The organism is Pseudomonas putida (assembly GCF_028682175.1).
Classification (GTDB): domain Bacteria; phylum Pseudomonadota; class Gammaproteobacteria; order Pseudomonadales; family Pseudomonadaceae; genus Aquipseudomonas; species Aquipseudomonas putida_AD.
Genome location: NZ_JANHKS010000019.1, coordinates 55,742 through 100,970, shown reverse-complemented (window position 1 = coordinate 100,970; position 45,229 = coordinate 55,742). Strand labels below are relative to the sequence as shown.

General features: G+C 62.5%; 36 protein-coding genes (1 of these 36 only partly in view). 24 read left to right on the top strand and 12 right to left on the bottom strand.

Going from position 1 to position 45,229, the window contains the following annotated elements; genetic code table 11:
• Positions 1–562: 562 nt before the first annotated feature.
• Together dnaQ and NPS29_RS15360 are read left to right on the top strand one after the other, a co-directional pair.
• Positions 563–1,321: a DNA polymerase III subunit epsilon gene (dnaQ, locus tag NPS29_RS15365; RefSeq protein WP_425312513.1), complete on the top strand. Its 759-nt coding sequence runs from the start codon at positions 563–565 to the stop codon at positions 1,319–1,321.
• Between the two features lie 17 nt (positions 1,322–1,338).
• On the top strand, positions 1,339–1,914 hold the full coding sequence (locus tag NPS29_RS15360; protein ID WP_274133585.1) for a GNAT family N-acetyltransferase: 576 nt from the start codon (positions 1,339–1,341) through the stop codon (positions 1,912–1,914).
• A gap of 117 nt (positions 1,915–2,031) precedes the next feature.
• On the opposite strand, the gene NPS29_RS15355 is transcribed toward NPS29_RS15360, so the two are convergent.
• Positions 2,032–2,247, bottom strand: a complete 216-nt coding sequence (locus tag NPS29_RS15355) for a hypothetical protein (protein WP_274133584.1) — start codon at positions 2,245–2,247, stop codon at positions 2,032–2,034.
• Between the two features lie 313 nt (positions 2,248–2,560).
• On the opposite strand from NPS29_RS15355, the gene NPS29_RS15350 reads away from it, so the two are divergent.
• Positions 2,561–3,124 (top strand): NADPH-dependent FMN reductase, encoded by a 564-nt coding sequence (locus NPS29_RS15350; protein ID WP_274133583.1) that lies wholly within the window; start codon positions 2,561–2,563, stop codon positions 3,122–3,124.
• 90 nt (positions 3,125–3,214) lie between these two features.
• On the opposite strand, the gene phnX is transcribed toward NPS29_RS15350, so the two are convergent.
• Positions 3,215–4,042 carry a phosphonoacetaldehyde hydrolase gene (gene phnX, locus NPS29_RS15345; protein WP_274133582.1) on the bottom strand — a complete coding sequence of 276 codons (828 nt, stop codon included), beginning with the start codon at positions 4,040–4,042 and terminating at the stop codon, positions 3,215–3,217.
• Positions 4,043–4,108: 66 nt separating this feature from the next.
• Positions 4,109–5,218, bottom strand: a complete 1,110-nt coding sequence (locus NPS29_RS15340; protein WP_274133581.1) for a 2-aminoethylphosphonate--pyruvate transaminase — start codon at positions 5,216–5,218, stop codon at positions 4,109–4,111.
• 111 nt (positions 5,219–5,329) lie between these two features.
• Between NPS29_RS15340 and NPS29_RS15335 the strand changes: the two genes are divergently transcribed.
• A complete protein-coding gene (locus NPS29_RS15335) occupies positions 5,330–6,187 on the top strand; it encodes a LysR substrate-binding domain-containing protein (RefSeq protein WP_274133580.1) in 858 nt (285 codons plus the stop codon).
• A 97-nt stretch (positions 6,188–6,284) separates the two neighbouring features.
• Here the strand turns inward: NPS29_RS15335 and NPS29_RS15330 are convergent, their stop codons facing one another.
• Positions 6,285–7,169: a LysR substrate-binding domain-containing protein gene (locus NPS29_RS15330; protein ID WP_274133579.1), complete on the bottom strand. Its 885-nt coding sequence runs from the start codon at positions 7,167–7,169 to the stop codon at positions 6,285–6,287.
• 290 nt (positions 7,170–7,459) lie between these two features.
• On the opposite strand from NPS29_RS15330, the gene NPS29_RS15325 reads away from it, so the two are divergent.
• A complete protein-coding gene (locus NPS29_RS15325) occupies positions 7,460–8,779 on the top strand; it encodes an MFS transporter (RefSeq protein WP_274133578.1) in 1,320 nt (439 codons plus the stop codon).
• Positions 8,780–8,906: 127 nt separating this feature from the next.
• Positions 8,907–14,162 carry a dermonecrotic toxin domain-containing protein gene (locus NPS29_RS15320; RefSeq protein WP_274133577.1) on the top strand — a complete coding sequence of 1,752 codons (5,256 nt, stop codon included), beginning with the start codon at positions 8,907–8,909 and terminating at the stop codon, positions 14,160–14,162.
• A 12-nt stretch (positions 14,163–14,174) separates the two neighbouring features.
• Here NPS29_RS15320 and NPS29_RS15315 read toward each other — a convergent pair whose 3' ends face one another.
• From NPS29_RS15315 to NPS29_RS15290, 6 genes are all read right to left on the bottom strand, one after another.
• Positions 14,175–15,326: an acyl-CoA dehydrogenase family protein gene (locus tag NPS29_RS15315; RefSeq protein ID WP_274133576.1), complete on the bottom strand. Its 1,152-nt coding sequence runs from the start codon at positions 15,324–15,326 to the stop codon at positions 14,175–14,177.
• Between the two features lie 2 nt (positions 15,327–15,328).
• Positions 15,329–16,426 (bottom strand): enoyl-CoA hydratase/isomerase family protein, encoded by a 1,098-nt coding sequence (locus tag NPS29_RS15310; RefSeq protein ID WP_274133575.1) that lies wholly within the window; start codon positions 16,424–16,426, stop codon positions 15,329–15,331.
• 295 nt (positions 16,427–16,721) lie between these two features.
• Positions 16,722–18,869 carry an ergothioneine biosynthesis protein EgtB gene (gene egtB / locus NPS29_RS15305; RefSeq protein ID WP_274133574.1) on the bottom strand — a complete coding sequence of 716 codons (2,148 nt, stop codon included), beginning with the start codon at positions 18,867–18,869 and terminating at the stop codon, positions 16,722–16,724.
• A 49-nt stretch (positions 18,870–18,918) separates the two neighbouring features.
• Entirely contained in the window at positions 18,919–19,275 is a 357-nt protein-coding gene (locus NPS29_RS15300) for a DUF427 domain-containing protein (RefSeq protein WP_274133573.1), read from the bottom strand.
• Positions 19,276–19,427: 152 nt separating this feature from the next.
• Complete coding sequence (locus tag NPS29_RS15295; protein ID WP_274133572.1) at positions 19,428–20,636, bottom strand: HlyD family secretion protein; 1,209 nt, start codon at positions 20,634–20,636, stop codon at positions 19,428–19,430.
• The gene (locus NPS29_RS15290) at positions 20,633–22,312 is read right to left on the bottom strand and encodes an MFS transporter (RefSeq protein WP_274133571.1); all 1,680 of its coding nucleotides are present in this window, start codon (positions 22,310–22,312) and stop codon (positions 20,633–20,635) included. The genes NPS29_RS15295 and NPS29_RS15290 overlap by 4 nt, the downstream gene beginning before the upstream one ends.
• A 1,437-nt stretch (positions 22,313–23,749) precedes the next feature.
• On the opposite strand from NPS29_RS15290, the gene NPS29_RS15285 reads away from it, so the two are divergent.
• On the top strand, positions 23,750–24,010 hold the full coding sequence (locus NPS29_RS15285) for a DUF2790 domain-containing protein (RefSeq protein ID WP_274133570.1): 261 nt from the start codon (positions 23,750–23,752) through the stop codon (positions 24,008–24,010).
• Between the two features lie 17 nt (positions 24,011–24,027).
• The gene (locus tag NPS29_RS15280; protein ID WP_274133569.1) at positions 24,028–25,239 is read left to right on the top strand and encodes a cytochrome c biogenesis protein DipZ; all 1,212 of its coding nucleotides are present in this window, start codon (positions 24,028–24,030) and stop codon (positions 25,237–25,239) included.
• Positions 25,240–25,248: 9 nt separating this feature from the next.
• On the opposite strand, the gene NPS29_RS15275 is transcribed toward NPS29_RS15280, so the two are convergent.
• The gene (locus tag NPS29_RS15275) at positions 25,249–25,791 is read right to left on the bottom strand and encodes a cytochrome b (RefSeq protein WP_274133568.1); all 543 of its coding nucleotides are present in this window, start codon (positions 25,789–25,791) and stop codon (positions 25,249–25,251) included.
• A gap of 686 nt (positions 25,792–26,477) precedes the next feature.
• On the opposite strand from NPS29_RS15275, the gene NPS29_RS15270 reads away from it, so the two are divergent.
• The 11 genes from NPS29_RS15270 to NPS29_RS15220 all read left to right on the top strand — a co-directional run bounded on the left by NPS29_RS15270 (position 26,478) and on the right by NPS29_RS15220 (position 36,441).
• Positions 26,478–27,560: a transaldolase family protein gene (locus tag NPS29_RS15270; RefSeq protein ID WP_274133567.1), complete on the top strand. Its 1,083-nt coding sequence runs from the start codon at positions 26,478–26,480 to the stop codon at positions 27,558–27,560.
• A complete protein-coding gene (locus tag NPS29_RS15265; RefSeq protein ID WP_274133566.1) occupies positions 27,557–28,294 on the top strand; it encodes a sulfotransferase family protein in 738 nt (245 codons plus the stop codon). The genes NPS29_RS15270 and NPS29_RS15265 overlap by 4 nt, the downstream gene beginning before the upstream one ends.
• Positions 28,291–29,022, top strand: coding sequence for an SDR family NAD(P)-dependent oxidoreductase (locus NPS29_RS15260; protein ID WP_274133565.1), 732 nt, complete (start codon positions 28,291–28,293; stop codon positions 29,020–29,022). Before NPS29_RS15265 ends, NPS29_RS15260 begins: the two co-directional genes overlap by 4 nt.
• Positions 29,023–29,060: 38 nt before the next feature.
• Positions 29,061–30,248 (top strand): hypothetical protein, encoded by a 1,188-nt coding sequence (locus tag NPS29_RS15255; protein ID WP_274133564.1) that lies wholly within the window; start codon positions 29,061–29,063, stop codon positions 30,246–30,248.
• Positions 30,208–30,990 carry a class I SAM-dependent methyltransferase gene (locus NPS29_RS15250; protein ID WP_274133563.1) on the top strand — a complete coding sequence of 261 codons (783 nt, stop codon included), beginning with the start codon at positions 30,208–30,210 and terminating at the stop codon, positions 30,988–30,990. Before NPS29_RS15255 ends, NPS29_RS15250 begins: the two co-directional genes overlap by 41 nt.
• A gap of 24 nt (positions 30,991–31,014) precedes the next feature.
• Complete coding sequence (cysC, locus tag NPS29_RS15245) at positions 31,015–31,626, top strand: adenylyl-sulfate kinase (protein ID WP_274133562.1); 612 nt, start codon at positions 31,015–31,017, stop codon at positions 31,624–31,626.
• 100 nt (positions 31,627–31,726) lie between these two features.
• On the top strand, positions 31,727–32,362 hold the full coding sequence (locus tag NPS29_RS15240) for a CGNR zinc finger domain-containing protein (protein ID WP_274133561.1): 636 nt from the start codon (positions 31,727–31,729) through the stop codon (positions 32,360–32,362).
• Positions 32,363–32,472: 110 nt separating this feature from the next.
• Positions 32,473–33,390, top strand: coding sequence for a DUF72 domain-containing protein (locus NPS29_RS15235; RefSeq protein ID WP_274133560.1), 918 nt, complete (start codon positions 32,473–32,475; stop codon positions 33,388–33,390).
• Between the two features lie 89 nt (positions 33,391–33,479).
• The gene (locus tag NPS29_RS15230) at positions 33,480–34,193 is read left to right on the top strand and encodes an endonuclease/exonuclease/phosphatase family protein (RefSeq protein WP_337993894.1); all 714 of its coding nucleotides are present in this window, start codon (positions 33,480–33,482) and stop codon (positions 34,191–34,193) included.
• Entirely contained in the window at positions 34,190–35,440 is a 1,251-nt protein-coding gene (gene clsB, locus NPS29_RS15225; protein ID WP_274133559.1) for a cardiolipin synthase ClsB, read from the top strand. Before NPS29_RS15230 ends, clsB begins: the two co-directional genes overlap by 4 nt.
• Positions 35,437–36,441: a lysylphosphatidylglycerol synthase domain-containing protein gene (locus tag NPS29_RS15220; protein ID WP_274133558.1), complete on the top strand. Its 1,005-nt coding sequence runs from the start codon at positions 35,437–35,439 to the stop codon at positions 36,439–36,441. Before clsB ends, NPS29_RS15220 begins: the two co-directional genes overlap by 4 nt.
• 904 nt (positions 36,442–37,345) lie before the next feature.
• Here the strand turns inward: NPS29_RS15220 and NPS29_RS15215 are convergent.
• Positions 37,346–38,269 carry a MurR/RpiR family transcriptional regulator gene (locus tag NPS29_RS15215; RefSeq protein WP_274133557.1) on the bottom strand — a complete coding sequence of 308 codons (924 nt, stop codon included), beginning with the start codon at positions 38,267–38,269 and terminating at the stop codon, positions 37,346–37,348.
• A gap of 235 nt (positions 38,270–38,504) precedes the next feature.
• Here NPS29_RS15215 and NPS29_RS15210 point away from each other — a divergent pair, with 235 nt between their 5' ends.
• The 5 genes from NPS29_RS15210 to iolD all read left to right on the top strand — a co-directional run.
• Complete coding sequence (locus tag NPS29_RS15210; protein ID WP_274133556.1) at positions 38,505–40,442, top strand: bifunctional 5-dehydro-2-deoxygluconokinase/5-dehydro-2-deoxyphosphogluconate aldolase; 1,938 nt, start codon at positions 38,505–38,507, stop codon at positions 40,440–40,442.
• Between the two features lie 62 nt (positions 40,443–40,504).
• Complete coding sequence (iolE, locus tag NPS29_RS15205; RefSeq protein WP_274133555.1) at positions 40,505–41,413, top strand: myo-inosose-2 dehydratase; 909 nt, start codon at positions 40,505–40,507, stop codon at positions 41,411–41,413.
• Between the two features lie 2 nt (positions 41,414–41,415).
• Complete coding sequence (gene iolB / locus NPS29_RS15200) at positions 41,416–42,225, top strand: 5-deoxy-glucuronate isomerase (protein ID WP_274133554.1); 810 nt, start codon at positions 41,416–41,418, stop codon at positions 42,223–42,225.
• Between the two features lie 148 nt (positions 42,226–42,373).
• A complete protein-coding gene (locus NPS29_RS15195; protein WP_274133553.1) occupies positions 42,374–43,873 on the top strand; it encodes a CoA-acylating methylmalonate-semialdehyde dehydrogenase in 1,500 nt (499 codons plus the stop codon).
• Between the two features lie 183 nt (positions 43,874–44,056).
• On the top strand, positions 44,057–45,229 hold the 5' portion of the coding sequence (iolD, locus tag NPS29_RS15190; RefSeq protein WP_274133552.1) for a 3D-(3,5/4)-trihydroxycyclohexane-1,2-dione acylhydrolase (decyclizing). Its footprint extends 759 nt past the window's final position; only the first 1,173 of its 1,932 coding nucleotides appear in the window; its start codon is at positions 44,057–44,059; its stop codon lies beyond the right edge, outside the window.

Here is a 45,229-nt window from a genome sequence, read left to right as displayed (position 1 = left end):
CGGCTTGCCGGCGGGGGCGATTTTGAGGGCGCCGACGCCGGCAAGCCGGACTGCTACGGGATGGTGGTGTGTTTTTGATCTTGATCTTGATCTTGATCTTCGTGCGCGATGGTGCAGGCGCCGCCGAACGCGACGTTAAGGCGCCAGGCCGAGCGCAGGTGTCGTGTAGGGGGATGAGCGGCATGGATGCCGCGAAAGCCGTGCGGGCCAGGGACGGCCCATCACGGCGTGCCCCCGGAACGGCGCCGGAGCGAGGGAAGTCCGAAGGACCCCAGCCTGTCGCAATGGCTTTGCTTACTTTCCCCGAAAGGAAAGTCAGTCGCCCGTAAGGGGCGAAACCCTAGGCCAAAACCACCACGAAAATGGATATACACCCAATCCCAGCGTCACCCCAAGACGCGGAGCGTCGCACAGCGCATTCCCACGCAGAGCGTGGGAACGATCAGCGTCGCACCCTCCGTTACACACGACCTCAGCGTCGCAAGAAAAAGCGAGGGAGCGCGAAGGGCGCACGCCCAAAACTCCCGTGTTAATATCCGCGCCTGAAGCTGAGGCGTAGGTTATGACTGCAGAAAACAACATCACAGAACGAAGAATCGTACTCGATACCGAAACCACCGGTATGCCCGTCACCGACGGCCACCGGGTGATCGAGATCGGTTGTGTGGAAGTGATCGGGCGCCGGTTGACCGGGCGGCACTTTCACGTCTACCTGCAACCGGACCGTTCCAGTGATGAAGGCGCGATTGGCGTCCACGGCATCACCGACCAGTTCCTGATCGGCAAGCCACGCTTTGCCGAAGTGGCCGATGAGTTCTACGAATTCATCAAGGGCGCCCAGCTCATCATCCACAACGCGGCGTTCGACGTCGGCTTCCTCAACAACGAATTCGCCCTGATCGGCCAGACCGACCGCGCGGACATCGCCACCTTCTGCACGGTGCTCGACACCCTGGCCATGGCCCGCGAGCGTCATCCGGGGCAGCGCAACAGCCTCGACGCGCTGTGCAAACGCTACGACGTCGACAACTCCAACCGCGAGCTGCACGGCGCCTTGCTCGACTCCGAGATTCTGGCGGACGTCTACCTGGCGATGACCGGCGGCCAGACGACCCTGTCCCTGGCCGGTAACAGCGACGGTGAAGGCGGGGCCGAGCGGCCGTCGGAAGTGCGCCGTATCGCCAACCGCACGCCGGGCCGGGTGATTGTCGCCAGCGAAGCGGAGCTGGCCGACCACGCTGCCCGCCTGGCAGTGATCGCCAAGTCGGCCGGTGCGCCGGCGTTGTGGACGCAGTTATTAGAGAGCGAGGCCCAGGCCTGACGTCAGGGGGCGGTCCTGTGAACGAACGAGCGTGCCGCGACGAGTTGGACCTGAGCATTCGGGTCGCCGACGAGTGCTTCGAGGATTACATCCTCAACAGCGAATTCACCTTCACGGTCACTGGCTACGCCCAGGTGCAGATCGGCGTACCGGTTGCGCAATGGCCCATCGACGCGGTCGAGCCTTATCTGAAGAACTACGGGATCGATTCTGAAGAGTTCTGTCATTACCGCGATGCGGCCGATGGCACGGTGCTGGTGGCCTGGCTGGACGAAGATCCGGTGGGGCACATCGTCATCAGCAAGCACTGGAATGGTTTCGCCCATATCGACGAGCTGGCGGTGGACACAGCCATGCGGCGCAGCGGTGTGGCGGGCAAGCTGCTGGACGTGGCGCGCTTCTGGGCGCGCAAGCACGAGTTGCCGGGGATCATGCTGGAAACCCAGAACAACAACCTGGCGGCATGCCGGCTGTATGAACGCTACGGGTTCGTGGTGGGCGGGGTGGATCACCTGCGCTATCGCGCGATCGACCCGAGCACTCGGGAATCCGCGATCTTCTGGTATCTGTTCTTTGAAGACACCGCCCCGTAGCAGCACGACCACCCCGTAGCAGCACGGCTTGCCGGCGGGAGCGGTGTGTCAGGCGACGCATGTGTCACAGGTCGGCCGCTCCCGCCGGCAAGCCGGACTGCTACAGGACTGCGGGGTTCAGCTGACGCGGGTCAGCTTGATCCCCGACTGAATCAGTTCGAACTCGTCACCGCCCAGATGATTCACACGGTCGCCGATGACCAGGCGATAGGTGATGACCTGCTTCATCTCGCCCGTCTCGTCTGGCTTTAAATCATGGAATTCCCGCACGGGATAGATGCGACCCTCTGCATCTCGTGCATGAAATTGTGCGACATGATCGTTTGAAGCCATTTGCTTTGTAACCTCTGGAAATAACTGCTCGTTTCGCCTGCATCGTACCACCGCAGGCCGTGAATCCGTGTCCGCTTGTAAGACCGTTCCCTGGGTTGCGAAGGGGCTTTCCCCGCTCAAGGCTTTCAGACCGCCGTTTTACGGGGTAGTTTTCGAATGAGGAAAAAATAGTCGCGACCAACGGTAGGCTCACGGAGCGAAGTTTTGCGTTGCAGATCGGCTGGTTCGATCAAAGAGAACGAAAAAACTGCGCTGACCAATTCGTCGCCTTGATCTATAACTGTCACTCCTCCATCAGAAGAAGGTCAGGTTCATGAGCCAGGTTCATACGATTGCAGTGATCGTCGGCAGCTTGAGAAAAGAGTCCCTCAACCGCAAGGTCGCCAAGGCGCTGGCGGAGCTGGCACCTTCGAGCCTTGCGCTGAAAATCGTCGAAATCGGCGATCTGCCCCTGTACAACGAAGACATCGACCTCGATTCGCCACCTGCGGCCTACACCGCGTTTCGTCAGGCCCTGCAAGGCGCTGACGGTTTCCTGTTCGTCACCCCGGAATACAACCGCTCGGTGCCGGGTGTGCTGAAAAACGCCATCGACGTGGGTTCGCGCCCGTATGGCAAGAGCTCCTGGGGCAAGGCCAAGCCTGCGGCGGTGGTCAGCGTTTCGCCCGGCGCCATCGGCGGCTTCGGGGCCAACCAGCACTTGCGTCAGTCGTTCGTGTTCCTGGATGTGCTGTGCATGCAGCAGCCGGAGGCGTATCTGGGCGGTGCCGGGAGTTTCTTCGATGAGCAAGGCAAGCTGAACGAGAAGACCCGCCCGTTCCTGCAGAGCATCATTGATGCGTTTGCCGGGCATGTTGAGCGGACCCTCAAGGCCTGACCACCAGTCACCCGTAGCAGCATGGCTTGCCGGCGGGGGCGATCATGAGGCCGCCCCCGCCGGCAAGCCGTGCTGCTACGGTTTATATAATCAGGCGCTTTGCGGCATCTCGCCCTTGGCCAGGCGCCGGTTGATATCGGCGATCACCTCGGGCAATTCGTTGATCGTGTCCACCAAGTAATGCGGACGTGAGCCTTCGAACAGGGCGTGGATGCGTTTGCGTTCGGCGTCCAGCTTCTCCGGCGCCAGGGCCTGATACTGCTCGTAGGTCAGGCCCAGCGCGTTACCCGAGCAGACCAGCGCCACCGTCCACATCCCGGCGCGACGCCCTTCGAGAATCCCCGGCACGGTGTCATCGACCTTGACGCACGCCGCCACATCATCGATTCCCAGGGCAATCACGTTGGCCAGCGCTTGAGCAGGCCACGGGCGGCCATTGGGCACCTCATCGGTGGCCACCACGTGATCGGCGACATAGCCGTTTTTCGCCGCCAGTTCGACCACCTTCTTCATCACCACCGCCGGGTAGCCCGAGCATGAGCCGATCTTCAGCCCTTGCTGGCGCAGGCCGGTGAGGGTATCCAGCGCACCCGGAATCAACGCCGAGTGGGTGGCGATCTTCTCGATCTGCAGCGGCATGAAGCGCTCGTAGATGGCGGTGACATCATCGTCAGTCGGCGTGCGGCCGAAGGCCTTGCAATAGCGCTCGGCGATCTGCGGCTGGTCGCACAGCGTGCGGATGTGGTCCCACTTGCCCATGCCCATCGGGCCGCGGGCTTCTTCGATGGACACCTGCACGTCGAACTCGCCAAAGGCTTCGACGAAGATCTGCGTCGGGGCGAAGGAGCCGAAATCGACGACGGTGCCAGCCCAGTCGAGAATCGCAGCTTGCAGTTGGGTCGGGTTGCTGTAGTTCATGGGTCAATCCTCAAATTCGTAGCGAAGTCAGGGTGTCAGATCAGGGTTTCAAACAGGTGGCGAGGTTCAGATGTCCAGCACTTCCATTTCCCGCAGCACTTCGCCGATGGCGTCCACGGCGGCCTGCATGCCCTTGGCGTCCACGTGGCCGATGCAGCCGACGCGGAAGGTTTCGACCTGGGTCAGCTTGCCGGGATAAAGGATGAAACCCTTGGCCTTGACCCGCTCGTAGAAGTCCTTGAACTGGTAGCGCGCATCGCGCGGGGCGTGGAAGGTAACGATGATCGGCGCCTGGATCGCGGCAGGCAGGAAGCTGCGCAGGCCCAGTTCGGCCATGCCATCGAGCAGCGCCTTGCAGTTGTCGACATAACGGGCGTTGCGCGCAGGGAGGCCGCCTTCTTCCTTGTATTGCAGCAGCGCCTCGTGCAGCGCGGCGACCACGTGAGTCGGCGGGGTGAAACGCCACTGGCCGGTCTTGGCCATGTAGGTGTACTGGTCGTGCAGGTCCATGGCCAGCGAGTGCGAGTTGCCGGCAGCGGCGTCCAGCGCCTCTTTGCGGGCGAAGACGAAGCCCATGCCCGGCACGCCTTCCAGGCATTTGCCGGACGCTGCGATCAGGGCGTCGAACGGGACTTTCGCCGCGTCCACCGGCAGCGCGCCGAAGGAACTCATGGCATCGATGATCAGGCGCTTGCCGGCCCGGGCGATGACCTCGGCGATTTCCGGCAGCGGGTTGAGGATGCCGGTGCTGGTCTCGCAATGAATCAGCGCGACGTGGGTGATGCGCGGATCGGTCTGCAGCATCGTTTCGACGTCGGCAGCGGTGGTCGGCTGGTCTTCGGCAGTTTCAAACGTGCAGAAGTCGCGGCCCAGCACCTCGCAGATTTTCGCCAGGCGTTTGCCGTAGGCGCCGTTGATCAGCACCAGCACTTTGCCGTCGCGGGGCACCAGGGTGCCGATGGCCGCTTCCACGGCGAAGGTGCCGCTGCCTTGCAGGGGGACGCAACGGTGGGTTTCGTGGCCGTTGATGATGTCCAGCAACTGCCAGCACAGGCTGGCGGTCAGCTTGTTGAAGCGGTCGTCCCATGAGCCCCAGTCGACCATCATCGCCTGACGGGTGCGGGCAGAAGTGGTCAGCGGGCCGGGAGTCAGCAGGATCGGTTGCGCAATGCTCATGGGCGTGTCCTCGAAGCGTCAGGGGATCGGAAGCGACGGGCATACGTTGACCGCAGGCGAACTATCAATCAAATTGCTTGTTGTTATCCGAACTATAAGTCAGGCCGATTCATGAACCTCTTCCAATTGCGTGCCTTCGACGCCGTCGCCCGGGAAGGCAGCTTCACCCGCGCCGCAGCACGCCTGTTCATCAGCCAGCCAGCGGTCACCGGGCATGTGAAGGCCCTGGAGGACCACTACCAGATCACCCTGCTGCGACGAACGGCGCGGCGGGTCGAGCTGACCGACGAGGGCATCAAGCTGGCAGCGATCACCCGGGCGATGTTCGGCATGGCTGAAGAGGCCCAGGCAATGCTCGAAGCCAACCGGCAACTGCTTACCGGGCGGCTGGAAGTCGCGGCGGACGGGCCGCACATGGTGATGCCCATGCTGGCCCGGCTGCGCGCGAAGTTTCCGGGGATCACGGTCAATCTGCGTCTGGGTAACGCTCAGGAAACCCTGGCAGCGCTGGTGTCGGAACATGCGGATGTCGCGGTGCTCACCGAGGTGGAGTCGCGCAAGGGCATGCATCTGCAGAGCCTGGCGCAGTCGCGAATCTGCGCCTTGCTGCCTGCGCGGCATGAGTGGGCTGGCGAGGGCGAGATTGCGCTTGAGCGGCTGGATCAGCAGATCATGGTGCTGCGCGAACCGAGTTCGATCACCCGCCGCACCTTCGATGAGGCCTGCTCGCTGGCCGTGGTCGGGCCGCGGGTGCTGCTGGAGCTGGACAGTCGCGAGGCGGTGACCGAAGCGGTGGCGGCGGATCTGGGCATCGGTATCGTGTCATCGGTGGAGGTCAGCCACGATCCCAGGGTGGTGGCCGTGCCGCTTGCGGGGGAGGGACTGCTCAATCAGCATTTCATCGGCTGCCTGGAGCGGCGTCGGGAGTTGCGCTTGATCAAGGCGTTTTTCGATTTGGCGGTCATTTGAACAGCCCCGGTCCTGTAGGAGGGAGCTTGCTCGCGATGGCGTAGTGTCAGTCAGCGAGTCCGGGGCAGACGGATCGCAGTCGCGGGCAAGCGCGCTCCTACAGGGATGAGGATGCCAATCCTTCATTCACCATCTCCAGAAAAGTCGCCACCACCCGCCGCGAGCTCTGCTCGGGCAAACACACCAGCGTTTCGGTCATGCGCCGGGTGCAGTCCAGAATCGGCAGGGCGATCACCCGTGAATCGGCGCCGAACTCGGCGGCCGACACCACCCCCACGCCGATCCCCACCACCACTGCCTCGCGGGCCGCTTCACGCCCCTCGACCTGAATCGCCGGGCGGATCTTCAGGCCCAGGCGGCTCATTTCTTCTTCGACGATCTGCCGCGTGACCGAACCCGGCTCACGCAGCACCAACGGCGTGTCGTGCAAGTCCGCCAGGGTGATGGAGGCGCGGCTCGCCCACGGATGACTCAGCGCAACGAACGCCACGAACGGGTCGCTGCGTAGCGGAATCGACAGCAGCCGGTCATCGCTGACATCCCGCCCGAGCAAGGCCAGGTCGGCCTGATAGTTGAACAGCCGGTGCAGCGATTCATCGGTGTTGCCGGTTTCGATTTTTACCGTGATGCCGGGGTAACGCTCGCAGAAGCGGGCGATCTGCGGCAGCACATGCACGGGCGCATCCACCGCCAGGGTCAGGCTGCCGGTTTGCAGGGCCTGGGAATCCTGTAGCAGTTCCTGCGCTTCCATTTCCACGGCGAACAAGCGTTGAGTGATGCCCAGAAGACGTTCGCCCAGGTCGGTGAGCTTCACCGAGCGCTTGTTGCGATGAAACAGCATCACCCCGTAACGCTCTTCGAGTTTGCGCACCTGATCGGAAATCGCCGGCTGGGTCAGGAACAGCTTTTGCGCGGCAACGGTGAAGCTGCCGTGCTGGGCGACGGCGTGGAAGGCTTTCAACTGCGCGTGGGACACCGACATGCAATCACCTGTTACAAGCTGAACTTATATTTGAAATACGATAAATCGATTTCACTTATTAGTCTGCACTTGCTTTGATCCCCTCCAGCCCGAACGACGGTCGTGACACGACTGGCCGGTCGAGGCCATGAGCGACCACCGGGTGCTGTGTGCACGCGGCACACCGTTGGCGACTCATCTGACCATTCGCAACCCATCAAAGGGCGGCGAATGCCGTGCTTACACCAATAAGAACACAGGCGTTATTCCTTAGATTTCTGCCGGCACACTCAACCCCGAGGTCAGATCCAATGAACCATACCGTCGCAACGATAAAGCGCTGGCGCGTGCAGATCTTCGCCATCACCTGGCTTGCCTACGCTGCTTTCTATTTCACCCGCAAAGCCTTTTCGGTGGCCAAGCTGGGCATCGCCGAGGACCCGACGTTTCACCTAGACAAGATGGCCATGGCGAACATGGACGCCATCTACCTGGCTGCCTATGCCGTGGGCCAGTTCACCTGGGGCATGCTCGCCGACCGCTTCGGCCCGCGGGTGGTGGTGCTCGGCGGCTTGCTGATTTCCGCCGCAGCCGCGGTGGTCATGGGTAGCTTCGCCACGCTGCCGATCTTTGCCACCTGCATGCTGATCCAGGGCCTGGCGCAGTCCACCGGCTGGTCAGGGCTGTGCAAGAACATCGGCGCGTTTTTCCCGGCCATCCAGCGCGGGCGGGTGCTGGGGCTGTGGAGTTCCTGCTACGCCTTTGGCGGCCTGGTGGCCTCGCCGTTTGCCGGCTGGTGGGCCTATGACCTGATCGGCACCTGGCACGCGGCGTTCTTTTCCAGCGCAGCGGTGGTGGCTTTTGTGGCGTTGCTGTTTTTCATCTTTCAGCGCAACACGCCCCAGGATGTCGGCCTGCCAGCCGTGGAGCCCGAACCCGAGTTGAGTGCGGCGCAACTCGATGCGCAGAAGGGCATGAGCGTCTGGACGCCGCTCAAGGAGATCCTGCGCAATTGCACGGTGCTGACGTTGGGCCTTGCGTACTTCCTGCTCAAGCCGGCGCGTTACGCGATTCTGCTGTGGGGCCCGGTGATCGTCTTCGAGCAGATGCCCAATGTCGGCAAGGTCGGCGCCGCCATCGTGCCGACTGCATTCGAACTGGCCGGGCTGCTGGGACCGATCATGATTGGCCTTGCCTCGGACAAACTGTTCGGCGCCCGGCGTATGCCGGCCTGTGTCTTGAGCCTGGTGGCGCTGACCGTTGCGCTGGGCCTGTTCATGGGTGCGATGCACACCGGCAGCGTGTTGTTGGTGGTGGCGCTGTTGTTCGTCATGGGCCTGACGCTGTACGGGCCGGATTCGATGATCAGCAGCACTGCGGCCATCGATTTCGGCACCGCCAGAGCCGCCGCGACCGCCTCGGGTTTCGTCAACGGTTGCGGCTCGGTGGGGGCGATTCTCGGTGGCTTGCTGCCAGGTTATTTCGACACCGTGACGGTTTTCATCGTCTTCGCTGCCTGCGCGCTGGTCTCGGCACTGGTGCTGATCCCGCACTGGAACAGCCGCCCGGCCATGGTTGAACTGCCTGAAGCACAGGACCCCGCGCAGGAGTTGAAGGCACTGCGTACCTGATCCATTGAATCGCAAATGTCGACGCGCATGTACAGCACTATGTAACGCAGACGGTACGACGTTTCTCCATACGCTCCTGTCATGAATGCCCGCCCGCTCTGGGCGGGCACAACGACCAGGAGCAGACATGCCCGACATTACACCCGAGTTTTTCCAGCGTGAGGCGCTCAAGCGTCGCTATATCGATGAACTGGCCGCCGCGCGGCAGAAGAAACTGTTCAGCCCCACCGAACACACCTGGCTGCTGGGGCCGGCACGGCCTGCGGTCGAGAACGATCCAGACCCTGTGCGCGTCGACCGGCTGATGCGTGGCGACGGCTCGGCCAACCCGTTCGAGCTGTCGGCGGCACTGTTGTTGAGTCACACCGATACCGCCAGGCCTCAGGTCTATCTGTTCAGCCTGAGCAGGGGAGTAGAGGCTTACGCCGATCGTCATGCCTTGCTGGCCATGTTGCGCGACCGGTTCGCCAAAGATGACCCCAACGCCCTCTTCGAAGTCGAGCGGCTCGAGGGTGACCCGTTCAAGGCCCAGGCACTGACGTGTATCGATCATCAGGTCGAACAGATGGGGCGTATGAGCACTGAACTGTGCAAGATGCCGAGCCTTTACGATGCCTCGACGGCTTCATTGAAGCGGCAATTGGAGGTGGCTTTCCCCAAGCTTGCGATCGACCCGCAGACGCACCTGCTGCGCATCGTCATCGACAAGGGCACCAACGCCGGCAAGATCATCATGACTCAGACCCTGGCCGAGGCGGTGTTTGACCAGTATCGCGGTGCCACTGTGGTCAAGGGCTGCAGACGGCAGTTTCTCGACCTGCAAGGGGCAATCGTCGGCACCGCCGATGCCTTGCTGTACACCCAGGCAATGGCTGATGCGGTTACAGGGGTCAACGAACACTACGCCAAGCTGCTCGACAACTACTGGTTGGCACCGGTGAGCGGCGAGCACGCCCACACGCGCAAGGACATGGCCAATGACTGCTTCAGCGCGAGCCTGCTCCGTCATCTGGACGTGCGCGCTCGCGATGCCAACCTGACACCGGCTACGTTGAGGGCACTGAGATCGGTGTTGCGCTGGGCAATGGACAATACCACCGAGCAGGCCGCCACCCCGTGCTGGAAGTTGACGCTGCAGGCCGGAGACGGCGCGCCGTTGCCTCTGGCGAGCACCTTTGTGGTTCAGCCACGCATGGACGGCGATCAATCGTTGATATGGTTCGCGCCGGATCAGCAATTGACGGTATTTGCCGATTGGGCAGCGCTGACTGCTCACCTTACCTCGGCGCAGGGGTTGGAGCAGCTTCGTCCTGCCCTCGCGCTGGATGACCTGCGAGCCCTGCCGACAGAGGCAGTGATGCGGGTCGAGCAGCACGAGATCCTGACGCCCCTGATCGCCGAGCGGGTGGCTTCGATCATCGCAATGCAGGCGCGCAACCTCGAGTACGCGACGCAGTTGTCCACCACGGGTGATGCCTGGGTAGCGATGATCGATGATGCATTGGACGTCCGTCAGTTGCTTGATCCCGGACAGCAGGTCCTTGGAGCACGACGCTGGCATTCAGAAGCCCGTGACTTCCTGCGTACCTGGCACACGCCTGCGCCTACGCCTGACCCGGTCCCACCACCTGGGCCGCTGCCACAGATCGACGAAGACGCTGAGCAGGCGGTGGATCCGCAGTCCGGGCTCGACGAGTTCCAGATGCCCACCTGGGTCGAGCAGACACACCTGCTCGAAAGCCTGTCGATCTCCCTGCGCCAGACCAGTAACGTGCTGCTGGATTACGCCTCCCAGGTCTTGCAGCCCTACCTCTGCGTGCTGTTCGGGCCGCAGGCGCGGGCCGAGGACCTGTACGTGACCTGGAGCAGCAAGGCCGCCGAGGGCGACTCGACGCAGTTGGTCGCCTTCGATGTGAGGACCTTGCTGCTGGATCGGGTGAGTGGCCATCGGAGCTCGCCATTGCCTGTCGATGCGCAGATCGTGCAGGGACGCGGGACCACGTTCCATAGTCCGCCCGGCGAGGTCATCGACCACATGCTGGGCAAGGTAGCGACAGGTTTCGCCTCGGCGTATATCCAGGCGTTCCAACAGTCCAGAACCGGGTTGCTGCGCCATGAAGACCAGGCGATTCAGCCTGCGCGAACGGCGCTCAGCCTGCGCCAGGACTGCATGCGCCTGGACCTTGCACTGAGCAAGCGTCAGGGCTGGACAGACCCGCTGGCGTTCGACATGGTCACTCAGGTTCTGGATTATCCGGCCCTTTCGTTGCGCCCCCGCACGGCAATGATGGTGCAGGCGTTCACCCTGTCGCTGGCCTTCGCCAAGTCAAACGCCATGCTGACCGACACCCTGGTGGTGATGCGGCCGGACGATCCCGACAGCGCCGTGATGTTCTGGAGTGGCGCGGGCGGCTGGCAGCAATTCACCTCGATCCAACGCTTGAAAGATGCGCTGCTGCGCAAGTTGCGCAGCGAGGATCGCGACGGATGGTTACAGCGCCTTGGCGACGGTGACAGCGCCGACCTGCGTCAGCACCTGAACGCCTCCGCCACCAACGGGGCGCAGGTGCACCTGCATATGGTAACCCAGGACATCGCCCAGGCACTGACGCAGCATGCATTGGCTCGCCAGCAACAGGATCTGGGACAGCTCTGCCAGCGTGTCGAGCGCTGCGCACTTGAGGCGCAACTGTTTGCCCGTCTGGCCGGGGCGGCCGAAGTCGATGGGCAATTGATCGAAACCCTCGACGGATTGTGGACGCGAGTCAGCACCACCTTGTTCGAAGAGATGCTGCCCGAGTGGTTGACGAAGGTGCCGCTGGAAGACCTGAAGGTGTTCCGCGACATGGTCCGCCGCTATTATGCGGCCACCGACGGCGGCAAGAAATTTCTGGTGGATCTTCCGACGGTGCACGATTACGCCGCGAACCAGTTGAAGGCTCAACTTGCGCTGGATTTCCCCGGCCACACCATCGACCCGGACTCGGTGATCGTGACTGCTCGCCATTATGTGAACGCATTGCCTCCGACAGGACAAATGCCTTCTCTGGTCCCTGCCGCGACCCTCAAGAAAAGCGAAACGCTGACCCGCTATGCGATCAATCGCTTCAAGCACGAACAGGATGCAGCGCTGAGTGTCGAGTCTGCCGATCCCGAGGTGGTGCGCCTGCTGACGCCTGACCATCTGCGCAACCTGGTCAGGACCCTGGATGTCGGCAGCGGATATCTGGCCCTGTTGCGCAAGTCGCTTGGCCCCGCTGACCCCGGCTACGACGAGCGCAAGCGAATGTTCACCGAGCAATTGCCCGCGATGCTGCTCTCGCTGGCACTCGAGGAAAAGTTCAGGGAGCAGCTTAGCGCAAAGGCCTATCAGTACATTTTCCAGGTATTCGAGATGCCCGACGGCATCGCCCGCGAACCGATCGACAAGGTCGATGTGATTGTCAGTCCGCTGCGGCTGGTGGCCGATCCGGACATCCCGCCCGACACTGTGCGCGGTGTATACCTTATTTCGGCGGCGGGGGCAGAGCAGGGGCCGGTGGTGCTGTTCGCCTTGCTTCATCCGCTGACTACGTTTCGTGAATTCAGCGATCAGGCTGCCCTTCTTGCTGCCATCCGCACTGACAAAGCCCTGCAACAGATTCTGCTGGACCGGGTGGCTTCAGAAGTGAAACCGCGCTACGACCATGGCGGTTTCGTCGAGCCGCACCTGCCGTTCACCACTGAAACGAACGACGTGCCGTTCACCACCCCAGGGCCGGTTACCCTTGCGATGGAGCCCGTCAAAGGCAACGCCCTGCAGTTGATGTTCGAAGACACTGTAAAACTGCTCGATTCCAACAGCGTGGCTGCTGTCGTGACCAATGCACAGGAAGACCAGGCGGGTCGGGAGTTTCTGGGATTGCTGGGGCTTGAGCAGTTGCTCATGCTGCTGCCCGGCAGGCTGGCCACACTAGTCGCACTGTGGCAGAGCACCGGCCTGTTTCAAGCCTCTGCCGCTTCGGTATCCGGGCGACGCTGGGGCGAGGCGCTTTCGGAGTTCTGCGCAGCCCTGGGGATCATGGTTTCGGCCCGTGAGCAGAAGATCAAAGAGGATATCCTGCATGATCGACATGGCAACCGTCTGGAGTCGGTCGGTGAGGAGAGCGAAGGCAAACCTGAAGCGGGCTGGAGTCATGAAGCGCTGACGGTTGAGCAGCTTCGCCGGCTCGATTCGCTGCAAGCGAAAAACGTGGCGCTCAAGGACATGGATCACGATGCCCTGTTGAACCTGTACAAGAGCAGGAACGGCGAGGTGCCCTATGCCGTCGTGAACGGTCGGGTCTATCAGGTGGCTCGGGTTGCCGAGGATGGGCACTGGCGGATTGTGGGGGCCGACGGTTCTCCCGGACCCAGTCTCAAGTCCGATAGCCATCAGCGTTGGCAACTCGATTTGCAACTGCGCCTGCGTGGCGGTGGCGGGTTCGCCAGCCGGTTCCGTGAGTCACGGATCATCAGCAGTGTCGAGAGCACGATCATCATCGAAGCCAGCGGTATGCCTGAAATCAGGATGCTGTTCCGCGATCGCGCCAGGCGCATCGGTCAGGCGCATCTGCATGCCAAGCGCGTGCTGGAAAACTGTCTGGATAACCTGCGAACACCTCGAGCCGGGGAGCGGCACAATGACGAGGTCTTGCGGATCATCAGGGAGTTTTTCGGAGTCAGCGAAGCGCTGCCCAGCCTGCTCACCAAGACCCGAAACGCTATCAGCACCCTGTTCGATGCGGTGATGGATCCTACGCTTTCGCCCTTCTCGTCGTCGCGGTACGTGGTGGGCACCGCGCGACCTGGATTCGAGCAGGTGACGGCATTCGTGATCAAGACCGATCCGCAGCGGCGTGTGTTCCTCACTGAAAAGTTCTTCCACCCCCCGCTGTCTGCGCTCAATGCCGAGGCGGCCGCCCAAGGCTTCAATGAAGGCGTGCACCATAGGGCGGCGAACCTGATCCATGAGTTGAGCCATCTGGTGCTCGATACCGAGGACATCGCTTACCTGGATTCGATGCTGCCCTACCCGGATCTGCTGGCCCAGGACACCCCGACCCAAATCAGCTTTTATCGAAGGGTGCAGCATCTGCGTGAGCGGCGCCTGTCTTCCAGCACGGACAGGGACAGCCTGTTCATGATTTCCACAGGCGGTGTCAGGCGCGCCCTGGAGCCTGCCGATGGGGCAGCGTACAAAGGGGTGCTCAAGTTCAGTGGTGCTGCGGACCTGGCTGAGGCCCGCCGGTTGTTCCTCGCCGACGAGGATGTGCGGGTACGGGTAATGATGGGCAACGCCGACTCGGTGACATTGCTGGTGCTGCTGTTGGGGCGTAACAGACTGGTGCCGCCAAGCCCCTGACAGCGTCACCGACTAGAGGCTGTAATGACGCAGCTCGCGGGCGATCAGCAAGCGCTGGATTTCGCTGGAGCCTTCGTAGATCTGGGTGATGCGTGCATCCCGATAGTATTTTTCCACCGGGTAGTCTTCCAGATAGCCGTAGCCGCCGTGGATCTGCACCGCCTTGGAGCAGACCCACTCGGCCATCTCCGAGGCGAACAGCTTGGCCTGTGAAGCCTCCGACAGACAGGGCCTGCCCGCCGTGCGCAAGCGTGCGGCGTGCAGGACCATCAGCCGCGAGGCGTTGATCCGCGTGTGCATGTCGGCCAGCAGATTGGCGACGCTCTGGTGTTCGATGATCGGCTTGTCGAACTGCACACGCTCGCGGGCGTAAATCAGCGCTGCTTCAAACGCGGCGCGGGCGATGCCCAAGGCCTGCGCGGCAATGCCGATGCGCCCGCCTTCGAGGTTGGAGAGGGCAATCGCCAGGCCCTTGCCGCGCTCGCCCAACAGGTTTGCCGCCGGGATGCGGCAGTCGCTCAAGGTCACCGCGCAGGTGTCCGAGGCGCGAATGCCCATCTTGTGTTCCATGCGATCGACTTTGTAACCGGGGTTGTCGGTGGGCACCAGAAACGCCGACAGGCCCTTCTTGCCAAGTTCAGGGTCGGTCACCGCAAACACGATGGCCAGTTGCGCACGCTTGCCGTTGCTGACGAACTGCTTGGCGCCGTTGAGCACCCACTCCCCATCCTTGAGTTCGGCCCTGGTGCGCAGGTTATGAGCTTCGGAACCGGCCTGTGGCTCGGTCAGGCAGAAGCAGCCGATGGCCGCGCCTGTGGCGAGTTTCTCCAGCCACCGGGTTTTCTGCTCTTCACTGCCGTAATTGAGAATCGGCCCGCAGCCCACCGAACTGTGGACGCTCATCAGCGTGCCGGTGGCGGCGTCGCCTGCGGAGATTTCTTCGACTGCCAGCGCATAGGCCACGTAATCGATGTAGGTACCGCCCCATTGCTCGGGGACGATCATGCCCAAGAGGCCCAGCTCGCCGAGCTTGGCCACCACGGCATCGTCGATCCAGCCGGCGGTTTCCCAATCTCTGGCGTGAGGGGCGATTTCATGGCGGGCGAACTCACGCGCCATGTCGCGGATCATGATCTGTTCTTCGGTCAGTTCAAGGTCTTGCATGGTCAGGCCTCATGACCGCTGAAGAAACTCGCCACGTGTTCAGGGTTCAAGGCCTGGACTGAGGACGGGCTCCATTGCGGTTTCTTGTCTTTGTCTACGATCAGGGCGCGAACGCCTTCGATCAGGTCGCCTCGTTCGAACCACTGGCGGTCCAGGTGCAGTTCAAGGCTGAAACAGCTTTCGAGCGGCAGGTGGCGCCCGCGACGCAACAGCTCAAGCGTCACGGCCATGGCCAGCGGTGAACGGGTTTTCATCAGGTTGGCGGTGTCGACGGCCCAGCGGTGGGTGTCGACGACCGTGACTTCCAGCAGTTGCTCGATGATGCTCGGGATGTCCGGCAGGGCAAAGAAGTGGTCGATGGCCGGACGCAGCTTTTCCAGCGGCGGGTCCGGCAGTTGTTGCACTGCGACCTTGGCCAGCGCGCCTTGCAGGTCCTTGAGCGGGGTCAGGGCCCACTTCAGGTTGTCGAACTGACGGTCCAGGTCATCGAGCCGGGCGCTTTGCAGGTACCAGTCGGCCAGGCCGCAATACAGCGCGTCGGCGGCCTGGATCTGCACGCCGGTCACGCCCAGGTAGATCCCCAGCTCGCCCTGGACCCGAGGCAGGAAATAGCTGCCGCCGACGTCGGGGAAATAGCCGATAGCCACTTCCGGCATCGCCAGGCGGCTGCGTTCCGTGACCACCCGCAGATCCACGCCTTGCGCCAGCCCCATGCCACCGCCCAGCACGAAGCCGTCCATCAAGGCCACGACGGGTTTGCGGTACTGATGCAGGGTCAGGTCCAGGGCATATTCTTCGACGAAAAACTGTTGATGGTGGGGCAGGTTGTTCTTGTAGCTGTCGTACAGCGCACGGATGTCACCGCCCGCGCAAAAGGCCTTCTCGCCGGCACCGCGCAGGACTACGGCGTAGACCTTGTCATCGTTTGCCCAGTGGTCGAGTTGCTGCTGCAGCTGGCGGACCATGTCCAGATCGATGGCGTTGAGCCCTTGCGGGCGATTGAGGGTGATGTGCCCGATATGGTTGCGTACTTCGGACAGAACGGCGTCGCAGGCCGGTTCCTGACCTGAAGAGTGGGCCGATACTACCTGTGCCGTCATTGCAGACTCCCTGTTGCTTCTTGTTCTCGTTCAGGCGGCCAAAAACCAGCCGCGCTCCATGAAGTTCGTCAGGGATGCTAACAGTGCAAATTTGCATATGACAATGACGAATAGTTGCAGGGTGGGCGGGCAACTTTGCCTGTCGATGCCTTATGATCCGCGCACAGCGCCAACTCCGGGCATCTGACCCAGGGGTGGTCCTGTGGGAGCGGGCTCGCCCGCGAAGGCGCCAGCCCGGACGCATCGGTGGTGGCCGACCCGACGCCTTCGCGGGCAAGCCCGCTCCCACAGATGCTCAGGCCTGCAGGCTGAACAGCGCCACCTCTGGCGCGTCGCTGACCCAGTGCTCGGTCACGGTCCAGCCCGCTTGCGCGGCAAGGGCGGTGAAGGATTGCACGGTAAACTTGTGCGAATTTTCCGTGTGCAACCGCTCACCGGCGGCGAAATGGAAACGCTGCCCGGCGACTTCGACCACCTGATCCATCTGGCTGACCAGATGCATCTCCATGCACGCCTGCTCGGCATTCCAGGCTGCCAGATGGCGGAAGGCGTCGACGTTGAAGTTCGCCCCCAGCTCACGGTTGATCCGCGTCAGCAGATTCTTGTTGAAGCGTGCCGTCACACCTTCGGCATCGTCATAGGCCGCCACCAGCGTGTGCTCGTCCTTGACCATGTCCACGCCGACGATGAAATGCGCGTTCCTGCCCAGTACATCGTGGGCCGAGTGCAGAAACTCCACGGCCTGTTCATGGGTGAAATTGCCGATGGTGGACCCGGGGAAAAATCCGACGCGAGTGTGGCCGTTCGCTTCCTTGGGCAAGGTCAGCACACGGGTAAAATCATCCACCTGGGGCGCCACCACGAGCGATGGATAACGCTGGCGCAAGGCCTTGGCCGCCTTGTTCAACGCCGTGGCACTGATGTCGATCGGCACATACACCGCGATGTGCGGCGCGGCGTCGAGTAGCAGACGGGTTTTCTCGCTGGCCCCACTGCCGAACTCCACCAGTGCGGCACCTTCGGGGATGGTCGCGGCAATCTGCCCGACGACATCCGTCAACAGCCCGGTTTCGGCGCGGGTGGGGTAGTACTCGGCGGTTTCGCAGATGGCCTCGAACAGGTCCGAACCCTTGGCGTCGTAGAAATACTTGGGCGACAGGGTCTTGACCGGCGCCGACAGACCGGCGACCACGTCGCGGGCAAATTCGCTGTCGTGGGGGTTGACCACACCGGGCTGGCGCGCATCACGGGCCAGGCGCAGGCCCGACACCATCCAGCGTTTTTCGGCATGGAAGAAATTGCGATAGGTCACTCGGCAATGCTCGGGCGAGGTCACGCTGGCGCCACCGCGCAAGACCATCTGGTTGACCATGAACTTGCCGTTGTACTCGCCCACCGCACCCACCGAAGGCTTGAAGCCGGGGTAGGCGTTGTAGGCGGTCTGGGTCCACTGCCAGGCCACGTCGTCAACCTGTTCGAGCAAGCCTGCCCGGGCGGCGGCTTCCCATTCAGCCTCGGTGGGCAGGCGTGCGCCGGCCCAGTTGGCGAAGGCCGCCGCTTCGTAATAACTGATGTGGGTGACCGGGGCATTCGGATCGATGGCTTCAAGGCCGCGCAGGCTCATGCGTTTCCAGCCGTTGTCGTCATGTTGCCAATACAGTGGCGCATTCCAGCCAGCTTCCTGCACCAGCGTCCAGCCTTCGGACAGCCACAATGCAGCGGTGTGATAGCCGCCATCGGCGATGAAACTCAGCCACTGGCCGTTGGTGACAAGCCGGTCGCTGATCTCGAACGCCTGCAGGTAGGTGGTGTGGCGCGGGCCTTCGTTATCGAAGGCAAAACCCTCGCCGCCATGGCCGATCTGCGTGAGGCCGGCGTTGAGCGGCTTGAAACGCCCGCGGCGGCCGGAGGTATCCTTGGGCCAGCGCGGATCATAGGCGGGCTTGAGCGAGGACAGGCTGAACAGGTGCAGGATGTCCATCAGCAGCAGTTCCTGATGCTGCTCTTCATGGGCCAGGCCCAGTTCGATCAGGCTGCAGGTTTGGGTCGAAAGGCTGCCGGCAAAAAGCCGGGCCATCTGTTCGTCGACATGGGCGCGGTAGGCGCGCACCTGATCGACACCGGGGCGGGTCATCAGACCCCGTTGCGGGCGCGGATGGCGTGGGCCGACGGCTTCGTAATAGGAGTTGAAGAGGTAACAGAAGGCGGGATCGAACGGCGTGTAGTCGGGGATGTTCGGAGCCAGCAGGAAGGTCTCGAAGAACCAGGTGGTGTGCGCCATGTGCCATTTGGCGGGGCTGGCGTCGGGCATCGATTGCACCACCATGTCTTCGGGGCTCAGCGGTGCGACCAGTTGTTCGGTACGGCTGCGAACGCTCTGATAACGCTTGTACAGTGCAGTGGCGGCAGGTGTTTCACGTAGCTGACGGGAGTGGCGCGTCATCGGGGCTTTCTCCGGTGTTTGCCTGCGCATTGCTGCGCCGGTTTGAGCATCAGTGGACTTCGATCGTCACCTTGTCTGGATAGAACGCGACGTGCCCGGCGATCTCCTTGACCGCAGGGAAGGGCTGCTCATAGCTCCAGACGGCATTTTCAGCGGACTCGCCATTGGCCTTGAGGCTGAAATAGCTGGCATCCCCTTTGTAGGGGCAATGTGTTCGATGGTCGGTTATTTCGTAATGTTCCATGGAAATATCCGAACGGGGCACATAGATGACCGCCGGGTACTGTGCTTCCTTCAATTCCAGCGCCTTGTCGCTTTGCGCGACACGCACGCCCTTGAATTGCACGGTGACCCGGCCTCTGAGCGGGGCGATGGTGATGGGGTGATCCGGACCTGGGGTTTTCATGGCGCGTCATCCTGTCTGATCGAGGGAGATGGCAAACCAGGCGTGAGGCAGTCGGGCCGCCAAGGGAGGAAGGGCAGTGTAGTTGCCCTCCCGGCAGGTGACCGTGGTTTTTGCTGGCAGGTTCCTTGTCGAGCCGATGAACGGGCGACCCCTTAGTGCTGGTAGTGCTGGGTATCCACCGAGCCGTCGACAGGATCCGGCGGCACCGGGCCGTCCTGGCTGGTGTCGATACTCACCACCACTGACATCCCCGGGCGCAGGCGCTCTACGCCGTCCTGATCGTCATCCACGGTGATCCGCACCGGGATCCGCTGGGCAATCTTCACGAAGTTGCCCGTGGCGTTGTCCGCCGGCAACAGGCTGAACTCTGAACCCGCCGCTGGCGAGATCCGCTGCACCCGTCCGCGCATCTTGCGGTTTTCCAGGGCATCGACGGTGAAGGTTACCGGCTGTCCCAGGCGCACATTGGCCATCTGGGTTTCCTTCATGTTGGCGATGATCCAGCGCGGTTTTGGCACCAGCGCCATCAGTTGCGCGCCAGAGTTCACGTAGGCGCCCAGGCGGGTGCCGATCTGGCCGAGCTGGCCGTCTCGAGGCGCCGTGATGCGGGTGTTACTCAAGTCGATACGCGCCAGCTCGATGGAGGCTTCGGCGTTCTGCACCGAGGCTTCGAGGGAGCCGCGGTTGACGATCACCGTCTGCAAATCCTGACGGGCGATTTCCAGCGTGGCCTTGGCCTCGGCCAGGGCGGCACGGGCCTGGGCATCGGCGGCGCGGGTCACGTCCAGTTCGCTTTTCGAGATCGAGCCATCGGTCACCAGTGCCGTGCTGCGGCGCAGGTCCGCGGCGGCCTTCTCGCTCTGGGCTTGGGCGTTGGCGACCGTTGCCTGGCGTTGGACGATGGTCGCTTCAGCACTGCGCCGCTGTTGCAGGTTGTTGTCCAGCGCGGCTTTCTGAATGCCCAATTGCGCGAGGCCCTGATCCAGATGCTGCTGGTAGATGCGGTCATCGATGCGCACCAGCAGATCGCCTGTTTTGACCCACTGGAAATCCTGCACCGGCACTTCATACACGTAGCCGCTCAGCTGCGGCCCGATGATCGTGGTCTGCCCGCGTACCTGGGCGTTTTCGGTGCTTTCGATGGGGCTGCTGAACGGCGGCAGTTGCCAGGCGTACAGCACCACCAGCACCCCGGCCAGCGCGACACCGCCGAACAGGATCGACGACACCAGGCGAATCTTCGCCGAACGCGGCTGGCTGGTGGCGGGCATCGCTGCCGGTGCCGGGGCGGGGCTTGCCGAAGGTGCCGGGGCGGCCTGGGTGGGCGGTGGGGTGCCGGAAGGCTTGCTCGGTTCTGTCATGAAGGTTGTACGCCGCTGGGTTGAACGGAAGAGGGTGTCGAAGGGGATGGCGTGAACGGCGCGACCGGTTCGGTGGTGATCCACAGCCAGGTCGCGCGGCTGGTGATCCAGATCATGGTCAGGATCGCGATCAGGGCGATCAGCATGAACACATCGTTATAGGCCAGGGTATTGGCCTCCCGGGTCGCGGCGGTGGCCAGGGCGCGAATGCCCTGGTTGGTGCGCGCCGAAGGGTCGGCGATGGCCGAGAGGTACGAGGCGCTGGAACTCTGCAAGCGCGCCTGCACCTGCGGGTCGAGCAGGGTCACGTGCTCGACGATGTGCGCCGAATGAAACTTCTCGCGCCAGACCTGAAAGGTGCCCAGCAACGCCGAGCCGATCAGGCTGCCGACGTTCTGCGCGATCCCGAACAGCACCGAGAAACTGACCATGTTGCGCGGGTTGCTCAACACGCCGCTCATGCCCAGCACCAGCGTCGGCCCGAGAAAGAAGGTTCCACCGAACGCCAGCAGGAACTGGCTGAAATACATCTGCGGGCCACGGGTCAGGCTGGTGGAGAAGCTGTCCATGATCGAACCTGTGGCCATCAGCGCCAGGGAGATGATGAGCGGCTTGAACAGGTGCTGCGGGTGAATCGTCATCGCACTGACCACCAGCCCCGCGACACTGCCCAGCAGCATGAAGAAATACAGGGTGTGCAACTGTTCTGTGCCCTGATTCATGCCCTGCAGAAAACCCACGGCGCCGGTGGCCTGCTCCGACAGCACGATGCGCGTGAGCAACACGCCCATGGCGAAGCGGATCATCCGCCCGCTGCCCAGCCAGCGGGTGATCAGCAAGGGGCGAGTGCGGTTGTGCTCGATACAGATGCCTATCACGATCAAGGCGATGGAGGAGGCCAGGGCCACGCCGATCCACGGCTCCTCCAGCCACCATTCGATGCGCCCCAGCGACAGCGCCGCGCACAGGGCAGCGAAGCCGGTGGCGAGTAGGATGAAGGTCAGGAAGTCGAGCTTTTCAAAAGCCTTGAAGCGATCACCTGGCGGCAGCTTGAGGATCAACACGCAGCCCAGGGACAGCAGGCACATTCCCAGCTCGAACAGGTACAACCCGCGCCATTCGGCGATCTGCAGCAGGTCTTCGGACACCAGCCGCGCCAGCGGTGTGGCCAGCTGTGCCGTGCCCAGGCCCAGCACCAGCGCTTTCATGCGCCACTTCTGCGGGAAGGCCTGGATCATGTAGTAAAGGCCCAGGGAGCTGAGCGCCGCGCCGACCATGCCGTGGGCGGCGCGCACGGCGATGGCCGATTCGATGTCGTTGACGAACAGATGGGCGAAGGTCACCAGTGCGTAGAGCACCAGGAACACTTCGGTAAACGCCCGCAGGCCGAACTGCTGGCGAAACTTCACCAGCAGCAGGTTGATCGAGACGTTGGTCATCACATAGGCGGCAGGCAGCCAGGCGATCTCAGCCTGGGTCGCACCCAGCGCGCCTTGCAGGTATTGCAGGTTGGCAACCACCAGCGCATTCCCCAGGCCGCCGGTGAGGGCAACGATCACCCCGACAATCGCAAACGCCCAGCGCTTGGGCGTGGAATGCAAAGGCGTAGACGGCGACCCGGGAATCGTCGGCCGCTCGTGGGGTGCCCAATTGTGGGGTGTGTACTTGTCGTTCATCGAGCAGACCTAAAGGATGCTGTCCTGAGACCGTGGCTGCAGCGATATTACTCACCAGATGCCCGTGGCGTATGACGATTGTGCGTGAGAGGAGTTTAGATGCTCTGGATTGGATTGGAGGTGGGTCAGGAATTTATGTCTACGGCAGCACGGCTTGCTGATGCGGGCGATCTTGAAGACGCCGTCGCGGGCAAGCGCGCTCCTACAGATGCGAACACCGACCCGTACCAGCACGGCTTGCCGGCGGGGGCGATCTCGAGTGCGCCATCGCGAGCAAGCTCACTCCTACAGGGTTGAGTCAACCCGCACGTAGCAGCACGGCTTGCCGGCGTCGGCGATTTTGAAGACGCCATCGCGGGCAAGCGCGCTCCTACAGATGCGAACACCGACCCGTAGCAGCACGGCTTGCCGGCGGGGGCGATCTCGAGGGCGCCATCGCGGGCAAGCTCACTCCTGCAGGGTTGAGTCAACCCGCCCGTAGCAGTCCGGCTTGCCGGCGGGGGCGATTTTGAGGGCGCCGTCGCGGGCAAGCGCGCTCCTACAGATGCGAGCACCGACCCGTAGCAGCATGGCTTGCCGGCGGGGGCGATCGTGAGGCCGCCATCGCGGGCAAGCGCGCTCCTACAGATGCGAACACCGATCCGTAGCAGCACGGCTTGCCGGCGGGGGCGATCTCGAGGGCGCCATCGCGAGCAAGCTCACTCCTACAGGGTTGAGTCAACCCGCACGTAGCAGTCCGGCTTGCCGGCGTCGGCGATCTTGAAGACGCCATCGCGGGCAAGCGCGCTCCTACAGATGCGAGCACCGACCCGTAGCAGCACGGCTTGCCGGCGGGGGCGATTTTGAGGGCGCTGACGCCGGCAAGCCGGACTGCTACGGGATGGTGGTGTGTTTTTGATTTTGATCTTCATACGCGGTGGTGCAGGCGCCGCCGAACGCGACGTTAAGGCGCCAGGCCGAGCGCAGGTGTCGTGGAGGGGGATGAGCGGCAGGGATGCCGCGAAAGCCGTGCGGGCCAGGGACGGCCCATCACGGCGTGCCCCCGGAGCGGCGCCGGAGCGAGGGAAGCCCGAAGGGCCCCAGCCTGTCGCAATGGCTTTGCTTACTTTCCCCGTAAGGAAAGTCAGTCGCCCGTAAGGGGCGAAACCCTAAAGCCCAACCACCGCCATAACGGATATACACACAATAACGGCGTCGCCCAAAGACGCGGAGCGTCAAACGAGCCGTTACCACGCGGAGCGTGGGAACGATCATTTAGCGGGGAACGATCATCCACCGATCCCCAGGATTTGTATCTCACTGTATCCACACCCCCCACAGACACTTACCGATGAAATAGCCCCGCCCCCCCGACACATCCGCGATACCTCCAGACCGTTCAATGGGCTCCAACGAAACACACAACCTTGAACACACTGAAAACCTCTGGAGATCGCCATGAACTGGAAAAACCTCTCAATCGCCACCCTGTTCGCCGCCCTGAGCCTGGGCGCCCTGTCTGCCCAGGCCCAGGACCTGGCCAAACCACAGGCCTACAAATACGGCGACCACCTGGACATCCAGAAAGTCATCTCCTCCCACGAAGGCACCACCCCGGTCTGCGGCGTCGTCACCTCGCAACTGACCTACCTGGATTCGATGAACCAGACCCACGTGCTCGACTACAAGAGCTTCTCCGGCGGCTGCCACGACAACTGATCAGGCAGGTACTCCCTATGTTGCTCATCGCATTCCTGGGCGGGATCGTCACCGTTCTCAGCCCCTGCATCCTCCCCGTGGTGCCGTTTCTGTTCGCCCGCGCCGACCGCTCGGTGTCCTCGGTGCTGCTGACGCTGCTCGGCCTGAGCCTGACCTTCGCCCTGGTTTCAAGCCTTGCGGTGGTGAGCAGTGATTGGGTAGTGACCGCCAACGGCATCGGCCGGCAGGTGGCGCTGGTGATCCTGGTGCTGTTCGCACTGTCGCTGTTGTCGGCCAGGATCGGTCACTGGCTGACCTGGCCCCTGGTGACACTGGGCAATCGCCTGGACCCGGCCACCCGCCGGCTGTCCGGCCCTTCGGCCTCGTTGCTGATCGGCGTGGCCACCGGGCTGTTGTGGGCGCCCTGCGCCGGGCCGATCCTGGGGATCATCCTGACCGGCGCCATGCTGCAAGGCCCGAGCGCACAGACCAGCCTGCTGTTGTTGGCCTATGGCCTGGGCAGCGCGGTGTCGCTGGGGGCGCTGATCTTCGCCGGGCGCGGCCTGGTGGCGAAGATGAAACTGTCGCTGCCGGTCACTTCTTGGTTGCGTCGCGGGGCGGGCCTTGCGGCGCTGGTGGTGGCGGTGACCATTGCCAGCGGTTCGCAGAATCAATTGCTGGCTGGCACCTCATCCCAGGGCGCGGCGGCGGTGGAGCAGGGCCTGCTGAGCGGCGTGCCGAAGGTCATCGATTACCTGATCAGCAGCGTCAAGGCAGCCTCGGCACCTGATGTCAGCGCCAAGGGTGAAATGCCGTCGCTGTCCGGTGCCGTGCAATGGCTGAACTCGCCAGCGCTGAGCAAGGAGTCGCTGCGGGGCAAGGTGGTGCTGGTGGATTTCTGGACCTTCGACTGCATCAACTGCCAGCACAGCATTCCCTATGTGAACGAGTGGGCGAAGAAGTACGAGAAGGACGGCCTGGTGGTGATCGGCGTCCACACCCCTGAATACCCTTACGAGCGGGTGGTGGACAACGTGCGCAAGAACGTCGCCAAGCTGGGCCTGAATTACCCGATTGCCATCGACAATGACTACGCCATCTGGCGCGCATTCGGCAATCAGTACTGGCCTGCGCACTACATCATCGATGCCCAGGGCCAGATCCGCTACACCCACTTCGGCGAAGGCGGCTACGACACCCAGGAGCAGGTGATCCAGCAACTCCTCGCCGAAGCCCGCGCCAAGGGCTGATCGAGCGGGCTACACCATGCGGCGCACGGTATTGTCCTTGCGCACGAAGTGATGCCAAAGGGCTGCAATCACATGCAGCCCGATGACGTAGTAGAAGATCGTCCCCAGCAGCACGTGGTAATGCTCCAGCGTTTCGGCGGTGTCCTTGGCGATGGCGAACGGAGCGGGAATGCTCAGCGACGTCAGCGGAATCGGTAACGCACCGCGTTCCAGCAACACGGTGAACAGGCCCAGCAGCGGCTGCGCGAACAGGAAGGCATACAGCGCGTAGTGCGACATGGTCGCGGCCAGACGCAGGGCACCCTCCAGTGGCGGGGTGATGCCCGGGGGCGTGTGGCGGTGACGCTCGGCGATGCGAAACCAAGCCATGATGAACACCACGATCCCCACCCAGAAATGACTCTGGACCACCAGCGCGCGCAGATCGGTGCCCTTGGCGAACTGGCTGCGGCTGAGAATCAGCGCGTAGGCCAGCACGATCAGCACGGCCATCACCCAGTGAAACCAGCGGGCCTTGTAGCTGTAGCGTTCGGTATTGATAGGTGTACTCACGGTCGGGTCCCTCGGTTCCTGGTTTTTTTTCGCAGGCAGTTTGCCTTGCCTTTATGAACGCTGTCAGCGCCACAGGTTTCGATCAAGCGCTGTGATGGCTTTCAAATGGCGTGCCGGTTTTACCAGCGCAGCCCCATGCCTTGAAACGTTGCAAAACGCTGATCGGAAGAATGTTGCATATCACGGTCCTTAGAATGTTTTGCATCCATAACCGTAAAAGTGTGTGGTTTATATTCATGTCCAACAAATAGGCGCCAAATAAATAACTTGTCAGTAATAAGTAATACTATTTGTTAAAGAGTTAATTCGAATGATGTTATTCAAATGAGGGTATGGCTCGATATTGAAGTTATTTTGTTTTTAAGATCTATCAATTGCTCTTTTTATAATTATTCATAATTAGCAATCCATCGAAACGAGTTTGACAGGTAATCCACTTGGATCCATCTTTATCACCGACGGTTCAGCGTCCCTGACTATCGGTCTGACCAGACTGGCATTTTGCCCAGCTCCACTGGGGCCTTCACCACCATTCATGGATATTTGCACACAGGACTCTGCACATGGACGTCCCCGGATTCGCTCGCCTGTTGAAACAGCAAAACATGGACTCCGAAGTGTGGTGGGATTCGTCCCCCACAGAGTGCGCCCTCTTTAAAAGGCGCATGTTGTCGCTTTATCCCGATATGTCGGATTACATCGCTCATTTATTTCCCGAAGTCTTTTCGCGACAAGCTGGCGATATCAGCGGTGCCACCACTAATCCAAGCCTGATCAGCCGCACCGTACTGGAAAACAGCGCTAAATGGCGCGACTACCTCGCCAGCCTGTCCCTGAGCCTGCCCAGTGCCGAAAAGGCCCGCAGGGTCTATGACCAAGCCATTGTCGAAGGCGCGAATGTGCTTTATCCCTCGTGGGTGGGTTCTGCCAGGCGCCATGGCTGGCTGTCGGCGCAGATCGATGGCGGCGAGCGCATGGGCGAGGGGATGCTGGTGGCCCGGGGGCTGCAACTGGCGAGCCTGGCGCCGAATGTCATGGTCAAGGTGCCGGGCAGCGAGCAGGGCTATCGCGCCATCGAACAGTTGGTGGCCGAGGGCTGTTCGGTCAACAACACCTTCTGCTTTACGGTGTCGCAGGTGGCCGCCTGCCTCAAGGCCATCCATAACGGACGCCTTCGTGCACAGGTTCAGGGCGTGAATACCGATCATGCACGCTATGTCATCAGTTTCATGATCGGTCGACTGGGCGCCGAGCCCGAGTTCGAAGGCCAGGCCCGGCAGCGCCGTCTGCACCTGACCGCAGCCGACCGGCGCTGGGCCGAGCTTGCGGTCTATCAGGCGATGCAGGCGCTGCTGCGCCGCTGGCAGACACCGGCGCGGCTGTTGCTGTGCAGCCTGAAGATCGACACCGATGTGCGCGGCCGCGAGCACTGCTGGCACCTGCAGCGCACCGGGGCGGATGCCACGCTCTATACCATGACGCCGCAGATCCTCGAGTTTCTCATCCGCCGCCAGCAGCAAGGCCAGCCGATCGTGCCCGCCCGGGACTGGGTGCAGGTGCCCAAGCGGGTGCTGAACCGGCTGATGGCGATTCCCTATTTCAACCAGGCGTACTTCGAAGGCGATCTGGCGCCGTCCGAATTTTCCCGTCATCCGGCGTTCATCACCGCCAGCCGCGATGCACGCGATGGCCAGGAGCGCTTGCTGGCGTTCGTCAAGAATGCGCACGGCGCGCCTGTGAATGGCATGCCCATGGAGCGTGCCTCATGAACCGCATGATCGCGCTGTGGGCGCACCCGCGTTCACGCTCGACGGTGCTTGAGCGGGTGTTCATCGAACGCGGCGATTTCGAGGTGTTCCATGAACCCTTCGCGCACATGGCGTTCGACGAGCAGTCGGCCATCCCCCACGACGATCTGGATTGCGGCTTGCCGCGCAGCTACGAAGCGATCAAGGCGTTGCTGCGCGACACCCGCCAGGCCCGCAACGTGTTTCACAAGGACATGTGCTACCACTGCCTGGACGAGCTCAAGGCCGACCCCGAGTTTCTGCTGGAGCAGCAGAACGTGTTCATCATTCGCGAGCCGGGCCGGGCCATCCTGTCCCACCACGCGATGTTCGCGCAGATGCCGCTGGCGGCCATCGGGCACAAGGCACTGTACGAAATCTTCTGCGAGGTGACGCGGCTCACCGGAAAGATTCCCTACGTGGTCAATGGCGATGACCTGGCCAGGCAGCCGGAGCAGACCCTGCGCAGGCTCTGTGACCACTTGCAGCTGGACTTCCTGCCCGAGGCGCTCAGTTGGGAGGCCGGTTGCCCTGCGCAATGGATGGCCTGGCGCAGTTGGCACAAGGAGGCGGAGAGCAGCACCCGGATCGTCGCGCCGGAAACCGGATTCGACGAACGCCAGCTCACTGAATCCCCCCATCTGATGGCGTATTACCAGGTCCATCGGCCGTTCTACGAGCGCATGAATCACTTCGTGCAACAGGGACATCCATGAAAAAGATCGTTATCACCGGCGCCGCCAACGGCATTGGCAGGGCCACCGCGATGGCCTGTGTGGAGGCGGGGTTCTTCGTGATCGCTGCCGACAAGGATCGCCTCGGCTTGCAGGCCCTGCAACGCGACCTGCCACCCCACAGGCTGGAAACCCACCTGGTCGATTTCGCCCAGGCATCGGTCTACCAGTCGTTCATCGGCAATCTCTACGAGGTTCACAAGCACCGCAGCCTGCACGGGCTGGTCAACAACGCAGGCGTCTACAACGGCAAGAGCGTGTACGACTACAGCGACGGGGACATGGAGGAAATGTGGGCGGTAAACCTCAAGTCGCTGGTCTACCTGTCCAAGGATTTCGCCCGGCACGAACCCCAGGCGCAGCATTCGCGAAGCATCATCAACATCACCTCGGTGGCCGGCGAGGTGGGCAGCATGGACGCTCTCTACGGCGCCACCAAGGCGGGCGTCATCGGCCTGACCAAGGCCAACGCCTGGAATTTCGCTCCTCGGGTGCGGGTCAACGCCGTGTCTCCGGCGCTGGTGCGCAATACCTCCATCCATGACCGCATACCCGAGCATCGGCGCAAGGAGTACGAACGACAGGAAATCCTCGACGAGCCCATCGAACCCCAGGGCGTGGCCGATGTGATCATGTTTCTGCTGTCTGACCAGAGCCGCCACCTGACCGGGAAAGTCATCGCAGTCGACAACGGCGCCTACCCGCGCTGACGCGAGCGGGCGAGGGACGCTAACAAGGAGAACACGACATGCAACGCAAAAAGTTGTTGATCGTTGGCGGCGGCAATCTGTGCCTGCAGATCCTGCAGATTCTGGCCGGACGCAATCAGTTCGAATTTCACGTGGCCAGCCGCAACCTGGAACAGGCCACGCGGCTGTGCAACCTGGTGCGGCTGGCGGCCTTGCAGCGGGACGTGCAGGTCAGTATCCAGCCCTGGGAGATGGACCTGACCGAGGCCACCATCGAGCGCAACGCCTACACCCTCGCCAAGATCAAGCCCGACATCATTCTCAACTGCGCTTCGCTGCAGTCCTGGCGCATCATCACCCAGCTTCCCAAGGTGACCTTCGACGCGCTGGACGAGGCGCAACTGGGGCCCTGGCTGCCGATGCACCTGGCGCCGGCCTATGCCTTGATGCGGGCGATCAAGCAGTCCTGCCCCAGAAGCCTGGTGGTCAACGCCGCGTACCCCGATGCGGTCAATGCGGTGCTGTTCAAGGCCGGCCTGGCGCCGGACGTGGGCGTGGGCAACATCGCCAATCTGGTGCCGGCCACCCGCTGCGCCATCGCCCGGCTGGCGCACTGCGAGCCGCTTCAGGTCGGGGTCAAGCTGATCGGCCAGCATTACTTCAGTCATTACGTGCCCCGCCGTGGCTTGCCGGCCCAGGCCCATTTCAACCTGAGTTACTGGATTGACGGCCGCGAACGCACCGACGAATTCCCTGCCCAGGCCATCTTTGCCAGCGTCGCCGAACACTTCCGCCGGCTGGGCGGCATCGATGGCCAGTACCTGACCGCCATGTCGGCGATCCGGGTGCTGGAAAACCTGTTCGCCGAAGACGAAGTGCACGTCCATGCCCCCGGCCCCCACGGCCTGCCGGGTGGGTATCCGGTCAAGGTCGGCATGGGCCAGGTGCTGCTCGGGCTGCCATATGGCGTCACGCGGGAGGAGGCGATCACGCTCAACGAGGCCGGGCAGCGCCAGGACGGTATCGAGTCGATCCTGGCCGATGGCACGGTGGTGTTCGGTCGGGCGCAGATGGGCGTGATGGAACAGATGCTGGGTTATTTCATGCCGCAGATGAAGGTATCGGAAGCGGCGCATTGTGCAGAGGAGCTGGGGCGTAAATACCGGGCGTTCGCCAGCGACATTCATCAGCAGGGAGTCAGCAGCCATGTCAGTCAGCAACCCGCTATCACCCGCCGCGCCAGTTGATCTTGACGATCAGGATTACGCGCAACAGTACAGCGCCGATTTCGTCGCCCGCTGGGATGAACTGATCGACTGGGACAAACGCGCCGCGGGGGAGGGGTCATTCTTCACCGATCAACTGCTTGCGGCCGGCGCCTGTCGAGTGCTCGACGCTTCCACCGGCACCGGCTTTCACGCGGTGCAACTGCGCCGGGCCGGGTTCGATGTGGTGGCCTGCGATGGCAGCCCGAGCATGTTCGAACGGGCCAAGGTCAACTTCGCCCGGCGCAGCCTCGACATCCCGTTGCTGTGCCTGGACTGGCATCGTCTTGATCCCAGGCTGCTCGGCACCTTCGATGCGGTGGTGTGCCTGGGCAGCTCGCTGTGCCACCTCTTCGAGCAGGACGAGCGGGTCGAAGTGCTCAAGCGCTTTCGTAGCGTGCTCAAACCCGGCGGGCTGCTGTTGATCGATCAGCGCAATTTCCAGGCGATCCTCAGTGGGCATTTTTCTTCGTCGGGGCGCTATTACTACTGTGGCAAGAGCGCGAAGGTCACGCTGGGCGAGCTCAACCGCTCCCTGTGCGAGTTCATCTACACCTTCAGCGATGGCGCCTGTTTCCGGCTGCGGGTGTACCCCGTATTGCCCGCGCAACTGAGAGGCGAGCTGGCGCTGGCCGGGTTTGAAGTCGGCAAGAGCGTGGGCGACTTCAAGCATGTCTATGACCCGATGCGCGCCGACTTCATCATCCACCAGGCCTTCGCCTGAAAACAAAGCCAGGGAGGCTTTAGCATGAACATCCAGAGTGCCCCTTCGGGCTCGACCCACAACCTGTTCGCCTATTCATTCACCCGCAAGGCCCCGGGCGAAGGGCAGCCTGCACCCCATGTCATCTGGCTGACCGGGCTGTCCGCGGCCGGCAAGTCCACCATCGTCGACGGCCTCAACCCGGTATTGCAGGGGCGCGGGCTCAGGACCTGCATCCTCGACGGAGACTCGGTGCGCAGCGGCCTGTGCCGCGACCTCGGGTTCAGCGACCATGACCGCGAAGAAAACGTGCGCCGGGTGGCGGAGGTGGCGGCGTTGATGGCCGATGCCGGGCTGACCGTCATGGTGGCGCTGATTTCGCCGACCTATGCCTGCCGCCATTACGCGCGTTCGATCATCGGCACCGAGCGGTTCGTCGAAGTCTTTGTCGATGCGCCGCTGGCGGTGGCCGAGGCGCGGGATCCCAAGGGGCTTTACCGGCGTGCCCGCCAGGGTGAAATTCGCGGCTTCACCGGCATCGATTCGGCGTATGAACCGCCGGTGTGCCCTGAGCTGCACATCCACAGCGACCGGACCAGCGTCGCCGAGGCGGTGGGCATGATCGACGACTGGCTGCGCCGTTCCAGAGGCGAATGACCGTTCATCCCCCTCGTTTGAAGGGGCAGTCGTCAGAAATTCCCTCGAATTCGCCCGTCTCTGCCATTATTCAGCAGTGAGCCACTGCTGGGGACGGGCGATGTCTATCGGTCAGTTGAAGGTCAATGCCATCCGCCTGGTCGGCGGCATGGGCGTGCTCGACTTCCTCAATACCTGCGATGGCCGCAGGCCCGGCACAGGGCTTGATGAGGTGATCGACAAGTTGTCGAATCTCGAAGACGTCGTGCACTGGTTTCATCACGCTGGCCTGATCGGTTCGGATGAGCATGAGCGGCTGGTGCACCTGGTGCATGATGCGTCCTGGCACAGCATCACGGCGTTCAGCCAGCTGATTGCGTTGCGCGAGTCGCTGTACCGGCTGTTCCTGGCCTTGGCGCTGGGCGAAGCCGCAGATCCTGTGGCCATGGACGAGCTGAACGCGGCCCTGGCCCAGACCGCTGCGCAGCGTCAGGTGGTAGCGGTGCCGGGCGGGTTCATCTGGCGCTGGTTGCCGGCCGACTCCCTGGAAGCCATGACCGCAGGTTTCATCGGCCGCATGGCGGTACAGGCTGCGGCGCTGCTGACATCCCCCGACCTCTCCAGGCTCAAGGCCTGCGCGACACCTGACTGCGACTGGCTGTTCATCGACACCTCGAAAAACGGCCGGCGCCGCTGGTGTCAGATGAATGTCTGTGGCGCGCGCGAGAAGGCTCGCAGGGCGGTAGGGCACTTCTAGGCCAGCCAAGCCCTGCAAAAAACTACGGAACCTGGCCACCTCTCAAGCTTCATATCCTTTTGAAGGCGCTCACGGCACGGGCCGTGGCGGGAAGCACAGAGAGCACTTGCATGGGCGATATCCGTATCGGCATCTCGGGCTGGCGCTATGTGCCGTGGCGCGGTGATTTCTACCCGGAAGGCCTGGCTCAGAAAAACGAACTCAAATTCGCGTCCAGAGCGGTGAACAGCATTGAAATCAATGGCTCGTTCTACTCTCTGCAGTCGCCGGATCTCTACGCCCGCTGGTATGCCGACACGCCCAAGGGCTTCGTTTTCAGCCTCAAGGCGCCGCGTTACATCACCCACGTCAAGCGTCTGAAGGACATCGACGAAGCCCTGGCCAACTTCTTTGCCTCGGGGCTGTTTCAGTTGAAGGACAAGCTGGGACCGATCCTCTGGCAATTCCCGCCAAGCTTCAAATTCAACGCCGAACGCTTCGAGCATTTCCTGCAACAGTTGCCCCACGATGGCAAGGCCGCCAAGGCCTGTGCCCAGGGCTGCGCGTCGCGCATGGAAAAACCGGGCTATCTCGACATTCCGGCCAGGGCGCGCCTGCGTCATGCCGTGGAAATTCGCCATGAAAGCTTTGCCGCCGCCGAATTCATCGCCCTGTTGCGCAAGTACAAGGTGGCGCTGGTGACCGCCGACACGGCCGGCAAGTGGCCGTATCTGGAAGACCTTACCTGCGACTTCATCTACCTGCGCCTGCACGGCGACGAAAAACTCTACGCCAGTGGCTACACAAAGCCTGCGCTCAAGCGCTGGGGCGACCGCATCGATGCATGGCGCCAGGGCGAGCAACCCGCTGACGCGCACCTGGCCAGTGCCAAGGCCATGCGGGCGCGGAAGTCGCGGGATGTCTTCTGTTACTTCGACAACGACATCAAGGTGCGCGCGCCCTATGACGCACGGGCCTTGCTTGCGCGTTTCAAGCTGACCGACGCGCTGCAAGTCGCGCCCGGCGATCTGCAAGGAGTTGAGTTTTGAGCAGCATTTCCAGTAGCGTCCTCGCCCCCCAGGACACCGGCCGCCGACGACCGCCGGCGTCCACCCGCATCACCCTGCACGTGCTGACCATGAACATGCACATGGGCTTCGGTTTTCTCAACCGGCGCTTCATCCTGCCCGAACTGCGCGATGCGGTGCGCAGCGTGTCGGCCGATGTGGTGTTCCTCCAAGAGGTGCACGGCGAGCATCAGAGCCATGCGCAGAAGGTCAAGAACTGGCCGACCATTTCGCAGTACGAATTCCTCGCCGACAGCATGTGGCAGGACTTCGCCTACGGTCGCAACGCGGTGTACCCCCACGGCCATCACGGCAACGCGCTGCTCTCCAAATACCCCATCGTGCGCCATGAGAACCTCGACATTTCGATCCTCGGCACCGAAGAGCGCGGCCTGCTGCATTGTGTGTTGCAGGTGCCGGACTGCGGCGAGGTCCACGCCGTGTGCGTGCACCTGGGCCTCAAGGAAATTCATCGCCAGCAGCAACTGGCGCTGATGGCCGACCTGGTCGCGCGGCTGCCGGCCGATGCGCCGGTCATCATCGCCGGAGACTTCAACGACTGGCGGCAGAAGGCCGATGCGGCGCTGGCCTCGACCGGCTTGCGCGAAGTGTTCGTCGAAACCTTCGGCGCTCCGGCCAAGAGCTTTCCGGCGCGTTTTCCCCTGTTGCGGCTGGACCGCATCTACGTGCGCAACGTCAGCATCGCCAAACCCCAGGTCCTGTCCAACCGGCCCTGGTCACACCTGTCCGATCACGCGCCACTGGCCGTGGAGGTGATCCTGTGAAGACATTCAACGATCGATGCGGCATCTGGCAGGACGGCAACTCGGTGGAGTTGCTGATCAATGGCGAGGACTATTTCAGCAAGGTCTTCGCCTGTATTCGTGCGGCCCGGCAAGAGGTGTTGCTGGAAACCTTCATCATCTTCGAAGACCGCATCGGCGAAGGCCTGCAACAGGCGGTGATCGAGGCGGCCAGCCGTGGCGTGCGGGTGGTGATCACCGTGGACGACTATGGCACCTGTGACCTGAGTTCGGCGTTCGTGGCGAAGATGATCGAGGCCGGTGTGCAGATCCAGCTGTTCGATCCGCAGCCGCGGCTCATGGGCATGCGCACCAACCTGTTCCGCCGCCTGCACCGCAAGGTGGTGGTGATCGATGGCGAGCTGGCGTTCATGGGCGGCATCAACTACAGCGTCGATCACATGGCGGACACCGGCATCACCGCCAAGCAGGATTATGCGGTGCTGGTGCGCGGCCCTATCGTGGCCGACATCCATCGCTCGACCCTGAACATGCTAAGCCCCGCGTTGCGCAAGACCTTTGCGCCACTCAAACCTGTAACCCGCCAGGCGGGCCCTGCGCGCATGTTGCTGGCCGAGCGCGACAATCGCCAGCACACCACTGACATCGAAGAGCAATATCTTCTCGCCATGCGCAGCGCCCAACAGCGCATCACCATCGCCAATGCGTACTTCTTCCCCAGTTACCGCTTCCTGCGTGAACTGCGCAACGCCGCGCGTCGGGGGGTGAAGGTCACCCTGATCCTGCAAGGCAAGCCGGACATGCCGTTCGTGCGCATGTGCTCGCGCCTGACCTACACCTGGCTGCTGCGCGAAGGGGTGGTGATCCACGAATACAAGCAACGTGCGCTGCACGGCAAGGTGGCGCTGATTGACCACGAATGGTCGACCGTGGGCTCCAGCAACCTCGACCCGTTGAGCCTTGCGCTGAACCTTGAGGCCAATCTGTTCATCCGCGACCGGGCGCTGAACGAGCAGCTGCATCAGCACTTGCAGGACCTGGCGGCCGCCCACAGCAAGCAGGCCAACCTCAAAGGGCTGGCGAAAGGGCAGTGGTGGCGGGCGCCGATGATCTTCCTGAGCTTCCACTTTCTGCGGCATTTCCCTGCCATCGCCGGCCTGTTCCCGGTACACGGTCCGCGGCTCAAGCCCATGCGCGCCGCCGACGGGCTGCCAGAGGCCCAGGTGCTCAAGCATGAATTGGCGCCTGAACAGGAGAAGTCGTCATGAGCGGTCTGTCGCGGACAACCGGGCACCCAGGCACGGAGCAGGCCACTGGCAAACACGGCCCCTGGCTGAAGTGGGCAAAGCGCCTGTTCACACTGTTTTTCTTCGTCGCAGTGCCGGTGTTGCTGTTTCTGCTGGTGAGAAATCTGGACTGGAACGAGGTGACCCACGCGCTGGAATCCTACAAGGCCAGCACCCTGGCGCTGGGCTTTGTGGTGGCAGTGGGCAGTTACCTGACGTATTGCGGATTCGATGTGCTGGCGCGGCGCTACACCGAGCACAAGCTGTCGGTGAAGCAGATCGTGCCGGTGACCTTCGTCTGTTATGCCTTCAACCTGAACCTGAGTTCCTGGGTCGGCGGGATTGCCTTGCGTTACCGTTTGTATTCTCGCCTGGGGCTGGATGTGCCAACCATCACACGCATTCTCAGCCTGAGCCTGGTGACCAACTGGCTGGGCTACATGCTGCTGGCCGGGTTCGTGTTCGCCGGGGATTTCATCGACCTGCCCGAAGGCTGGAAGATCGGCGACACGACACTGCAGTTGATCGGCTTCGTGTTGCTGGCGGTGTGTTTCGGGTATTTTCTGGCGTGCCGCTTTTCTCGTCGGCGCACCTGGACCATTCGCAAGCAGAAGCTGGTCTTGCCGTCGTTGAACCAGGCACTGCGCCAGGCCTGCCTGGGGGCGCTGAACTGGGGGCTGATGGCGCTGCTGATCTACATACTGCTGCCGGAAAAGGCCTTCTATCCGGCGGTGCTGGGGATTTTGCTGATCAGCAGCATCGCCGGGGTCATCGCTCATATCCCGGCGGGGCTTGGGGTGCTGGAAACGGTGTTCATTACGCTGATGCAGCATCAGTTCAGCAAGGGGCAGTTGCTGGCGGCGCTGATTGGCTATCGGGTGATCTATTTCCTGATTCCGCTGATGCTGGCGGTGGTGGTGTATCTGGTGTTGGAGAAACGGGCCAAGGGCATGCGCAGGCGTAACGAAGCGCGGGATCTCTGATTTTTGTATTGATGATCGTTCCCACGCTCTGCGTGGTAACGGCTCTATTGACGCTCCGCGTCTTCTTGCGACGCTGAAGTCGTGTGTATATCCGTTTTCGCGGTGGCTGGGCTTTAGGGTTTCGCCCCTTACGGGCGACCTACTTTCTTTCGGGAAAGTAGGCAAACCATTTGCTCCTGGCTGGGGTCCTTCGGACTTCCCTCGACTCCGGCGCCGTTCCGGGGGCACGCCATGATGGGCCATCCATGGCCCGCACGGCTTTCGCGGCTTCCTGCCGCTCATCCCCCTACACGACGCCTGCGCTCGGCCTGGCGCCTTTACGTCGCGTTCGGCGGTGTCTGAACCACCGCGTAAGAAGATCAAAATCAAAATCTAAAACACACCCCCGACCCGTAGCAGCACGGCTTGCCGGCGGGGGCGGCCTCATGATCGCCGACGCCGGCAAGCCGGACTGCTACGGGGCGGTACTCGCATCTGCAGGAGCGCGCTTGGTCTGGGCCGCATTCGGACGATCGCGTCCTCGAGATCGCTCCCGCCGGCAAGCCGTGCTGCTACGGGTCGGTGTTCACCCAGAGCCTTTGATTTTGATCTTCATACGCGATGGTGCAGGCGCCGCCGAACGCGACGTTAAGGCGCCAGGCCGAACGCAGGCGTTGCGGAGTGGGTTGAGCGGCAGGACGCCGCGAAAGCCGTGCGGGCCATGGATGGCCCATCACGGCGGACCCACGGAGCGGCGCCGGAGTGAGGGAACCGAGACGAAGTCGCGGCCCAGCCTGTCGCAAATGGTTTGGTTACTTTGCCGAAACAAAGTGACCCGCCGTAAGGGCGGAAAGGTGAATCAGCGTCACTTTCGCAAACGGATATGTACCCGCCCTAAAACCCTTAAACCAAAAACCAAAAAACCTCAATCCTCAAACCCCACCTGCTCCGAAATCTCATCCACCTTCAATTCCAACCGATACGCCACAGCGATAAACAACGCCTGACACAAACACAGCGTCGCACTCAATGAACGAAACGCAAACGAGCTCCCCTCATTGACCAACAACACCGCATTGGCCCGCTTGGCCAGCGGCGACAGGTTGCTGTCGGTAATGATCAACGTCTTGGCCTGATGATGCTGGGCAATGCGCAGGCAGTGCTGCGTCTCCTTGCCATAAGGCGTGAAGCTGATCGCGATTACCAGGTCATTGGCGCGCACGCTGCGCATCTGCTCGCGATAGCTGCCGCCAAGGCCCGACACCAGATGGATGCGCTTGTTGGTGTGCTGCAGGTTGTAGACCAGATAATCGGCCACCGCGAACGAGCGGCGCACGCCGACCACGTAGATATTGTCCGCGTTGACCACCAGGTCCACGGCCTTTTCGAACGACTCGTCGTCCAGTTCCAGCGCAAGCCGCTCGAGCCCCGACAGCGTAGCGTTCACGCATTCGCGCGCCAGGTCGCCGCCGCTGGCTTTCTGCGACTTGTTGGCGATCATGCTGCGGATGCGTTGCTGGTAGTTCTGCACCGGCGTGGCCTTGTGGGTGTAGGCCTCGCGAAACAGCGCCTGCATTTCACTGAAGCCACTGAAACCGAACCGCTGGGAAAACCGCACGATGGCCGACGGGTGCACTTCACACTCGCGGGCGATGTCGCTGATGCGGTCGACCATGATCCGGTCGCTCTGCTGGCTCATGTAGCTGGCGATGCGCTTGAGCTGGCGCGGCAGGCTTTCGTATTCGGCGGTGATCAGCTTGAGCAGGGCATCAGCGGTTTCCGGCGCGGTGATGGACGACGCGGGGCTGTCATCGGTGTCGGGCAGGGACGGCTGATCAGTGCTGGACATACGTTCGGATCCTCAAGCTTTTCTTATCGCCCCAGTTTACAGGGCTTCACAGTTATATCCTGCCTGTTTAGCACGATCTGCCAGCATTTGCGCAAAATAGAAAAAAATTTCCACATGAAAATAATTTAGAAAAAATCATTGATCCGGACGCGATGCCGTTCTAGTCTGCATTCACGAACGCGGCCTGCACCTCTCACGCAGGCCTGGCTGATAACAATAAATATGAGGAGCCGGCATGGGCCAGACTCGTTTTGCCAGTGGACGTCAGTTGGATGTGGTGTGCCTTGGGCGTCTGGGCGTGGACCTGTACGCGCAGCAGATCGGCGCGCGGCTGGAAGATGTCTCAAGTTTCGCCAAGTACCTGGGCGGGTCCTCCGCCAACATCGCGTTTGGCACGGCGCGCCTCGGGGTGAAGTCGGCCATGCTGACCCGCGTCGGCGACGATCACATGGGGCGTTTCCTGGTGGAATCCCTGGCCCGCGAAGGCTGCGATGTCAGCGGCATCAGGGTCGATGCCGAACGCCTGACGGCCATGGTGCTGCTGGGCATCAAGGATCGCGAAACCTTCCCGCTGGTGTTCTACCGGGAAAACTGCGCCGACATGGCCCTGGCCGCCGAAGACATCGATGAGGCGCAGATCGCATCGAGCAAGGCGCTGTTGATCACCGGCACCCATTTCTCCACCGATCAGGTGTTCAAGGCCAGCAGCCAGGCGCTCGATTATGCCGAGAAGCACAACGTCAAGCGCGTGCTGGACATCGACTATCGCCCGGTGCTCTGGGGCTTGACCGGCAAGGCCGATGGTGAAACGCGTTTCGTCGCCAACCAGAGTGTCAGCCAGCATGTGCAGCGCATTCTGCCGCGCTTCGACCTGATCGTCGGCACCGAAGAAGAATTTCTCATCGCCGGCGGATCGACCGACCTGCTCGGCGCCCTGCGTAACGTGCGCGAGCTGACCGCCGCTACCCTGGTGGTCAAGCTCGGGCCGCAAGGCTGCACGGTGATCCATGGAGCGATTCCTGCGCGGCTCGAAGACGGCGCGATCCACCCCGGCGTGCGCGTCGAGGTACTGAACGTGCTGGGCGCAGGCGACGCGTTCATGTCCGGTTTTCTGAAAGGCTGGCTCAACGACGAAAGCGACGAGCGCTGCTGCCAGTTGGCCAATGCCTGCGGCGGGCTGGTTGTGTCGCGCCATGCCTGTGCCCCGGCCATGCCGACGCTGGCGGAACTGGACTACCTGTTCCAGAGCCCGGTGCCAATCACCCGGCCCGACCAGGACGTCACGCTGCAGCGCCTGCATCAGGTCAGCGTGCCGCGCCGGGAATGGAAGCAGCTGTTCATTTTCGCCTTCGATCATCGTGGACAACTGGTGGAACTGGCGCAGAAGGCCGGGCGTGACCTGGCCTGCATCGGTCAGCTCAAGCAGTTGTTCATTCAGGCGGTGGAGCGGGTCGAGGCCGACTTGGCCCGGCGCGGAATTGCCGCCGATGTCGGGCTGCTGGCCGATCAACGCTTCGGCCAGGATTCGCTGAACGCTGCCACCGGCCGCGACTGGTGGATCGCCCGGCCGGTCGAAGTGCAGGGCTCGCGACCGCTGGCGTTTGAGCATGGCCGTTCCATCGGCAGCAACCTGATGGCCTGGCCCAAGGAGCAGATCATCAAATGCCTGGTGCAATACCATCCCGATGACGAACCCATGCTGCGCCTGGAACAGGAAGCGCAACTGATGGGGCTGTATCAGGCGTCGCAGGCCAGCGGTCATGAATTGTTGCTGGAGGTCATTCCGCCCAAGGATCACCCCAGCACTCACCCCGAGGTGATCTATCGCTCCCTCAAACGCCTCTACAATCTGGGGATTTACCCTGCGTGGTGGAAGATCGAAACCCAGCCGGCGCACGTCTGGGAACAGCTCGATGCACTGATTCAGGAGCGCGACCCTTACTGCCGTGGCGTCGTGTTGCTGGGCCTGAACGCACCGGCCGAAGCCTTGGCCGCAGGTTTTCGCGAAGCGAGCCGCAGTTCGACCTGCCGCGGGTTTGCCGTGGGCCGCACGATTTTCCACGAACCCAGCCGCGCCTGGCTGGAAGGGGAAATCGACGACGCCGGGCTCATCAGCCGGGTGCAGAGCACCTTCGGTTTCCTGATCGAATCCTGGCGCGAGGCGCGGGGCTGAGCACCTGACCTGATCCGCTGCAATCCCATGTTCAACGCGAAAAAAACAACAAAGGTCCAGCCATGCACGCTTCTGCAATCCGAATTGGCATCAACCCGATTTCCTGGAGCAACGACGACCTGCCGGCCCTGGGCGGCGAAACCCCACTGAGCACCGCCTTGAGCGAGGGCCGGGAAATCGGTTACGAAGGCTTCGAACTCAACGGCAAGTTCCCCAAGGACGCCAAGGGTGTTGCCGATGTGCTCAAGCCCTATGACCTGGCGCTGGTGTCGGGCTGGTACTCCAGCCGCCTGGCCAGCCGCTCGGTGGCCGAAGAGATCGAAGCCATCGCCGGACACGTCGAGCTGCTCAAGCACAACGGCGCCAAGGTGCTGGTCTACGGTGAGGTGGCCGACTCGATCCAGGGCCAGCGCATTCGCCTAGTGGAGCGTCCGCGTTTTCACAGCGAGGCGGCGTGGCAGCAATACGCGGACAAACTCACGGAGCTTGCGCGTTTCACCTTGTCACAAGGCGTGCGCCTGGCGTATCACCACCACATGGGCGCCTATGTCGAATCCCCTGAAGACATCGACAAACTGATGGCGCTGACCGGCAGTGAAGTGGGCCTGCTGTTCGATTCGGGCCATTGCTACATGGGCGGTGGCGAGCCGCTTGCGGTGCTGCGCAAGCATATCGACCGGGTGTGCCATGTGCACTTCAAGGACGTGCGCAAACCGGTGGTGCAATTGGCGCGCAACAATTTGTGGAGCTTTCCGGATTGCATCGTCAATGGGACTTTTACAGTGCCGGGCGATGGCGACATCGATTTCGCTGCCCTGCTCGATGTGCTGATAAAGGCGCGCTACGAGGGCTGGCTGGTGGTCGAGGCCGAGCAGGATCCTGCGGTCGCACCCAGCTATGTCTATGCGAAGAAAGGCTACGACACCCTGCGCAGCCTGCTGGCCGCTGCGCAACAACAAGGGAGTTTGTGAACATGAATCTTCTGGTCAAGAGCAAGGCTGAAGGGCGCGATGTGGTGGCCCTGGGTGAGGGCGTGCTGGAGTACGTCGGGTTTGCTGCCCATCGCCTGACAGTGGGCGAGCGTCTGCCGGTCAGCGCGGGCGACAAGGAGCTGTGCCTGGTGCTGCTCAGCGGGCGCGTCAGTGTCAGCGGCGAAGCGCCGGGGCAGGGCGCCTTCAACTGGGAAAACATCGGCGACCGGCAATCGGTGTTCGAAGACAAATCGCCCTTCGCCGTGTACCTGCCGCCCGGCAGCCAGGCGCAGGTGGTGGCCTTGAGCGCTGTGCAGATCGCGGTGTGTGCGGCGCCCGGCAATCCGGAAGGGGATCTGCCTGCACGCTTGATCAAGCCCGACACCATGAAGCGCAGCGTGCGCGGCAAGGCGGCCAACACCCGTTATGTGTGCGACATCCTGCCGGATTCGGAGCCTGCCCATTCGCTGCTGGTGGTGGAAGTGCGCACGCCGTCGGGTCATTCATCCAGCTACCCGCCGCACAAGCACGACAAGGACGACCTGCCCCACGAGAGTTTTCTGGAGGAGACCTACTACCACCAGATCAACCCGCCACAGGGCTTCATCTTCCAGCGGGTGTACACCGACGATCGCAGCATCGACCAGGCCATGGCCGTGGAAAACAACGACCTGGTCACGGTGCCCAAGGGCTACCACCCGGTCAGCGTGCCCTATGGCTACGAGTCTTATTACCTGAACGTGATGGCCGGGCCCAAGCGCGCCTGGCAATTTCACAATGATCCGCAGCATCAGTGGCTGCTGGATCTCTAAACCTCACACATACCCCGTAGCAGCCCGGCCGGGCGGCGTTCCGCTTGCCGGCGGGAGCGGTGGATCAGCAACATCATGGTCGCCTGACACACCGCACCCGCCGGCAAGCCGTGCTGCTACGTAAGTAAACACTTCAAGGAGCCCCGCAATGAGCAACGCCCCGATCATCGGCCACTGCATCAATGGCCAGGTACAGGACGCCAGCGAGCGATTCAGCGATGTGTTCAACCCCGCCACCGGCGAGGTCCAGGCCCGGGTGGCGCTGGCCGAACTTGCAACCGTCGACCAGGCGGTAGCCGCCGCCAAGGCCGCGTTCCCGGCCTGGGCTGACCAGTCGTCCCTGCGTCGCGCACGGGTGATGTTCAAGTTCAAGGAACTGCTGGACCAGCACCACGACGAACTGGCCGAAATCATCTGCCGCGAACACGGCAAGGTGTTTTCCGATGCCAAGGGCGAAGTGGTGCGCGGCATCGAGATCGTCGAGTTCGCCTGTGGCGCGCCGAGCCTGTTGAAAAGCGATTTCAGCGACAACATCGGCGGCGGCATCGACAACTGGAACCTGCGCCAGCCCCTGGGCGTGTGCGCGGGGATCACCCCGTTCAACTTCCCGGTCATGGTGCCGCTGTGGATGATTCCCATGGCGCTGGTGACCGGCAACTGCTTCATCCTCAAGCCGTCGGAACGCGACCCTTCGGCCAGCCTGTTGATGGCCCGCCTGCTCAAGCAGGCCGGGTTGCCGGACGGCGTGTTCAACGTGGTCCAGGGCGACAAACTGGCGGTCGATGCGCTGCTTCAACACAAGGATGTCGAGGCGATTTCGTTCGTGGGCTCGACGCCGATTGCCGAATACATCTACCAGCAAGGCACTGCCAACGGCAAACGGGTACAGGCGCTGGGCGGCGCGAAGAACCACATGATCGTGATGCCCGATGCCGACCTGGACCAGGCCGCCGACGCCCTGATCGGCGCCGCCTACGGTTCGGCGGGCGAGCGCTGCATGGCGATTTCCATCGCCGTGGTGGTCGGCGATGTAGGCCAGAAGCTGATCGACAAACTGCTGCCGCGCATCGACTCGCTCAAGGTCGGCAACGGCATGAACAAGGATTCGGACATGGGCCCGCTGGTCACGGCGATGCACAAGGCCAAGGTCGAGGGCTACATCGAACAGGGCGTGAAGGAAGGCGCAAAACTGATCGTCGATGGCCGCACCTTCAAGGTGCCGGGCGCCGAGAACGGTTTCTTCGTCGGCGCAACGCTGTTCGATGACGTCAGCCCCGACATGACCATCTATAAGGAAGAGATTTTCGGGCCGGTGCTGGGCATCGTTCACGTGGCGGATTTCGCCGCGGCGGTGGAGCTGATCAACGCCCATGAGTTTGGCAACGGTGTGTCGTGCTTCACCAGTGACGGCGGCATCGCCCGCGCGTTCGCCCGTAGCATCAAGGTGGGTATGGTCGGGATCAACGTGCCGATTCCGGTGCCAATGGCCTGGCATTCGTTCGGCGGCTGGAAGCGCTCGTTGTTCGGCGACCACCACGCCTACGGCGAAGAGGGCTTGCGTTTCTACAGCCGCTACAAGAGCGTGATGCAGCGCTGGCCGGACAGCATCGCCAAGGGCGCGGAGTTCAGCATGCCCACGGCCAAATAACCGGCTGCCTCTATCTCGCGGAACGCACGCCTCTGTAGGAGTGAGCTTGCTCGCGATTGCGATTTGTCTGTACCCAGTATTGTGACTGACACGACGCCATCGCGAGCAAGCTCACTCCTACAGGAGAGGTGAGTGCGTCAGATTCGAAGGCTTCATCACCTCCAATAAAAACAAGGTGCAAGCATGACCACGACACGATTGACCATGGCCCAGGCCCTGGTGAAGTTTCTCGATAACCAGTACGTCGAAGTCGACGGCGTGCAGAGCAAATTCGTCGCCGGGGTGTTCACCATTTTCGGCCACGGCAACGTATTGGGCTTGGGCCAGGCCCTCGAGCAGGACAGCGGCGAGTTGGTGGTGCATCAGGGCCGCAACGAACAGGGCATGTGCCACGCAGCAATGGGCTTTGCCAAGCAACACCTGCGCCGCAAGATCTACGCCTGCACCTCATCGGTGGGGCCGGGCGCGGCGAACATGATCACGGCGGCGGCCACTGCGTCGGCCAACCGCATACCGCTGTTGCTGCTGCCGGGGGATGTGTACGCCAGCCGTCAGCCGGACCCGGTGCTGCAACAGATCGAGCAATTCCACGACCTGAGCATCAGCACCAACGACGCCTTCAAGGCCGTGAGCAAATACTGGGACCGCATCAACCGCCCCGAGCAGTTGATGAGCGCCGCGCTCAATGCCATGCGCGTGCTCACCGATCCCGCCGAAACCGGCGCGGTCACCCTGGCCCTGCCTCAGGATGTGCAGGGTGAGGCCTACGACTACCCTGATGCCTTCCTGCAAAAACGCGTGCACCGCATCGACCGTCGCCCGCCGACCCAGGCCATGCTCAAGGACGCTTTGGCGCTGCTCAAGGGCAAGCGCAAACCGCTGTTGATCTGCGGCGGGGGCGTGCGGTATTCCGGTGCGGCGGCGCAGTTGCAGGCCTTCGCCGAGCGCTTCGACATTCCCTTCAGCGAGACCCAGGCCGGCAAGAGCGCCATTGTCTCGGCCCATCCGTTGAACATGGGCGGGATCGGCGAAACCGGCTCGCTGGCCGCCAACACCCTGGCCCGCGAGGCGGATCTGATCATCGGAGTCGGCACCCGCTACAGCGACTTCACCACCGGTTCCAAGTCGCTGTTCCAGAACCCGGACGTGCAGTTTCTCAACTTCAACGTCGGCGCCTTTGACGTGCAGAAACTCGATGGCGTACAGGTGCTGGCCGACGCGCAACTGGCGTTGCAGGAGCTTTCAAATGCGCTGGGTGACTACCGCGCGCAATGGGGTGACGAACCTCGCCAGGCCCGTGCGGCGCTGGATGCCGAAGTCGATCGCCTGTACGCGGTGCAATACCAGACCAAGGAT

Excerpts from the sequence above, each read along its gene's own strand:
- NPS29_RS15290 (WP_274133571.1), bottom strand. The coding sequence starts at position 22,312 with ATGAACGACAAGTACACACCCCACAATTGGGCACCCCACGAGCGGCCG.
- NPS29_RS15265 (WP_274133566.1), top strand. The coding sequence starts at position 27,557 with ATGAACCGCATGATCGCGCTGTGGGCGCACCCGCGTTCACGCTCGACG.
- NPS29_RS15295 (WP_274133572.1), bottom strand. The coding sequence starts at position 20,636 with ATGACAGAACCGAGCAAGCCTTCCGGCACCCCACCGCCCACCCAGGCC.
- NPS29_RS15300 (WP_274133573.1), bottom strand. The coding sequence starts at position 19,275 with ATGAAAACCCCAGGTCCGGATCACCCCATCACCATCGCCCCGCTCAGA.
- NPS29_RS15220 (WP_274133558.1), top strand. The coding sequence starts at position 35,437 with ATGAGCGGTCTGTCGCGGACAACCGGGCACCCAGGCACGGAGCAGGCC.
- NPS29_RS15270 (WP_274133567.1), top strand. The coding sequence starts at position 26,478 with ATGTCGGATTACATCGCTCATTTATTTCCCGAAGTCTTTTCGCGACAA.
- NPS29_RS15315 (WP_274133576.1), bottom strand. The coding sequence starts at position 15,326 with ATGCAAGACCTTGAACTGACCGAAGAACAGATCATGATCCGCGACATG.
- NPS29_RS15255 (WP_274133564.1), top strand. The coding sequence starts at position 29,061 with ATGCAACGCAAAAAGTTGTTGATCGTTGGCGGCGGCAATCTGTGCCTG.
- NPS29_RS15215 (WP_274133557.1), bottom strand. The coding sequence starts at position 38,269 with ATGTCCAGCACTGATCAGCCGTCCCTGCCCGACACCGATGACAGCCCC.
- NPS29_RS15235 (WP_274133560.1), top strand. The coding sequence starts at position 32,473 with ATGGGCGATATCCGTATCGGCATCTCGGGCTGGCGCTATGTGCCGTGG.
- NPS29_RS15330 (WP_274133579.1), bottom strand. The coding sequence starts at position 7,169 with ATGTCGGTGTCCCACGCGCAGTTGAAAGCCTTCCACGCCGTCGCCCAG.
- NPS29_RS15310 (WP_274133575.1), bottom strand. The coding sequence starts at position 16,426 with ATGACGGCACAGGTAGTATCGGCCCACTCTTCAGGTCAGGAACCGGCC.
- iolE (WP_274133555.1), top strand. The coding sequence starts at position 40,505 with ATGCACGCTTCTGCAATCCGAATTGGCATCAACCCGATTTCCTGGAGC.
- NPS29_RS15285 (WP_274133570.1), top strand. The coding sequence starts at position 23,750 with ATGAACTGGAAAAACCTCTCAATCGCCACCCTGTTCGCCGCCCTGAGC.
- NPS29_RS15250 (WP_274133563.1), top strand. The coding sequence starts at position 30,208 with ATGTCAGTCAGCAACCCGCTATCACCCGCCGCGCCAGTTGATCTTGAC.
- NPS29_RS15260 (WP_274133565.1), top strand. The coding sequence starts at position 28,291 with ATGAAAAAGATCGTTATCACCGGCGCCGCCAACGGCATTGGCAGGGCC.
- phnX (WP_274133582.1), bottom strand. The coding sequence starts at position 4,042 with ATGAACTACAGCAACCCGACCCAACTGCAAGCTGCGATTCTCGACTGG.
- NPS29_RS15350 (WP_274133583.1), top strand. The coding sequence starts at position 2,561 with ATGAGCCAGGTTCATACGATTGCAGTGATCGTCGGCAGCTTGAGAAAA.
- NPS29_RS15320 (WP_274133577.1), top strand. The coding sequence starts at position 8,907 with ATGCCCGACATTACACCCGAGTTTTTCCAGCGTGAGGCGCTCAAGCGT.
- NPS29_RS15240 (WP_274133561.1), top strand. The coding sequence starts at position 31,727 with ATGTCTATCGGTCAGTTGAAGGTCAATGCCATCCGCCTGGTCGGCGGC.
- NPS29_RS15325 (WP_274133578.1), top strand. The coding sequence starts at position 7,460 with ATGAACCATACCGTCGCAACGATAAAGCGCTGGCGCGTGCAGATCTTC.
- NPS29_RS15355 (WP_274133584.1), bottom strand. The coding sequence starts at position 2,247 with ATGGCTTCAAACGATCATGTCGCACAATTTCATGCACGAGATGCAGAG.
- NPS29_RS15210 (WP_274133556.1), top strand. The coding sequence starts at position 38,505 with ATGGGCCAGACTCGTTTTGCCAGTGGACGTCAGTTGGATGTGGTGTGC.
- iolB (WP_274133554.1), top strand. The coding sequence starts at position 41,416 with ATGAATCTTCTGGTCAAGAGCAAGGCTGAAGGGCGCGATGTGGTGGCC.
- dnaQ (WP_425312513.1), top strand. The coding sequence starts at position 563 with ATGACTGCAGAAAACAACATCACAGAACGAAGAATCGTACTCGATACC.
- cysC (WP_274133562.1), top strand. The coding sequence starts at position 31,015 with ATGAACATCCAGAGTGCCCCTTCGGGCTCGACCCACAACCTGTTCGCC.
- NPS29_RS15195 (WP_274133553.1), top strand. The coding sequence starts at position 42,374 with ATGAGCAACGCCCCGATCATCGGCCACTGCATCAATGGCCAGGTACAG.
- NPS29_RS15230 (WP_337993894.1), top strand. The coding sequence starts at position 33,480 with ATGAACATGCACATGGGCTTCGGTTTTCTCAACCGGCGCTTCATCCTG.
- NPS29_RS15335 (WP_274133580.1), top strand. The coding sequence starts at position 5,330 with ATGAACCTCTTCCAATTGCGTGCCTTCGACGCCGTCGCCCGGGAAGGC.
- egtB (WP_274133574.1), bottom strand. The coding sequence starts at position 18,869 with ATGACGCGCCACTCCCGTCAGCTACGTGAAACACCTGCCGCCACTGCA.
- NPS29_RS15280 (WP_274133569.1), top strand. The coding sequence starts at position 24,028 with ATGTTGCTCATCGCATTCCTGGGCGGGATCGTCACCGTTCTCAGCCCC.
- NPS29_RS15340 (WP_274133581.1), bottom strand. The coding sequence starts at position 5,218 with ATGAGCATTGCGCAACCGATCCTGCTGACTCCCGGCCCGCTGACCACT.